This window comes from Rhodoferax sp. SPJ21 (assembly GCF_058216335.1).
This window is the reverse complement of sequence record NZ_JBYZMO010000002.1, coordinates 1,184,067-1,239,995: the sequence shown is the minus strand read 5'-3', so window position 1 is coordinate 1,239,995 and position 55,929 is coordinate 1,184,067. Positions and strand designations below refer to the sequence as shown.

General features: G+C 60.7%; 58 protein-coding genes (2 of these 58 running past the window's edge). 41 read left to right on the top strand and 17 right to left on the bottom strand.

Annotation, left to right across the window (positions count from 1 at the left end; genetic code table 11):
- A protein-coding gene (locus AC4BBN_RS13720; RefSeq protein WP_490592523.1) for an ABC transporter substrate-binding protein crosses the window boundary here: on the bottom strand, nt 1–201 show its 5' portion. It extends 1,002 nt beyond the left edge of the window; the window shows 201 of its 1,203 coding nt (coding positions 1–201); it begins with the start codon at nt 199–201; its stop codon lies off the left edge, out of view.
- 138 nt (nt 202–339) lie between these two features.
- Between AC4BBN_RS13720 and AC4BBN_RS13715 the strand changes: the two genes are divergently transcribed.
- The gene (locus AC4BBN_RS13715) at nt 340–1,104 is read left to right on the top strand and encodes an ABC transporter ATP-binding protein (RefSeq protein WP_490592522.1); all 765 of its coding nucleotides are present in this window, start codon (nt 340–342) and stop codon (nt 1,102–1,104) included.
- A gap of 18 nt (nt 1,105–1,122) precedes the next feature.
- Here AC4BBN_RS13715 and AC4BBN_RS13710 read toward each other — a convergent pair whose 3' ends face one another.
- The 4 genes from AC4BBN_RS13710 to AC4BBN_RS13695 all read right to left on the bottom strand — a co-directional run bounded on the left by AC4BBN_RS13710 (nt 1,123) and on the right by AC4BBN_RS13695 (nt 5,314).
- On the bottom strand, nt 1,123–1,494 hold the full coding sequence (locus AC4BBN_RS13710) for a DUF779 domain-containing protein (RefSeq protein ID WP_490592521.1): 372 nt from the start codon (nt 1,492–1,494) through the stop codon (nt 1,123–1,125).
- A gap of 66 nt (nt 1,495–1,560) precedes the next feature.
- Nucleotides 1,561–3,081, bottom strand: a complete 1,521-nt coding sequence (adh, locus tag AC4BBN_RS13705) for an aldehyde dehydrogenase (RefSeq protein WP_490592520.1) — start codon at nt 3,079–3,081, stop codon at nt 1,561–1,563.
- Between the two features lie 237 nt (nt 3,082–3,318).
- Nucleotides 3,319–3,945, bottom strand: coding sequence for a response regulator (locus AC4BBN_RS13700; RefSeq protein WP_490592519.1), 627 nt, complete (start codon nt 3,943–3,945; stop codon nt 3,319–3,321).
- A gap of 10 nt (nt 3,946–3,955) precedes the next feature.
- Nucleotides 3,956–5,314, bottom strand: coding sequence for a histidine kinase (locus AC4BBN_RS13695; protein WP_490592518.1), 1,359 nt, complete (start codon nt 5,312–5,314; stop codon nt 3,956–3,958).
- A gap of 221 nt (nt 5,315–5,535) precedes the next feature.
- Between AC4BBN_RS13695 and pqqA the strand changes: the two genes are divergently transcribed.
- The 8 genes from pqqA to AC4BBN_RS13655 all read left to right on the top strand — a co-directional run bounded on the left by pqqA (nt 5,536) and on the right by AC4BBN_RS13655 (nt 11,603).
- Complete coding sequence (gene pqqA / locus AC4BBN_RS13690; protein ID WP_315186447.1) at nt 5,536–5,610, top strand: pyrroloquinoline quinone precursor peptide PqqA; 75 nt, start codon at nt 5,536–5,538, stop codon at nt 5,608–5,610.
- 71 nt (nt 5,611–5,681) lie between these two features.
- Nucleotides 5,682–6,599, top strand: a complete 918-nt coding sequence (gene pqqB / locus AC4BBN_RS13685) for a pyrroloquinoline quinone biosynthesis protein PqqB (RefSeq protein WP_490592517.1) — start codon at nt 5,682–5,684, stop codon at nt 6,597–6,599.
- Complete coding sequence (gene pqqC / locus AC4BBN_RS13680) at nt 6,596–7,333, top strand: pyrroloquinoline-quinone synthase PqqC (protein ID WP_490592516.1); 738 nt, start codon at nt 6,596–6,598, stop codon at nt 7,331–7,333. Before pqqB ends, pqqC begins: the two co-directional genes overlap by 4 nt.
- Nucleotides 7,330–7,614, top strand: coding sequence for a pyrroloquinoline quinone biosynthesis peptide chaperone PqqD (gene pqqD / locus AC4BBN_RS13675; protein WP_490592515.1), 285 nt, complete (start codon nt 7,330–7,332; stop codon nt 7,612–7,614). The genes pqqC and pqqD overlap by 4 nt, the downstream gene beginning before the upstream one ends.
- On the top strand, nt 7,611–8,768 hold the full coding sequence (gene pqqE / locus AC4BBN_RS13670; protein WP_490592514.1) for a pyrroloquinoline quinone biosynthesis protein PqqE: 1,158 nt from the start codon (nt 7,611–7,613) through the stop codon (nt 8,766–8,768). The genes pqqD and pqqE overlap by 4 nt, the downstream gene beginning before the upstream one ends.
- Nucleotides 8,769–8,929: 161 nt before the next feature.
- A complete protein-coding gene (locus AC4BBN_RS13665) occupies nt 8,930–10,588 on the top strand; it encodes a Na/Pi cotransporter family protein (protein ID WP_490592513.1) in 1,659 nt (552 codons plus the stop codon).
- Nucleotides 10,589–10,757: 169 nt separating this feature from the next.
- Nucleotides 10,758–11,099, top strand: coding sequence for a zinc ribbon domain-containing protein YjdM (locus AC4BBN_RS13660; RefSeq protein WP_490592512.1), 342 nt, complete (start codon nt 10,758–10,760; stop codon nt 11,097–11,099).
- 84 nt (nt 11,100–11,183) lie between these two features.
- Nucleotides 11,184–11,603, top strand: coding sequence for a hypothetical protein (locus AC4BBN_RS13655; protein ID WP_490592511.1), 420 nt, complete (start codon nt 11,184–11,186; stop codon nt 11,601–11,603).
- Between the two features lie 102 nt (nt 11,604–11,705).
- Here AC4BBN_RS13655 and moaD read toward each other — a convergent pair whose 3' ends face one another.
- From moaD to AC4BBN_RS13625, 6 genes are all read right to left on the bottom strand, one after another.
- Entirely contained in the window at nt 11,706–11,957 is a 252-nt protein-coding gene (gene moaD, locus AC4BBN_RS13650; protein ID WP_490592510.1) for a molybdopterin converting factor subunit 1, read from the bottom strand.
- The gene (locus tag AC4BBN_RS13645) at nt 11,954–13,189 is read right to left on the bottom strand and encodes a molybdopterin molybdotransferase MoeA (protein ID WP_490592509.1); all 1,236 of its coding nucleotides are present in this window, start codon (nt 13,187–13,189) and stop codon (nt 11,954–11,956) included. The genes moaD and AC4BBN_RS13645 overlap by 4 nt, the downstream gene beginning before the upstream one ends.
- Nucleotides 13,186–13,716: a molybdopterin-guanine dinucleotide biosynthesis protein B gene (mobB, locus tag AC4BBN_RS13640; RefSeq protein WP_490592877.1), complete on the bottom strand. Its 531-nt coding sequence runs from the start codon at nt 13,714–13,716 to the stop codon at nt 13,186–13,188. The genes AC4BBN_RS13645 and mobB overlap by 4 nt, the downstream gene beginning before the upstream one ends.
- A 120-nt stretch (nt 13,717–13,836) precedes the next feature.
- On the bottom strand, nt 13,837–15,288 hold the full coding sequence (gene thrC / locus AC4BBN_RS13635) for a threonine synthase (protein ID WP_490592508.1): 1,452 nt from the start codon (nt 15,286–15,288) through the stop codon (nt 13,837–13,839).
- A gap of 28 nt (nt 15,289–15,316) precedes the next feature.
- Complete coding sequence (locus AC4BBN_RS13630) at nt 15,317–16,639, bottom strand: homoserine dehydrogenase (RefSeq protein ID WP_490592507.1); 1,323 nt, start codon at nt 16,637–16,639, stop codon at nt 15,317–15,319.
- 47 nt (nt 16,640–16,686) lie between these two features.
- Entirely contained in the window at nt 16,687–17,910 is a 1,224-nt protein-coding gene (locus AC4BBN_RS13625; RefSeq protein ID WP_490592506.1) for a pyridoxal phosphate-dependent aminotransferase, read from the bottom strand.
- 140 nt (nt 17,911–18,050) lie between these two features.
- Here AC4BBN_RS13625 and AC4BBN_RS13620 point away from each other — a divergent pair, with 140 nt between their 5' ends.
- From AC4BBN_RS13620 to AC4BBN_RS13605, 4 genes are all read left to right on the top strand, one after another.
- Nucleotides 18,051–18,428 (top strand): Mth938-like domain-containing protein, encoded by a 378-nt coding sequence (locus tag AC4BBN_RS13620; protein ID WP_490592505.1) that lies wholly within the window; start codon nt 18,051–18,053, stop codon nt 18,426–18,428.
- Between the two features lie 160 nt (nt 18,429–18,588).
- Nucleotides 18,589–19,065, top strand: a complete 477-nt coding sequence (locus AC4BBN_RS13615; protein WP_490592504.1) for a peroxiredoxin — start codon at nt 18,589–18,591, stop codon at nt 19,063–19,065.
- 157 nt (nt 19,066–19,222) lie between these two features.
- Nucleotides 19,223–20,938: a PhoH family protein gene (locus AC4BBN_RS13610; RefSeq protein WP_490592503.1), complete on the top strand. Its 1,716-nt coding sequence runs from the start codon at nt 19,223–19,225 to the stop codon at nt 20,936–20,938.
- An 18-nt stretch (nt 20,939–20,956) separates the two neighbouring features.
- On the top strand, nt 20,957–21,259 hold the full coding sequence (locus AC4BBN_RS13605; RefSeq protein ID WP_490592502.1) for an antibiotic biosynthesis monooxygenase family protein: 303 nt from the start codon (nt 20,957–20,959) through the stop codon (nt 21,257–21,259).
- Between the two features lie 63 nt (nt 21,260–21,322).
- On the opposite strand, the gene AC4BBN_RS13600 is transcribed toward AC4BBN_RS13605, so the two are convergent.
- From AC4BBN_RS13600 to AC4BBN_RS13580, 5 genes are all read right to left on the bottom strand, one after another.
- Nucleotides 21,323–21,970, bottom strand: coding sequence for a YiaD family glycine zipper/OmpA-like lipoprotein (locus AC4BBN_RS13600; RefSeq protein ID WP_490592501.1), 648 nt, complete (start codon nt 21,968–21,970; stop codon nt 21,323–21,325).
- A gap of 297 nt (nt 21,971–22,267) precedes the next feature.
- The gene (gene acnB / locus AC4BBN_RS13595; protein WP_490592500.1) at nt 22,268–24,871 is read right to left on the bottom strand and encodes a bifunctional aconitate hydratase 2/2-methylisocitrate dehydratase; all 2,604 of its coding nucleotides are present in this window, start codon (nt 24,869–24,871) and stop codon (nt 22,268–22,270) included.
- Between the two features lie 48 nt (nt 24,872–24,919).
- Complete coding sequence (locus AC4BBN_RS13590; RefSeq protein WP_490592499.1) at nt 24,920–25,468, bottom strand: hypothetical protein; 549 nt, start codon at nt 25,466–25,468, stop codon at nt 24,920–24,922.
- Complete coding sequence (locus tag AC4BBN_RS13585) at nt 25,465–26,484, bottom strand: HpcH/HpaI aldolase/citrate lyase family protein (RefSeq protein WP_490592498.1); 1,020 nt, start codon at nt 26,482–26,484, stop codon at nt 25,465–25,467. Before AC4BBN_RS13585 ends, AC4BBN_RS13590 begins: the two co-directional genes overlap by 4 nt.
- A gap of 6 nt (nt 26,485–26,490) precedes the next feature.
- Nucleotides 26,491–27,477: a malate dehydrogenase gene (locus AC4BBN_RS13580; protein WP_490592497.1), complete on the bottom strand. Its 987-nt coding sequence runs from the start codon at nt 27,475–27,477 to the stop codon at nt 26,491–26,493.
- 191 nt (nt 27,478–27,668) lie between these two features.
- Between AC4BBN_RS13580 and AC4BBN_RS13575 the strand changes: the two genes are divergently transcribed.
- From AC4BBN_RS13575 to accD, 19 genes are all read left to right on the top strand, one after another.
- Entirely contained in the window at nt 27,669–28,484 is an 816-nt protein-coding gene (locus tag AC4BBN_RS13575; protein ID WP_490592496.1) for a GntR family transcriptional regulator, read from the top strand.
- 114 nt (nt 28,485–28,598) lie between these two features.
- Nucleotides 28,599–29,045, top strand: coding sequence for a succinate dehydrogenase, cytochrome b556 subunit (gene sdhC / locus AC4BBN_RS13570; RefSeq protein ID WP_490592495.1), 447 nt, complete (start codon nt 28,599–28,601; stop codon nt 29,043–29,045).
- Between the two features lie 21 nt (nt 29,046–29,066).
- Nucleotides 29,067–29,435: a succinate dehydrogenase, hydrophobic membrane anchor protein gene (sdhD, locus tag AC4BBN_RS13565; protein WP_490592494.1), complete on the top strand. Its 369-nt coding sequence runs from the start codon at nt 29,067–29,069 to the stop codon at nt 29,433–29,435.
- A gap of 27 nt (nt 29,436–29,462) precedes the next feature.
- On the top strand, nt 29,463–31,271 hold the full coding sequence (gene sdhA, locus AC4BBN_RS13560) for a succinate dehydrogenase flavoprotein subunit (protein ID WP_490592493.1): 1,809 nt from the start codon (nt 29,463–29,465) through the stop codon (nt 31,269–31,271).
- A 10-nt stretch (nt 31,272–31,281) separates the two neighbouring features.
- Complete coding sequence (locus tag AC4BBN_RS13555) at nt 31,282–31,986, top strand: succinate dehydrogenase iron-sulfur subunit (protein WP_490592492.1); 705 nt, start codon at nt 31,282–31,284, stop codon at nt 31,984–31,986.
- Between the two features lie 9 nt (nt 31,987–31,995).
- Complete coding sequence (locus AC4BBN_RS13550; protein ID WP_490592491.1) at nt 31,996–32,313, top strand: FAD assembly factor SdhE; 318 nt, start codon at nt 31,996–31,998, stop codon at nt 32,311–32,313.
- 10 nt (nt 32,314–32,323) lie between these two features.
- Nucleotides 32,324–33,634, top strand: coding sequence for a citrate synthase (locus AC4BBN_RS13545; protein ID WP_490592490.1), 1,311 nt, complete (start codon nt 32,324–32,326; stop codon nt 33,632–33,634).
- Nucleotides 33,635–33,870: 236 nt separating this feature from the next.
- Nucleotides 33,871–34,794: a LysR family transcriptional regulator gene (locus AC4BBN_RS13540; RefSeq protein WP_490592489.1), complete on the top strand. Its 924-nt coding sequence runs from the start codon at nt 33,871–33,873 to the stop codon at nt 34,792–34,794.
- A gap of 26 nt (nt 34,795–34,820) precedes the next feature.
- On the top strand, nt 34,821–36,242 hold the full coding sequence (gene leuC, locus AC4BBN_RS13535; RefSeq protein WP_490592488.1) for a 3-isopropylmalate dehydratase large subunit: 1,422 nt from the start codon (nt 34,821–34,823) through the stop codon (nt 36,240–36,242).
- Between the two features lie 18 nt (nt 36,243–36,260).
- The gene (locus AC4BBN_RS13530) at nt 36,261–36,380 is read left to right on the top strand and encodes an entericidin A/B family lipoprotein (protein WP_490592487.1); all 120 of its coding nucleotides are present in this window, start codon (nt 36,261–36,263) and stop codon (nt 36,378–36,380) included.
- A gap of 1 nt (nt 36,381) precedes the next feature.
- Nucleotides 36,382–37,038 (top strand): 3-isopropylmalate dehydratase small subunit, encoded by a 657-nt coding sequence (gene leuD, locus AC4BBN_RS13525; RefSeq protein ID WP_490592486.1) that lies wholly within the window; start codon nt 36,382–36,384, stop codon nt 37,036–37,038.
- An 84-nt stretch (nt 37,039–37,122) separates the two neighbouring features.
- Nucleotides 37,123–38,211, top strand: a complete 1,089-nt coding sequence (leuB, locus tag AC4BBN_RS13520; protein ID WP_490592485.1) for a 3-isopropylmalate dehydrogenase — start codon at nt 37,123–37,125, stop codon at nt 38,209–38,211.
- An 80-nt stretch (nt 38,212–38,291) separates the two neighbouring features.
- Entirely contained in the window at nt 38,292–39,428 is a 1,137-nt protein-coding gene (asd, locus tag AC4BBN_RS13515) for an aspartate-semialdehyde dehydrogenase (RefSeq protein WP_490592484.1), read from the top strand.
- Nucleotides 39,429–39,617: 189 nt separating this feature from the next.
- Nucleotides 39,618–42,146: a motility hub landmark protein FimV gene (locus tag AC4BBN_RS13510; RefSeq protein WP_490592483.1), complete on the top strand. Its 2,529-nt coding sequence runs from the start codon at nt 39,618–39,620 to the stop codon at nt 42,144–42,146.
- A gap of 33 nt (nt 42,147–42,179) precedes the next feature.
- Nucleotides 42,180–42,962: a tRNA pseudouridine(38-40) synthase TruA gene (truA, locus tag AC4BBN_RS13505; protein ID WP_490592482.1), complete on the top strand. Its 783-nt coding sequence runs from the start codon at nt 42,180–42,182 to the stop codon at nt 42,960–42,962.
- Nucleotides 42,959–43,669, top strand: coding sequence for a phosphoribosylanthranilate isomerase (locus AC4BBN_RS13500; RefSeq protein WP_490592481.1), 711 nt, complete (start codon nt 42,959–42,961; stop codon nt 43,667–43,669). The genes truA and AC4BBN_RS13500 overlap by 4 nt, the downstream gene beginning before the upstream one ends.
- On the top strand, nt 43,647–44,930 hold the full coding sequence (gene trpB / locus AC4BBN_RS13495) for a tryptophan synthase subunit beta (protein WP_490592480.1): 1,284 nt from the start codon (nt 43,647–43,649) through the stop codon (nt 44,928–44,930). The genes AC4BBN_RS13500 and trpB overlap by 23 nt, the downstream gene beginning before the upstream one ends.
- Entirely contained in the window at nt 44,927–45,736 is an 810-nt protein-coding gene (gene trpA, locus AC4BBN_RS13490) for a tryptophan synthase subunit alpha (protein WP_490592479.1), read from the top strand. The genes trpB and trpA overlap by 4 nt, the downstream gene beginning before the upstream one ends.
- Nucleotides 45,737–45,792: 56 nt before the next feature.
- Complete coding sequence (gene accD, locus AC4BBN_RS13485) at nt 45,793–46,665, top strand: acetyl-CoA carboxylase, carboxyltransferase subunit beta (protein ID WP_490592478.1); 873 nt, start codon at nt 45,793–45,795, stop codon at nt 46,663–46,665.
- Nucleotides 46,666–46,678: 13 nt separating this feature from the next.
- Here accD and AC4BBN_RS13480 read toward each other — a convergent pair whose 3' ends face one another.
- Nucleotides 46,679–47,233, bottom strand: a complete 555-nt coding sequence (locus AC4BBN_RS13480) for a YggT family protein (protein ID WP_490592477.1) — start codon at nt 47,231–47,233, stop codon at nt 46,679–46,681.
- Nucleotides 47,234–47,297: 64 nt separating this feature from the next.
- On the opposite strand from AC4BBN_RS13480, the gene AC4BBN_RS13475 reads away from it, so the two are divergent.
- From AC4BBN_RS13475 to lysS, 9 genes are all read left to right on the top strand, one after another.
- Complete coding sequence (locus tag AC4BBN_RS13475) at nt 47,298–47,927, top strand: LON peptidase substrate-binding domain-containing protein (protein ID WP_490592476.1); 630 nt, start codon at nt 47,298–47,300, stop codon at nt 47,925–47,927.
- Nucleotides 47,927–49,939, top strand: a complete 2,013-nt coding sequence (locus AC4BBN_RS13470; RefSeq protein ID WP_490592475.1) for a polysaccharide biosynthesis protein — start codon at nt 47,927–47,929, stop codon at nt 49,937–49,939. The genes AC4BBN_RS13475 and AC4BBN_RS13470 overlap by 1 nt, the downstream gene beginning before the upstream one ends.
- Nucleotides 49,917–51,425, top strand: coding sequence for a flippase (locus AC4BBN_RS13465; RefSeq protein WP_490592474.1), 1,509 nt, complete (start codon nt 49,917–49,919; stop codon nt 51,423–51,425). Before AC4BBN_RS13470 ends, AC4BBN_RS13465 begins: the two co-directional genes overlap by 23 nt.
- 371 nt (nt 51,426–51,796) lie before the next feature.
- Nucleotides 51,797–52,525, top strand: coding sequence for a class I SAM-dependent methyltransferase (locus tag AC4BBN_RS13460; RefSeq protein WP_490592473.1), 729 nt, complete (start codon nt 51,797–51,799; stop codon nt 52,523–52,525).
- Nucleotides 52,522–53,418: a glycosyltransferase family 2 protein gene (locus AC4BBN_RS13455; protein WP_490592472.1), complete on the top strand. Its 897-nt coding sequence runs from the start codon at nt 52,522–52,524 to the stop codon at nt 53,416–53,418. Before AC4BBN_RS13460 ends, AC4BBN_RS13455 begins: the two co-directional genes overlap by 4 nt.
- The gene (locus AC4BBN_RS13450) at nt 53,415–54,182 is read left to right on the top strand and encodes a glycosyltransferase (RefSeq protein WP_490592471.1); all 768 of its coding nucleotides are present in this window, start codon (nt 53,415–53,417) and stop codon (nt 54,180–54,182) included. Before AC4BBN_RS13455 ends, AC4BBN_RS13450 begins: the two co-directional genes overlap by 4 nt.
- A complete protein-coding gene (locus tag AC4BBN_RS13445; RefSeq protein WP_490592470.1) occupies nt 54,182–55,126 on the top strand; it encodes an NAD-dependent epimerase/dehydratase family protein in 945 nt (314 codons plus the stop codon). The genes AC4BBN_RS13450 and AC4BBN_RS13445 overlap by 1 nt, the downstream gene beginning before the upstream one ends.
- On the top strand, nt 55,123–55,683 hold the full coding sequence (locus tag AC4BBN_RS13440) for a sugar transferase (protein WP_490592469.1): 561 nt from the start codon (nt 55,123–55,125) through the stop codon (nt 55,681–55,683). Before AC4BBN_RS13445 ends, AC4BBN_RS13440 begins: the two co-directional genes overlap by 4 nt.
- A 64-nt stretch (nt 55,684–55,747) precedes the next feature.
- A protein-coding gene (gene lysS / locus AC4BBN_RS13435) for a lysine--tRNA ligase (protein ID WP_490592468.1) crosses the window boundary here: on the top strand, nt 55,748–55,929 show its 5' portion. The gene runs 1,369 nt beyond the window's last position; the window shows 182 of its 1,551 coding nt (coding positions 1–182); its start codon is at nt 55,748–55,750; its stop codon lies beyond the right edge, outside the window.

Sequence of the window (55,929 nt, the reverse complement as noted above, 5' to 3'; positions counted from 1 at the left end):
CACCCGCGCGGCATCGGCCGGGCGGCCAATGGGGTGGTCGGGATAGCCGTGTTCAAGTTGGCGGACCTGGTAGCGCGCATCGTCCTCCAGTCCCACCACCGCGACAGTCCAGGGCGCGGCGCTTGCCCATTGACAAGCGCACAGCCACAGCCCCACGGCAGCCCGCGCCAGGCTGCGTATCGCACACGATTTTGTCTCCATCGGCTTCTCTTTTTTATGCGCCACAGAATGTGACGAGCAAGTGTTAACCGCAAGAAAAATGCCACTCCGGGTAAGCCCTCCGTGGAACAACATTTGCTTGAAAGGGTGTGGCACACCGCCCACCACCGCAGGCTCTCCATGACCATCCAAGTCCCACTCGTCGATGCGCCTAGCGTGCTGCGCGCGCGCAATATCTCCAAGTCCTATGGCGCGAGGCCGGCCTTGAAATCGGTGGATCTGTGCCTGCGGCCAGGGCAGTTCGTCGCGCTGCTGGGGCCGAACGGCGCGGGCAAGTCCACGCTGCTGCAGATACTCAGCGGGCTCTTCGTGGCCGACAGCGGCCAGCTGTACATACTCGACAATGACATGCGGACCCAGGCCACCCGGGCACTGGCCCGTCTGGGCATGGTGTTCCAGCAGTCGTCGCTGGACCTGGACCTGAGCGTGCAGGCCAACCTGCTGTTCCACACCGACCTGCATGGCATCCCGCGCAAGACCGCCCTGCCGCGCATCGCCGATGGGCTGCAACGCCACGGCCTGCAGGCCCAGGCCAAAACCACCGTGCGCGCACTCTCGGGCGGCAACCGGCGCAAGGTCGAGCTGATCCGTGCGCTGCTGCACCGGCCCCGGCTACTGCTGATGGACGAAGCCACTGTGGGCCTGGACCCGGCGTCGCGGCACGAGCTGATCGCTGCGGTGGAACAGCTGGCGCGCAGCGAAGGCGTGGCCATCCTCTGGGCGACGCACCTGGTGGAAGAGGTCCGCAACGCCGACCAGTTGGTGGTTCTGAACCAGGGTGCGGTGGTGTTCGACGGACGGCCCAAAGACCTGGTCACGCAGACCCAGGCCGCCAATCTGGAGCAGGCCTTTCTGCAGCTCTGCCCCTCCCTGCACGCGGCCTGAACCGGCGGCAGAGCGGCCTCAGACCGGGCCTACTTCGCCGAACAGCTCCAGCATCTCGGCCTCGGTAAACACGCGCGAACGGGTGTGGAAGGCCTTGCCTTCCGGGCCTTCGAGCGAGAAGGTGCCACCGTGGCCTTCGATCACATCGATGATGAGTTGGGTGTGCTTCCAGTAAGCGTACTGCGCCAACCCGATGTAGAACGGGCAGCCGCCGATATCACCCAGGTATACATCGCCCGCGCCCATGGTGATCTCACCGGGCAGGTAACAGTTGGCGGCGCTGTTGTCACAGCAGCCACCCGACTGGTGGAACATCATGGCGCCGTGCTTTGTTTTCAGATACTCCACCAGCTCCAGCGCGGCCGGAGTGGCAATCACTTTGTCAACCATTTCGATCTCCAAGGAATAAAGGGGCCGTCGCCGGCCCCTTGTGTTTTTACCTACCTACGTTGGAGATCAGAAGAAGCCGAGCTTTTGCTCGCTATAGCTGACCAGCAGGTTCTTGGTCTGTTGGTAGTGGTCGAGCATCACCTTGTGGGTTTCGCGGCCAATGCCAGATTCCTTGTAACCGCCGAATGCAGCGTGTGCAGGGTACGCGTGGTAGCAGTTAGTCCATACGCGACCTGCCTTGATGGCGCGACCCATGCGGTAAGCCACATTGCCGTTACGACTCCACACACCGGCCCCCAGACCATATAACGTGTCGTTTGCAATTTCCAATGCTTCCGCTTCATCCTTGAACGTAGTGACTGCCAGCACCGGTCCGAAGATTTCCTCCTGGAAGATGCGCATCTTGTTGTGGCCCTTGAACAGCGTGGGCTGCACGTAGTAGCCGCCGGCCAGATCGCCGCCCAGCTGCGCCTGCGCGCCACCGATCAGCACTTGCGCGCCTTCCTGCTTGCCCAGGTCCAGGTAGGACAGGATCTTGGTCAGCTGCTCTTTGGAAGCCTGCGCGCCCATCATGGTGTCGGTGTCCAGCGGGCTGCCTTGCACGATGGCCGCCACGCGCTTGAGCACACGCTCCATGAACTTGTCGTAGATGGATTCCTGGATCAACGCGCGCGATGGGCAGGTGCAGACCTCGCCCTGGTTGAACGCAAACAGCACCATGCCTTCAATGGCCTTGTCCAGGAAGCCGTCGTCCTTGTCCATGATGTCCGCAAAGAACACATTGGGCGACTTGCCACCCAGCTCCAGTGTGGCGGGGATCAGGTTGTTGGCTGCGGCCTGCGCGATCACCCGGCCGGTGGTGGTGGAGCCGGTGAAGGCGATCTTGGCGATGCGCTTGCTGGTGGCCAGCGGCATGCCGGCTTCACGGCCATAACCATTGACGATGTTCAGCACACCAGGTGGCAGCAGGTCGTTGATCAGCTCGGCCACCAGCAGAATGCTGATGGGGGTGGACTCGGCGGGCTTGAGCACCACGCAGTTGCCCGCACCAATCGCCGGGGCCAGCTTCCAGGCTGCCATCAGGATCGGGAAGTTCCAGGGAATGATCTGTCCCACGACACCCAGAGGCTCCTGGAAGTGGTAGGCCACGGTGTTGTCGTCGATGTTGCTCAGCGCGCCTTCTTGCGAACGCAGACAGCCGGCAAAGTAACGGAAGTGGTCAATGGCCAGCGGAATATCGGCGTTCAGGGTCTCGCGGATGGGTTTACCGTTGTCCACGGTTTCAGCGTAAGCCAGCATCTCCAGATTGGCTTCCATGCGGTCGGCGATCTTGAGCAGGATGTTGGCGCGGTCTGCGGCGGGGGTGCGGCCCCAGGCATCGGCTGCCGCATGTGCGGCATCCAGAGCAAGTTCCACATCTTCGGCTGTGGAACGTGCCACCATGGTGTAGGACTTGCCCGTGACCGGGGTGATCACGGCGAAGTATTCACCCTTCGTTGGTGCAACCCACTTGCCGCCAATGAAGTTGTCGTATTGCGCTTTGTAAGCGACTTTGGCGCCAGCGGTGCCAGGTTGAGCGTAGAGCAAGTTTGTCTCCTTGAAATCTAATCGGATCGGAACGTTTCCCTTGCGGGCACTTACTCCATCTCACATCCTGTGCCAGCTGTCCAGCCGTACAGACAAACCCTTGATTTCATTGAAGAATGGCTGCGATTAGAGGTTTTCAGAGCAGCCCGACCGGGCCCTAGACAGTACCCCTGCTGCACAACTGCTCCATAAAGCAACAGTCTGTACCAGTGCCCGTTTCCAAACGGGACAGTCGTGTTACGCCGAAATATCAATCAGGCCGTGGCGTACCGCCAGCAAGGTCATTTCGGCCTGGTTGACCAGCCCCAGCTTTTGCTTGGTGTTGTAGAGGTGCGTCCCCACGGTAGAGCTGGAGAGCTTGAGGGTCTCGGATATCTGTGCCACGGATTGCCCGCGCGCCAGCTGCACGAACACCTCGAACTCGCGGGCCGAGAGCTTGTCCATCGGCCCCTTGTCGCCACTGATGGCCTGCACCGCGATGCGCTGGGCAATCTGCGGATCCACATAGCGCTGGCCTTTGGCCACGGCACGGATAGCGTCAATCAGCACCTCGGGCGCGCTGCGCTTGGACAGATAGCCCATGGCCCCCGCCTGCAAGGCCCGCATCGGATGGCTGATGTCCTCGTGTGCAGACAGGGCCAGTATGCGCACCCGCCCATCCTTGGCCACCAGGCGCTTGATGGCCTCGATGCCGCCCATGCCGGCCATGGCAATGTCCATCACCACCACGTCGGGCGCGGCCGCTGCAAAGGCCTGGCAGGCGGCCTCGCCACTGTCCGCCTCGGCAACCACCACAACGTCGTCCGATGCCTGCAGCAGCAGTTTGAAACCCATGCGCACTACCGCATGGTCATCTACCAACATGACTTTCACTTTATGCACCCATTGGTTTGAATTTCAAGGGCAAACGCACCCGCACCCGTACCCCGGCAGGCTCCATCTGGTCCAGGTCGAAGCTGCCGCCCAAAGCCTGGGTACGCTCGCGCATGCCCGACACCCCGTAGCGCCCCACCGCATTCCATTGGCCGATGCGGCCCACCCCGTCGTCCACCAGCTCCATACGCAAAGCTGCCCCTGCCGCATACACCCGCACGTCGATGCGCCGGGCTTGCGCGTGGCGCAAAGCGTTGCTCATCGCCTCTTGCACGATGCGGTACACCGCCGTCGCCAATGCATCGTCCAGCCGGTCCAGCGGCTCTGGCATCTCAAAGTTCAGCAGCACACCGGGGTGGTGCAACTGGCAGTCGGCCAGCATGTCGCGCAGCGCGTCGTGCAGGCCAAAACGGTCCAATGCGAGCGGGCGCAACTGGGCAATCAGGCGGTGCACGCTGTCGTAGATCTGGTCTGCGCACCCCATGACCAGTCGCGCAGATTGTTCGATCGTCGCGTCGCTGCCTGCCGCACGCCGGGCAATCGCCAGGCCCACGCTTTTGATGGCGGTCACCTGCTGGCCCAGTTCATCGTGCAGCTCCCGCGCAATCGCCGCCCGCTCCAGCTCTATCCGTCCGTGGATAGTCTGGGTCAGCTCGCGGTTATCGGCCAATGCCTGGGTTGCCGCCTTCGCCTCACGCTTGGCTTCTATGCTGTCCTGCACAGACTGTGCCATGTGGTTGAAGGCCAGGCTCACCAGGCGTCCTTCGCGGCCGGACAGGTCCGCCATGCGGGTGTCGTAGTCGCCCTGGGCCATCCGGCGCAGGCCCTGCATCACACGGTGCAAGGGCTTCAACACCTGGCCCACCAGGGCATAGACCAGGGCATTGCCCAGCACAAAGCCCGCCAGCACCATCCACAGCATCGGGCTCAGGTCATCCCAGCCATCCAGAATGGCACGCGAGGGATCGGCACGCAGAATGATCCGGCCGTTGGGCAGACCGATTTCCTGGGGCTGCAGCGGCGATGCCACCAGCTGGTTGTACCACTGCGGCGAGCTGCGCCCAGCCTTGTAGACCGGCGGTGGTGAGCGGTAGATCAGCGTGTCCTGGCCGTCGCGCAGCTCGACTTCGTTGGCCCGGATGCGGCCGACCTGGGCCAGAAACCCCGCCATGCCCTCCAGGCCACTGGCACCGTACACCCATTGCATACGTGAAAGCAGCTGGGTGGCCACCACATTCGCTCCCAGCACTTCTTCGTGCACGCTGCGCCGGACGTTGTCAATCTGCAGGCCAATCAGCACCGAGGCAAAAATGCCCAGCATGGCGGTGACGATCAGATTGAGTTGGAGTCGAAGGCTCATGGGTTCCCCGTTAGCGCTAACGCGACAAATGGGTCGCAAAACACCCTGTCTCTGCAAGTCCCATGCCGCCCGGTCTTTCATCTAATGAAAATCATGAGGCTGGAATCGATGAAATCTGGATGCACTCCAGCCGCCCGGTGGGCACACTGCAAGTCGTACCGTCAGATCGACTGGCCGTACGGTCCACCGCGCCTTGCGGGATACACCTGAGGAGACCTGCCATGAAATGGGAAACACCTACCGCCAGCGACATGCGTTTTGGCTTTGAGATCACGATGTACATCGCCAACCGCTGAACCCTGTGGCCCGCCGGATGAAGCCGGTGGGCCACTGGCCTGCCAACGCCATAGCCTGAAGAGATACCCCCGTGAAAGTCCATGTCCTAGGCTCGGCCGCCGGCGGCGGTTTCCCACAGTGGAACTGCAACTGCCCCAATTGCGCCGCCTACCGCCAGGGCAGCCCCCACCATACGGCCCGCACCCAATCGTCGATCACCGTCAGCGCCGACGACAGCAACTGGGTGCTGTTCAATGCCTCCCCCGAAATTCTCCAGCAGATCCGCAGCTTCCCGGCCCTGCAGCCGGCACGGCAACTGCGCGACACCGCCATCCGCGCCATCTTCCTGATGGACGCACAGATCGACCACACCACCGGCCTGTACATGTTGCGCGAACACCGCCAGCCGCTGGAGCTGTGGTGCCATGCCCTGGTACGCGACGACTTGATGCGTGGCAACCCTGTGCTCCAGGTGCTGGAACACTACTGCGGCATCCACTGGCACGCTGTGCCGCTTGACCCGCAGCCGTTCCCGATCGACGGCGTGCCCGGACTGCTGTTCACCGCCCTGCCCCTGTTGAGCAACGCTCCACCCTATTCACCGCACCGCGACCAGCCCCAGCCGGGCGACAACGTGGGCGTGACCATCACCAACGTGGCCTCCGGCAAACAGCTGTTCTACGCGCCTGGCCTGGGCGCCATAGAGCCGCATGTCTGGGCCGCCATGCAAGCGGCGGACTGCGTGCTGGTAGACGGCACGCTCTGGACCGACGATGAGATGATCCGCCTGGGCGCGTCCAAAAAAACCTCGCGCTCCATGGGGCACCTGCCCCAAAGCGGCCCCGGCGGCATGCTCGAATGGCTGGACCAACTGCCCGCCAGCACACGCAAGGTGCTGATCCACATCAACAACACCAACCCCATCCTCGATGCAAGTAGCCCCCAACGCCAGGAGCTGACGCGCCGCGGCATAGAAGTTGCGTTTGATGGCATGGAGATCACACTATGACCGATACATCGGCGCCCTGGACCGCAGAAGAATTTGAAGCCCAGCTGCGTGGCAAAAGCAGCAGTTACCACATCCACCACCCGTTCCATCGGATGATGGCGGCTGGCACGCTGACGCCGGCACAGCTGCGCGGCTGGGTCGCCAACCGCTTCTATTACCAAATCTCTATTCCCGTGAAGGATGCCGCCATCCTGTCGAACTGCGACGATCGGGAGATACGGCGCGAATGGATACAGCGCATCCTGGACCATGACGGCTACGACATAGGCGGCATCCAGGACCCCGGCGGCATCGAAGCCTGGATACGCCTGGGCGAAGCCGTGGGCCTGTCGCGCGACGATGTCACTTCACTGCGCTATGTGGCCCCGGCCACGCGCTTCGCGGTGGACGCCTACATCAACTTCGCCCGCCGCCAACCCTGGCAGGAAGCCGTGGCCTCCAGCTTGACCGAGCTGTTCGCGCCGCACATCCACCAGCAGCGCATCGACACCTGGCCGACCCAGTACCCCTGGGTGGACACCGCCGGCCTGCAGTACTTCAAGCAACGCCTGACCCAGGCCCGCCGCGACGTAGAGCACGGCCTGCGCTTCACGCTTGCCTACTTCAGCCAGACCCGGGCGCTGCAGGAGCGCGCGCTGCAGATACTGCAGTTCAAGCTGGACGTTCTGTGGGCGCTGGCCGACGCCATCATGCTCAGCCAATGCGACATCCAGATCATCGGAGCCAAGCCATGAACCAAATCTATTCCGGCATCGAAATGGACACCCGCCCCCGCATCGCCAGCCTGTTCCGCCTGCAATGGGAGGCCGTGCAAAGCGCCTGGGTGCTGCTATACCCGGAAGGCATGGTCAAGCTCAACGGCAGCGCGGGCGAAATCATGAAACGCCTGGACGGCACAACCAGCGTCCAGGCCCTGGTGGATGCACTGGAAAGCGACTTTGGCAAGACTGGCCTGGCCAACGATGTGCTGGACTTTCTGGCCATCGCCCGGCGCCAGGGCTGGATCAAGCTGTGAATGCACCACTGGTAGCACCCCAGCCCGGCCCGCCGCTGTGGCTGCTGGCCGAGCTGACCTACCGCTGCCCGCTGCACTGCGTGTTTTGCTACAACCCGCTGGACTACGCCGCCACCACCAATGAGCTGTCCACCGACGACTGGCTGCGCGTGCTGCGCGAAGCCCGCGCCGCCGGCAGCGTGCAATGCGGCTTTTCCGGCGGCGAGCCCCTGCTGCGCGACGACCTGGAAGTACTTGTCGCCGAGGCGCACCGCCTGGGCTTCTACACCAACCTGCTGACCTCCGGCGTGGGCCTGACCGAGGCCCGCGCAGCGGCGCTCAAACAGGCCGGGCTGGACCACATCCAGCTGTCGTTCCAGGACTCGACCCGCGAGCTCAACGACTTCCTGTCACACACCAAGACCTTCGACCTCAAGCAGCGCACCGCCGCCCTCATCAAATCCCATGGCTGGCCCATGGTGCTTAACTGCGTGGTGCACCGGCTCAACATCGATTACATCGACAAGATCATCGAGCTGGCGGTCGAGCTGGGTGCCGAGTACCTGGAGCTGGCCAACAGCCAGTACTACTCCTGGGCCCAGCTCAACCGCGACGGGCTGATGCCCTCGCGCGAGCAGCTGCAGCGTGCGGAGCAGGTCACCAACGCCTACCGCGACAAGCTGGGCGACACCCTGCGCATCATCTTCGTGGTGCCCGACTACTACGAAACCCGGCCCAAGAAGTGCATGAACGGCTGGGGCAACATCTTCCTGACCATCACCCCGGACGGCACGGCCCTGCCCTGCCACACCGCCAAGATGCTCAAGGGCCTGGTGTTTCCCAACGTGCGCGAGCACAGCGTTACCGAGATCTGGTACCACTCCGACGGCTTCAACCACTTCCGGGGCAACAGCTGGATGAAAGACCCCTGCCGCACCTGCCCCGAACAGGAAAAAGACCTGGGCGGCTGCCGTTGCCAGGCCTATATGCTGACCGGCGACGCCGCCAACCCCGACCCGGTGTGCGACAAATCCAGCGCCCACCACCTGGTGCAGGAAGCCGTAGCCTATGCCCAGATACCCGACAGCCAGCGCGTCAACGTCAAACCGCTGGTATTTCGTGACCCCAAGGCCTCACGACAGCTCGGCCTGGCAGCACCCGCAAGCCAGGCGTAATCGCTATATAAAAAATAGCTGCCTGCGCTTATAAAACAAGCGCAAAACGCCAAAACGACACCTAGTGCAAAACCCGCCCGCGCCGGGGGCGCAAACGGGCCAATGCGCGGCGCCTGCATATAAATTGCGGCACTGGGTCGGCGTATAGTCAGCGCCTCCCTATGAAGCATCTCCTTAATTTATTGGCGGCCATCGCGCTGCTTGTGTGGGGCACCCACCTGGTCCGTACCGGCGTGCTACGCGTATTTGGCGCCAACCTGCGGCAAATCCTGGCCAACAGCATGGGTAACCGCTTCACCGCCGCCCTCTCGGGCATAGGCGTTACAGCCCTGGTGCAGTCCAGCACCGCCACTTCGTTGATGACCTCCTCCTTCGTGGGCCAGGGCCTGATCACCCTGCCCGCCGCGCTGGCCGTGATGCGCGGGGCCGACATCGGCACCAGCCTGATGTCGGTGCTGTTCTCCTTCGACCTGTCGTGGCTGTCGCCGCTGTTTATCTTTGTCGGCGTGGTGCTGTTCCTGTCCAGCAAGGATGGCACGCCCGGCCGCATCGGTAGGGTGCTGATAGGCCTGGGCCTGATGCTGCTGGCCCTGCGCCTGGTGGTAGACGCCACCGAGCCGCTGCTGGCCTCACCCGCCATACGCGGGCTGCTGAGCGCCGTCAGCAGCGACGTGGTGCTGGAAATCTTCCTCGGCATGCTGCTGGCCATACTGGCCTATTCCAGCCTGGCGGTGGTGCTGCTGATCGCAGCGCTGGCGGCCTCGCATGTGATCCAGCTGGACGTGGCGCTGGGCCTGGTGCTAGGCGCCAACCTGGGCAGCGGCGCGCTGGCGGTGCTGACCACGGCCAAGTCGGCCATCGAGGTGCGCCAGGTCACCGTGGGCAACCTGGTGTTCAAGATCATGGGCGTGGTGGCGGTGGCGCCGTTCATCGGCCTGTGGCTGCGCCATGTGCAGCCATCCATGCCCGACACCACGCAGGGCGTAGTGCTGTTCCACCTAGCCTTCAACGTGGCCATGAGCGCGGCCTTCATCTTTCTGACCCAGCTGGTGGCCAAGGCCATGGAAAAGCTGCTGCCCAAGCCCCTGCCCTCCGCATCCCAGATGCGGCCGCGCCACCTCGACCCGTCCGCCCTGTCCACGCCCTCGCTAGCCATCTCCTGCGCCGCACGCGAGGCGCTGCACCAGGCCGACGTGGTGGAAACCATGCTGCGCGGCGTGATGGAGGTCATCAGCCGCGACGACGAAGCCCTGGCCAAAGAGCTGTGCAAGCTGGACGACACGGTGGACGAGCTGTACTCCGCCATCAAGTACTACCTGACCAAGATCTCGCGTGAAGCCCTGGCCGAGGACGAGAGCCGGCGCTGGACCGACATCATCAGCTTCACCATCAACATGGAGCAGATCGGCGACATCATCGAACGCGTGCTGATCGACGTGCAGGACAAGAAGATTCGCCCCCGGCGCAACTTCTCCGAGGCCGGCCTGCAAGAAATCGGTGAACTGCACGCCCGCCTGCTGGACAACCTGCGCCTGTCCATGAGCGTGCTCCTGAACGGCAATGTGCACGACGCCAAAAAGCTGCTGGAAGAAAAAGCCCGCTTCCGCGACCTGGAGCACGCCTACTCGCGGTCCCACCTGGTGCGGCTGACGGACAACACCCTGTCCAGCATAGAAACCAGCTCGCTGCACATCGACCTGATCAGCGAATTGAAACGCATCAACTCGCACATCTGCTCCATCGCCTACCCCATCCTGGATTCGGCCGGCGCCCTGGCACCCAACCGCCTGCGCAACTCCAAGCTGGCCGAGCTGGAATAGCCGGCGGGCGTTAGCCTGGCATCCCGGACAGGGATGCCGGCTTGCTCTCAAATACATAGCTGGTGGCGCAGATGCTTTCTGCGGTAGAGGACAATTGGGCTTGTAACAGCCGCGCGCCTGACGCCGGCCCACGCCATTACTTCACCTAAACACTAAGCACCCACGCCCCATGAGTAATCTGCCCCCCTGCCCCCAATGCGGTTCCGCCTTCACCTACGAAGACGGCATTCTGTTCATGTGCCCTGAATGCGCGTACGAGTGGCCACAGAATTCGGTAGAAGACAGCACCGAGAAACAACGCATCGTCCGCGACGCGCATGGCAACGTGCTGGCCGATGGCGATGCCGTCACCCTGGTCAAAGACCTGAAGGTCAAAGGCTCGTCCCTCGTCATCAAAGTGGGCACCAAGGTCAAAAGCATCCGCATCATCGAAGGCGACCACGACATCGACTGCAAGATCGACGGCGTGGGTGCGATGCAATTGAAGTCGGAGTTTGTGAAGAAGGCATGAGGTAAAACATGCTCTGCGCCTGAGACAAACTAAAGCACCAAGCTTCGCTCAGCCCTTTTGTCGCCATACAACAATGAGTAACCCATGAGCAAAGACGCAAAAGAAAACGAAGAATTCGACGAGGGATTCCAAGGCATCAGCCGCTCAGAGCTAGAAAAAATGAGCGATCCTCAGCTTGCAGAATGGCATGCCGGATGGAAGCAAGGAACAGCTAAGCACATTCTTGCGGAAAAAGAGTGGCAGCGACGACTGTCTCTTAGGCAGCTGCATGAGCAATTCAAGTTGGATTCCAGACTGGCCGATGCAACCAACAAAGCGATGCGGTTTGCTGCAATCATCGGCGTAGTTGGCACCTTGGCCGGTGCAGGTCTAGGGGCCTTCGCTACATTTAAAACGAGTAGTGTCCAGACGCCCGAACCATCAAAACAAGGAAAATCAGAGCCTCAAATCTCCAGAGCGCAACCCGCACCCGTCAAGGTAACAGGTGCGTCCGCCAGCAAATGAACTTTGCATACAGCCAATGACCATAGTTCCCGAAGCGAGGTCCAACCCGGTGACGAGTGACTCTGACAAAGCCACTGTTTGGGGGAGCGGCCTGCCGCCAACCTACCCACCAGTAACCGGCGGAAAAAACGCCACCTCCGCCCCCTCCACCAACACCGCCTGCCCATCCACCATCACCTGGTTCAGCGCGGCCCGCACGGCGCGCCCCGATGCCAGGCTGCTGGCGTAAGCACCGCCGCGTGCCACCAACTCGTCACGTAACGCCTGCACGGTAGGAGAGTCGGTAATGACCTCTTCCCGGCCCTGGCCCAGGGCTTCGCGGATGGAGGCGAAGTACAGCACGGTGAGCTTCATGCCTGCAGCTCCGCCAGAGAGATAAAGCGCACCATGTCGCCATGGGCAATGGTCTGGCCCGGTGGGTTGTCCACCACGCCGTCGCCCCAGGCAGCGGAGGTCAGCACGCCCGAGCTTTGGTTGGCGAACAGGTCTAGGCCGCCGGCCGCGTTGCGCCGCACGCGTAAAAATTCGCGGCGCTGGTCGGCGCGGGGCCAGTTGAAATGCGCGGGCAGCGCCATGGCCTGCGGCACCAATTGGGTGGCACCCTGCAAGCTAAGCAAGAACGGGCGCACCAGCACCAGGAAGGTGATGTAGCTGGACACCGGGTTGCCCGGCAGGCCGATGAAGTGGGCAGCACCCACCCGGCCATAGGCAAAGGGTTTGCCGGGTTTGATGGCGATCTGCCACAGATTCAGCTGGCCCAGGGCCTGCACGGCGGGCTTCACATGGTCTTCCTCGCCCACCGACACGCCGCCGCTGGTCAGGATCAGGTCGTGCGCCTGGCTGGCATCGCGCAGCGCATGCTCGGTGGCGGCGCGCTGGTCGGGCACGATGCCGTAGTCGGTCACCACGCAGCCCAGGCGCTGCAGCAGGGCCCGCAAAAAGAAACGGTTCGAGTTGTAAATGGCGCCGGGCCGCATGTTCTGGGGCGCCACCTCACCGGGCATGACCAGCTCGTCGCCGGTAGAAAACAAGGCCACCCGTGGGCGCCGCGCCACCGGCAGCTGGTCCATGCCGATACTGGCCGCTAGCGCAATAGATGCGGGCGTAAGGCGCTCACCTTTCGATAGCACCACGGCACCCTTGGCCACGTCCTCACCGGCACGGCGCAGCCACTGGCCGGGCTGGGGTGGGCGCAGCACGCGGATGCTTTGGTCGGGCTGGACTTCGCAGTCTTCCTGCATCACCACCGCGTCGGCACCACAGGGAATGGGCGCACCGGTAAAGATGCGCGCCGCCGTACCTGCCTGCAAGGCCAGCGCCGGACTGCCGGCGGCTATGCGCTGGGAAACTGGCAAGCTGGCCCCCTTTGCCGGACGCGCCAGGTCCGCACAGCGCAGGGCGTAGCCGTCCATGGCGCTGTTGTCGTGCGCGGGCACCTGCAGCGCCGACACCAGGTCTTGCGCCAACACGCGGCTGTCGGCATCGAAGGTGGACACCTGCTCCACCTCGACCAGGGGCTGCGCCTGGGCCAGCAACTGGGCCAGGGCATCGTCCAGCGGCATCAAGGGGGCGCGGGGTCGGTTCATGTCGGAGCCTTGTAGACAAACAGGTGGGCGTGCTGCAGCAGCCAGGCGACTACAGCGTCGGGGTTGTTCAGGTCCAGCACGGGGTGCGGGCTGGGCACGGGCAATGCGTCGGCGGCCACGTCGGTGGCAATCGCCACGATGTGCGGGTCCGCCGGGTACTGCACCGGCTGCTGTGCGGCGGCGCGCCAGACTTCGATCTTGGGCAAATTGCTGGACTTGAAGCCTTCGACCAGCACCCAGTCCACGCTGGGGCTGAGCTCGGCGATCAGCGCGTGGACCGAAAGTTCTTCAGGTTGCTCGAATTCGCGCACCAGGGCCAGCCGCCGGTCAGACGCTACCACCACCTCAAAGGCACCGGCCTGGCGGTGTCGCCAGCTGTCCTTGCCCGGGTGGTCTATGTCAAATTTGTGGTGCGCATGCTTGGCCACGGACACCCGCAGGCCCTGCTGCTTGAGACGCGGAATCAGCTGCTCCACCAGGGTGGTTTTACCCGACCCGGAAAAGCCCGCGAAGACGACGGCCTTCACGTTGTGGCGCGACGCGGAGGCCAGAAACACCGTGGAACCGGCTTTGCCGGGCCACTGGTGTTGCCCCCTGCAAGGGGGTTGGAGGCCAAGCGCAGCGGGCAAGCCTGGGGGTGTCCCATGTTAGCTACAAGTCTTCTCAATGAGGGCTTTGACCAGCGCCACGTCGGCTGGCATGGTCAACACGCGCTTGGGCAGGGCTTCGATGCCTTCGAACTGCGCGGGGCGCTCGGGTTCGCGGCCCAGGGCTTCGACGATGGTGGCGGCAAACTTGATAGGCAGCGCCGTCTCCAGCACCACCATGGGAATACCGGACTGCAGATGCTCCAGCGCCACCTTCAGGCCATCGGCGGTATGCGTGTCGATCACCATGCCGTGGCGAGCGTCGGTATCGCGGATGGTGGCCAGGCGGTCGGCATGCGTGCTCTTGCCGCTGACGAAGCCGTAGCGCGCAGCCGCATCCTTGAAGGCCGGGTCGGCGCTCAGGTCGAAATAGCCCTTGGCGGACAGCTGGGTGCTGAACAGGTCCTTGGTGCGCGCGCCATCGCGGCCCACCAGGTCGTACACAAAGCGCTCGAAGTTGGAGGCCTTGGAGATGTCCATCGACGGGCTGGAGGTCTCGTGCGTATCGGCACTGCCGCGCACACGGTACACGCCGGTGCGGAAGAACTCGTCCAGAACATCGTTCTCGTTGGTGGCCACCACCAGCTTAGCCACCGGCAGGCCCATCATGCGTGCCACATGGCCGGCGCAGACGTTGCCAAAGTTGCCCGAGGGCACGGTGAAACTGACCTTCTGGTCGTTGGTCTCGGTGGCCTGGATGTAGCCAGCAAAGTAGTACACCACCTGGGCCAGCAAGCGTGCCCAGTTGATGCTGTTGACGGTGCCGATCTTGTACTTGCGCTTGAAGTCCAGGTCGTTGGACACGGCTTTCACGATGTCCTGGCAGTCGTCGAACACGCCTTCAATGGCGATGTTGATGATGTTTTCGTCCATCAGGCTGAACATCTGCGCTTGCTGGAACGGGCTCATGCGGCCGGCCGGCGAGGTCATGAAGACGCGCACGCCCTTCTTGCCGCGCATGGCGTATTCGGCCGCGCTGCCGGTGTCACCGCTGGTGGCGCCGAAGATGTTCAGATCTTCACCGCGCCGGGCCAGCTCGTACTCGAACAAATTGCCCAGCAGCTGCATGGCCATGTCCTTGAAGGCCAGCGTCGGGCCGTTGGACAGGGCCTGGATAAACACGGGAGCCTGTCCCGAGCCTGTCGAAGGGTTCTCCACATGGCGCAGGGGCACGATCTCGCCGGTGCCGAACACCTGGGCGGTATAGGTCTTGCGGCACAGAGCACGCAGGTCGTCGGCCGGAATGTCGTCGATGTACAGCGACAAAATCTCGAACGCCAGCTCGGCGTAGCCTTGCTCGTGGTAAACCTTGCGCCAGCGCGTCAACGTGGCGTCATCCACCTGCGGGTACTGCACCGGCAGGTACAGGCCACCATCGGGCGCCAGGCCTTCGAGCAGGATTTCACAGAACTTGCGCGGGGTGGCGTCGCCACGGGTGGAGAGGTAGTGCATGGTGTCCTTCAACGTCAAGGCAATGGTTTTAGGCTAGCTCTTCTTTGCGGATGCGGGTGATGGGCGCGAGCACCGTCGGCAACGCCTGCATCTGCGCCAGGGCGGCGTTCATGCGCGACTCGGTGCAGTCGTGGGTCAGGATGATCACGTCGGTTTGGTTGGCGCCTTCGCCGCCGATTTCATCGGCCTCACGTTGCAGCACCGCGTCGATGCTGATGTCGGCCGATGCGAGCAAACCGGTGACGGTGGCCAGCACGCCGGCCTGGTCGGCCACGCGCAGGCGCAGGTAGTAGCTGGTGACCACGTCGCCCATGGGCAGCACCTTCAGATCGCTCATGGCATCGGGTTGGAAGGCCAGGTGCGGCACGCGGTTCGTAGGGTCGGCGGTGTGCAGGCGGGTGATGTCCACCAGGTCAGCGATCACCGCGCTGGCGGTGGGCTCGCTGCCCGCGCCCTTGCCGTAGTACAGCGTGGTGCCGACGGCATCGCCCTGCACCACCACGGCGTTCATCGCGCCTTCCACATTCGCAATCAGGCGCTTGGAAGGCACCAGGCTGGGGTGAACGCGCAGCTCCACACCCGCAGCGGTGCGCTTGGTGATGCCCAGCAGCTTGATGCGGTAACCCAGTTGTTCGGCGTACTTGATGTCTTGTGCGCCCAGTTGGGTGATGCCTTCGATGTAGGCCTTGTCGAACTGCACCGGAATGCCGAAGGCAATGGCCGACATCAGGGTGAGCTTGTGCGCGGCGTCCACGCCTTCGATGTCGAAGGTGGGGTCGGCCTCGGCATAGCCCAGGCGCTGGGCTTCTTTGAGCACCACGGCAAAGTCCAGGCCCTTGTCGCGCATTTCGCTGAGGATGAAGTTGGTGGTGCCGTTGATGATGCCGGCTACCCACTGGATGCTGTTGGCCGTCAGGCCTTCGCGCAACGCCTTGATGATGGGGATGCCACCGGCAACGGCGGCTTCAAATGCCACCATCACGCCCTTGGCGTGGGCAGCGGCAAAAATCTCGGTGCCGTGCACAGCCAGCAAGGCCTTGTTGGCGGTGACCACGTGCTTGCCGGCGGCAATCGCTTCCAGCACCAGCTCCTTGGCCAGGGTGTATCCGCCGATCAGTTCGACCACGATGTCGATCTCGGGGTTGGCGATGATGGCGCGCGCATCGGCCACCACCTGGGCCTTGTCGCCCACCAGGGCTTGGGCCTCGGCCACATTGCGGCGCGACACCATGGTGACTTCAATGCCACGGCCGGCGCGGCGGGTAATTTCTTCCTGGTTGCGCTGCAAAACGTTGAACACGCCGCTGCCAACGGTGCCGATGCCGAGGATGCCTACTTGGATGGGTTTCATATCAAATATTTAAGTAAAAAGTGCCGATAGCGCAGGTAGTACGTGCGCTAGGCGCTACGTTTACGATAGCTTTCAAGAAATTTAGCAACGCGGCCAATCGCTTCGCGCAAGTCGTCTTCGTGGGGCAGGAAAACGATGCGGAAGTGGTCCGGTTGCTGCCAGTTGAAGCCGGTGCCCTGCACCAGCATGACGCGGGTTTCGCGCAGCAGTTCCAGGAAAAATTGGCGGTCGTCGGCGATCGGGTAGACCGCCGGGTCCAACCGGGGAAACATGTACAGCGCCGCTTGTGGCTTGACGCAGCTAACGCCCGGAATAGCCGTAATCAGCTCGTACGCCAAGTCGCGCTGACGGCGCAGGCGGCCGCCTTCGCAAACCAGATCGTTGATGCTCTGGTAGCCGCCCAAAGCAGTCTGGATGGCCCACTGGCCAGGCACGTTGGAGCACAGCTTCATGTTCGAGAGCATGTTCAGGCCCTCGATGTAATCGGTAGCCGCCTTCTTGTTACCCGACACCACCATCCAGCCCGCGCGGTAGCCGCAGGACCGGTAGCTTTTGGACAGCGAATTGAAGGTCAGCGTGAACACGTCGGTCGACAAGCTGCCCATCGCCGTGTGCTTGACGCCGTCGTACAGCACCTTGTCGTAGACCTCGTCTGCCAGGATCACCAGGCCGTGCTCGCGGGCGATGGCGACGATCTCCAGCAACAGCGCATCGGTGTACACCACGCCCGTGGGGTTGTTGGGGTTGATCACCACGATGCCCTTGGTGCGCGGCGTGATCTTCGCGCGGATGTCGTCCAGGTTGGGCATCCAGTTGTTGGACTCGTCGCACAGGTAGTGCACCGGTGTTCCGCCAGACAGGCTGGTGGCCGCCGTCCACAGCGGGTAGTCGGGCATGGGCAGCAGCAGCTCATCGCCGTTGTCCAGCAAAGTGTTGGTCGCCATAGTGATGAGTTCACTGGCACCATTGCCCAGGTAGATGTCGTCCAGCGTCACACCCGCAATGCCTTGCTGCTGGGTGTAGTGCATGACCGCCTTGCGCGCACCAAAGATGCCCTTGCTGTCCGAGTAGCCCGCCGAATTGGGCAGGTTGCGGATCATGTCCTGCTGGATTTCTTCCGGCGCGTCGAAGCCAAAAACCGCCAGATTGCCAATGTTGAGCTTGATGATCTTTTGGCCTTCGTCCTCCATCTGGCGGGCTGCGTCCATGATCGGCCCACGAATGTCGTACAGCACATTGGCCAGCTTGGTCGATTTTTGGATGGTCTTCATGGTGGCCTAATGGGCGCAAAATGGGCAAATACGCAGGCCGCCTGCTCCCGGGCGGCCGGCAAGGATGGAAACCTATAATTGGACCACATTTGCCGCCCCATTCCAGGGCCGGGCCACATCCAACCCAGGCGCACTGCCCCATGAAGATCCAACCCGATAAATTCGACGTTCAATCCATCACCGGCTACGGACCTGGCTGGGTGGGCATCAACACCGACAAAGTGGAGCACAGCGTAGTGCTGGGCTCGCACGGCGAGCGCCTGGTATGGAATTGCGCACGCTTTGAGGACCTGACGGAAGAGCACTTCGCGCAACTCGCCGCACTGCAGCCCGAACTGGTGATCTTCGGCAGCGGCAGCCGCATTCGCTTTCCCAAACCGGTCTGGATGAAGGAGCTGATGGCCCGCCGCATCGGCCTGGAAACCATGGATACACAGGCCGCATGCCGCACCTACAACATCCTGGCCCAGGAAGGCCGCCATGTTGTAGCAGCTTTGTTACTTGAGCCTCCAGCCTGAGCCCCCGGGTTTTCAGGGTAAAATCGAAGGTTGCAGCTGAGGAGTAGCCTTCACAGCAGATTGGTCAGCCGCAGTATCTTGGTCAAGCATGTGATCGCATCTTTCCAAGCCACTTTCAGCTTTCAACGACCACATCCAGTCACAAGAGACCCCAAGCACTATGGCGATCGTTGTCAATAAACCCATCCCCGAATTTGAAGCCAACGCCACGGGTGGCGTTAAGGTCTCCAACACCACCCATCTCGGTAAAGTTGTTGTACTGTACTTCTACCCCAAAGATAACACCCCTGGGTGCACTACGGAGGCCATGCAGTTCCGCGACAAGCATAAAGAATTTGTAAAGGCTGGCGCCACGGTGTTTGGCGTTTCGCGCGACAACATGAAGTCGCACGACGAGTTCAAAACCAAACTTGAACTGCCGTTTGAACTGATCGCCGACACCGAAGAAAAAATGTGCCATATGTTTGGCGTGGTCAAGAACAAGATCATGTACGGCAAAAAGGTCAAGGGCATCGAGCGCAGCACCTTCCTGATCGGCGCCGATGGCGTGCTGAAGAACGAATGGCGCGGCCTGAAAGTACCGGGCCATGTGGACGACGTGCTGCAAGCCGTCAAGGACCTGAAAAAAGCCGTTTGACCGTGGTATTGCTGCACGGCACCAAAATGCCACGCAGCTCATGCATAATGAATTCATGTTTTTGGTGAATTCGAACGAGCTCCCCCTCAAAAGCCGCCCGGGCCTCCTGGCGGCTTTTTCGCTTTTTGATCCTTCTTTTTAGCGAGCCCCACGCCCTATGCCATTGCCTCCCGCCCCCACCAAGCGCGCTGCCACCTTGGCCCGCGAAGCCTATGACGTGGTTGCAAAGCCCGTCAAAAAATCGGGGACCAGCCGGGCACCTAAAGCCAGCGCAAATGCCAGTCCCGTAGAAGAGAAGCCCCAGGCCCGCAACGTGGCGGCAGAACCGGTGGAACAACGCCTGCCAACCCAGCGCGACAAAACAAGTCCCGTGGCCGAACCCGGCAAACCCGCACCGGCGGCAGACCGCGCAGCGCCCGCACGCAACCGCGGCGTAGCCCTGTTGCAAGAACCAGCAGCCAAGCGCAAAGCCCCAAAGAACACCGGCCCGGCCAAACTGTTCGTGCTGGACACGAATGTGCTGATGCACGACCCCATGTGCCTGTTCCGCTTCGAAGAACACGACATCTTCCTTCCCATGATCGTGCTGGAAGAACTGGACAGCAACAAGAAAGGCATGACTGAAGTCGCCCGCAACGCACGCCAGACCAGCCGCTCGCTGGATGCCCTGGCCGGCAGCAATGGCGGCGACATCGGTATCGGGCTGAAGCTAGATGCCACCGGTCACCCAGAAGCCGGCGGCAAGCTGTTCTTCCAGACCCAGACGCTGGACTACACCCTGCCCTCCAGCCTACCCCAGGGCAAGGCTGACAACCAGATCCTGGGCGTCGTCGAAGCATTACGCCCACTACACCCAGGCCGCGAAGTCGTACTGGTGTCCAAGGACATCAACATGCGCGTCAAGGCCCGCGCCTTGGGCCTGGCCGCCGAGGACTACCAGAACGACAAGGCGCTGGAAGACGGCGAATTCCTCTACTCCGGCGCGCTGGCCCTGCCGGCGGACTTCTGGAGCAAGACGGGCAAAACCGTGGAAAGCTGGCAGCAAGGCTTGCACACTTTCTACCGTATTTCCGGCCCCATCGTGCCCGAGATGATGGTCAACCAGTTCGTCTACTTTGAAGCCCCCGGCGAACCCAGCCTGTATGCGCGCGTGACCGAAATCCGCGCCAAGACCGCCGTACTGAAAACACTCAAGGACTACAACCACCTGAAGCATGCGGTCTGGGGTGTGACCACGCGCAACCGCGAACAGAACTTCGCGATGAACCTGCTGCTCGACCCCGAGGTGGACTTCGTCACCCTGACCGGCAATGCCGGCACCGGCAAGACCTTGATGGCCTTGGCTGCCGGCCTGACCCAGGTGCTGGACGAGCGCCGCTACACAGAGATCATCATGACGCGGGCCACGGTCAGCGTCGGTGAAGACATTGGCTTCCTGCCCGGCACCGAAGAAGAAAAAATGGGCCCCTGGATGGGCGCGCTGGACGACAACCTGGAAGTGCTGGCCAAGACCGAAACCAGCGCTGGCGAGTGGGGCCGCTCGGCGACCAACGAGCTGATCCGTTCGCGCATCAAGATCAAGAGCATGAACTTCATGCGCGGCCGCACCTTCTTGAACAAGTACGTGATCATCGACGAGGCGCAGAACCTGACGCCTAAGCAAATGAAGACCCTGATCACCCGCGCAGGCCCCGGCACCAAGATCGTCTGCATGGGTAACCTGCAGCAGATCGACACGCCCTACCTGACCGAAGGCTCATCAGGCCTGACGTTTGCGGTAGACAAGTTCAAGGGCTGGCCGCACAGCGGCCACATCATGCTGGCGCGCGGCGAGCGTTCCCGCCTAGCCGACTTCGCAAGCGAAGTCTTGTAAATTTATAGAGTAACAAACATGATTTTAGAAATAGCCGACATCCGGATCCGCCCCGGCGAGCAAGCCGCTTTCGACGAAGCCATCACACGCGGCCTGCAGACCGTCATCAGTAAGAACCCAGGCTGCAAGGGCTACAAGGTCAACAAGGGCATTGAAAGCCCCGAGCGCTACGTGCTTCAAATCTTCTGGACATCGGTAGAAGCGCACAACGTAGGCTTCCGCGAAACCCCCGCATTCGCCGAGTGGCGCGCCATCGTCGGGCCATTTTTCGCCAGCCCCCCGGTTGTGGAACACTTCGACCTGGTCACCAAGTCGGACTGACACAGCAGACGTAAAAAGGCCCGTGGAACGGAAAGTTCCACGGGCCTTTTTTATGGGCAGAAATTACTGCGCGCGTTCAGCCAGGAAGATTTCGACACGGCGGTTGCGGGCGCGACCAGCATCGCTGGTGTTGTCGGCGACCGGCTCACGCTCACCACGGCCTTCCACCGTCACACGGCGGCTATCCACGCCGCGCTCGGCCAGATAGTTACGGGCGCTTTCAGCGCGGTGCAGGGACAAGGGGTTGTTGATCGCGTCCGAGCCGGTGCTGTCGGTGTGGCCGATTATGCGCACCTCGGTGTTAGGTTGGTTCTGCAAGCCACTAGCGAACTGGTCCAAGATAGGGCGCAGATTCGGCTTGATATCGGCACGGCCGGTGTCAAAGGAGATGTCGCTGGGGATGTTCAGCTTGAGCTGGTTGTCTGCGGTTTGCGTCACCGCCACGCCGGTACCGGCAGTGGCCTGCTCCATAGCGGCCTTTTTGTCCTGCATGTGCTTGGACCAGACATAGCCGCCCAAGGCGCCCACTGCGCCGCCCACTGCGGCACCAGTCTTGTTGCCGCCGATCAGCGCACCGGCGACGGCGCCAATGCCCGCGCCTATGCCTGTGCCTTTTTGGGTCTCGCTCATGTTCGCGCAGCCGCCCAAAGCCAGGGCGGCAACGGTGCAAGCGATCACAGATGCGCGCAGGGAAAAGAAGGTGTGTGCCATGGTGTCCATCCGTTTTTCAGTAGTGATTCAACAACGTAATAATTGACTGCCCGTTGACAGTGCGATTTGGTTATACGCCAGAAAAATGTCCACCAGACGAGGACGGGATATTGGCCTACACGGCACTGGGATGGAGGCTGACGCAGGTATCCAGCGCCGAAGACTAAAGCGGATGGATGGACGTTTTACTGCACTTTTAGCGCAGATAGAAAAAGGGCCCGAAGCTACATAAATAGTAGCTGCAGGCCCTGTCGATCTGTATCCGAGAGCCGTCACCAGCCCTCGCCTTCCAGGCGCTTACGCGGCGGCGGTGTCTTTCACGGTGTCTGCCAGATCGGTGTAGTCCTTCACTTGGTCGAAGTTCAGGTACTGGTAGATCTTGCTGCTGTCTTTGTTCAGCACGCCCATGTCTGCCATGTACTCGGCCTTGGTGGGAATGCGACCCAGCTTGGAGCAGATGGCTGCCAATTCGGCAGAACCCAGGTACACATTGCTGTTCTTGCCCAGGCGGTTCGGGAAGTTGCGGGTGGAGGTGGAGAACACGGTTGCGCCCTCTTTCACCTGCGCTTGGTTACCCATGCACAAGCTGCAACCCGGCATTTCCATACGCGCGCCAGCGGAACCGAGCACGCCGTAGTGGCCTTCTTCGGACAACTGCTTCGCATCCATCTTGGTGGGCGGTGCCATCCACAGCTTGACGGGAATATCGCGCTTGTTTTCCAGCAGCTTGGAGGCTGCGCGGAAGTGACCGATGTTGGTCATGCAGGAGCCGATGAACACTTCGTCAATCGGGTTGCCTTCGACTTCGGCCAGGGTCTTCACGTCGTCCGGGTCGTTCGGGCAGGCCACGATAGGTTCGTGGATGTCGGCCAGGTCGATCTCGATCACTGCAGCGTATTCGGCATCGGCGTCGCCGTGCATCAGCTCGGGGTTGGCCAGCCAGGCTTCCATCGCCTTGATGCGGCGGTTGATGGTGCGCACGTCGGAATAACCGGTGGCAATCATCCACTTCAGCATGGTGATGTTGCTGTTGATGTACTCGATGATCGGCTCTTTATTCAGGTGCACGGTGCAGCCGCCGGCGGAACGCTCGGCAGATGCATCGCTCAACTCAAACGCTTGCTCGACCTTCAGATTGGGCAGGCCTTCGATTTCCAGAATGCGACCGGAGAAGATGTTCTTCTTGCCTTGCTTGGCCACGGTCAGCAGACCGGCCTTGATGGCGTACAGAGGAATTGCATTCACCAGATCACGCAGGGTGATGCCAGGCTGCATTTCGCCTTTGAAACGCACCAGCACGCTCTCAGGCATGTCCAGAGGCATCACGCCCGTAGCGGCGCCAAACGCCACCAGACCGGAGCCAGCAGGGAAGCTGATGCCGATAGGGAAACGGGTGTGGCTGTCACCGCCGGTGCCGACGGTATCGGGCAGCAGCATGCGGTTCAACCAGCTGTGGATGATGCCGTCACCGGGACGCAGTGGCACGCCGCCACGGGTGCTCATGAAGTCAGGCAACTCGTGGTGCATCTTCACGTCAACCGGCTTGGGGTAAGCGGCGGTGTGGCAGAACGATTGCATCACCAGGTCAGCACTGAAGCCCAGGCAGGCCAGGTCTTTCAGCTCGTCGCGGGTCATGGGGCCGGTGGTGTCTTGCGAGCCGACCGAGGTCATCTTGGGTTCGCAGTAGGTGCCAGGACGCACGCCTTGGCCAGCCGGCAGACCGCAGGCGCGGCCCACCATCTTCTGGGCCAGGGTGAAACCCTTCTTGGTGTCGGCCGGGTTTTGCGGCAGACGGAACAGGGTGCTGACGGGCAGACCCAGGGCTTCACGCGCCTTGGCGGTCAGGCCGCGGCCGATGATCAGCGGAATACGGCCGCCGGCGCGCACTTCGTCAAACAGCACATCGCTCTTGAGCTTGAACTCGGCAATCACCTTGCCGTCTTTCAGCGCCTTGCCGTCGTAGGGCAGCAGTTCGACCACATCGCCCATGGCCATCTGGCTCACGTCGAGTTCGATCGGCAGCGCGCCCGAGTCTTCCATGGTGTTGTAGAAAATCGGAGCGATCTTGGCGCCCAGGCACACGCCACCGAAACGCTTGTTCGGCACGAAGGGAATGTCTTCGCCGGTGAACCACAGCACCGAGTTGGTCGCCGACTTGCGGCTGGAGCCGGTGCCGACCACGTCGCCCACATAGGCCACCAGGTTGCCCTTGGCGCGCAGGTCTTCCAGGAACTTCACGGGGCCGCGCTTGCCGTCTTCTTCCGGGGTGATGCCGGGGCGGGCATTCTTGTGCATCGCCAGGGCGTGCAGCGGAATGTCGGGGCGGCTCCAGGCGTCGGGTGCGGGCGACAGGTCGTCGGTGTTGATTTCGCCGGCCACCTTGAAGATGCTGACGGTGATGCTCTTGGGCACTTCGGGGCGACTGGTGAACCATTCGGCATCGGCCCAGCTTTGCAGCACGGCCTTGGCGTAGGTATTGCCCTTTTCGGCCTTTTCCTGCACGTCATGGAACTGGTCGAACATCAGCAGGGTTTTCTTCAAACCATCGGCAGCAGCAGAGGCCACGCTGGCAGCGGAGTCGTCCAGCAGGTCGATCATCGGGCTGATGTTGTAGCCGCCCAGCATGGTGCCCAGCAGTTCGGTGGCTTTTTCACGCGAGATCAGGGGGCATTTTTCGGTGCCGTGGGCCACAGCGGCCAGGTAGCTGGCCTTGACCTTGGCGGCATCGTCCACACCAGCCGGAATGCGGTGGGTGATCAGATTCAGCAGGTTGGCTTCTTCGCCTGCAGGCGGATTCTTCAGCAGCTCGATCAGCTCGCCGGTCTGCTTGGCAGACAGGGGGAGCGGGGGAATGCCGAGGGCGGCGCGCTCAGCGACATGGGCGGCATAGGCTTGCAACATGGTTTTCTCCTGGTTCAAAAATCGTGGGACGAAACTAAAAATATTGAATTATTTGGTGGCAGTCTCTACGGGTGCCACTGGTGCCACTGGCGTAAACATGCTTTGGGCAGGCAGCTTCTTCAAGGCTTCGGCCACAGCCACCTGCTCGGGGCTCATGCACTCATCGGCCAGGCGCTGGCCTAATTTCTGGTTCATCAGCATGGACTTATTGGCCAGCTGCAGCCACACGGCACCCGCTTTTTTATCTTCCAGGCGGATCGCACCGGTGCTGGTTTCCACCGGGAACATGCGGTACTTCAGCGACTTGACCTGTACGTTGAAATAGCCTGGGTATTTGGTATCGGCCACCAGATGCACCACCGTACCCAACTCGCAGGGCACAGACCCCACTTGCACACGCTCGGCGATTGCCATTTCCGCAGGGGTCAGGGCAGCTTCAGCAGCCTCAATACCGGCCGCAACGTTCTTGGCTGCGGACTTGAGTTGCTGGCGGCTGCTAGTGGGCTTGGGTACTGCCTTGGTGGATTTGGGTACATCCTGCGCCCAAGCCAGACTTACGGATAGCAGGCACGCGGCTGCAGACACAACTAATTTCATACATTTTCCAGTTGAACAGGATGGACAGGAGAGTGGAATGGCTGGAAATATCCGGCCATTTCAGAAGGCAGGTGACGACCGGTTTGATGGGCGCGTTCTAGCACCTGCCAAAAATATCGGTAGCTTGCTCGGTCATGCAGTTGCCCGGCAAATGAAATAGGTGCCCATTCGGCGCGCACGGCCGCATCGATGATGCGTGCGGCCTTGTCCACTTCAGACTCCAGTGGCGAAAACGCCTCCAGGATAGGGCGAATCTGGCCCGGATGGATGCTCCACATCCGGGCGAAACCCAGGGTCTGCGCCGCGCGCCGGGCTGCTGCCTGCAAAGCAAGGGTGTCATTGAATTCGGTCACCACGCAGTGGGACGGCACTTTGCCATACGCATGGCAGGCAGACGCAATTTCCAGCTTGGCCCGCACCACCAGTGGGTGGGTGAATTGCCCCTCTACGCCCATCGCGTCAGCAGGGATGGCACCACCATGGCTGGACACGAAATCCATCAGACCAAAGCTCAGGGACTGCACCCGCGGGTGCGCTGCAATCACGAAGGCACGCTGCACCGCCGCAGGAGATTCAATCAAAACTTGTAGCGGCACATGCACAGCGGATGTGCGCTGGAGTGCCTTTTCAACCGCATCGATATCGTGCACAGATTCGATCTTGGGCACCATCACATGGCACAAGCGGTGGCCGGCCTGGCCGGCAATCAGGGCTATGTCCTGGGCAAACGACGCATGGTCCACCGCATGCACCCGCACCGCCACACGGGCAGAGGCCGGTGCAGCCAAAGCAATCTCGGCCACCATGGCAGCATGATCGGCCTCGCCACCAGCGGGCGCACCATCTTCGCAGTCCAGCGTCACGTCGAAAACGCAGGCACCGAACTCCTCCGTCATTTCGGCCTGCAGTTGCAGGCTTTTGCGCATCCGCGCTTCAACGCCGCTGTAGTGATCACAGACCGGGAGGCAAGCCCCCGCAGCCTGGGCACCCAGCAGAACTTGACGCGGATGCAGCATGCTGGCTTAGAGCAGGTGGGCGACGCCGGCTTGCTCGTCTTGCAGCTCTTTCAGCGTGATGTTGATGCGCTCTTGCGAGAACGCGTCAACTTCCAGGCCTTCGACCAGCTTGTATTCACCGCCTTCGCAGGTCACGGCGAAGCCGAACATGGTGTCCTTGGGGATGCCGTACTGGCCGTCCGATGGGATGCCCATGGTGACCCACTTGCCGTTGGTGCCCAAAGCCCAGTCGCGCATGTGGTCGATAGCGGCGTTCGCTGCCGAAGCAGCGGAAGACACGCCACGGGCGGCGATGATGGCTGCACCACGCTTGCCCACGGTCGGCAAGAAGGCGTCCTTGTTCCAGACTTCGTCGTTGATCATGGTCTTGACGCTTTCGCCGTTGATGGTGGCGAAACGGTAGTCGGCGTACATCGTGGGCGAATGGTTGCCCCAAACGGTGAGCTTTTCAATGTCGGCCACGGCCTTGCCGGTCTTGGCGGCGATCTGGCTGAGTGCACGGTTGTGATCCAGGCGCAGCATGGCGGTGAAGTTCTTACGTGGCAGGTCTGGCGCGCTCTTCATGGCGATATAGGCATTGGTGTTGGCAGGGTTGCCGACCACCAGCACCTTCACATTACGGCTGGCCACTGCATTCAGGGCCTTGCCTTGAGCGGTAAAGATTTCGGCGTTCACGGCCAGCAACTCGGCACGTTCCATGCCTGGGCCACGGGGGCGCGAACCGATCAGCAATGCGTAGTCCACATCCTTGAACGCAGCCAGCGGGTCGCTATGCGCTTCGATACCCACGAGCAAGGGGAATGCGCAGTCCTGCAATTCCATGATCACGCCTTGCAGCGCTTGCTGGGCCTTCTCTACAGGCACTTCCAGCAGACTCAACACCACAGGCTGGTCTTTACCCAGCATTTCGCCGGAGGCGATGCGGAACAGAATGGCGTAACCGATTTGACCGGCGGCACCGGTGACGGCAACGCGAACAGGCTTTTTGCTCATGGGGAAGACTCCAGGAAGTGTTGAAAAACGAGGTTGGACCGCACACCCATGCCAGTCGCCGGGTGCGACACAAACAGCCACGGAGTTTACTCTCGAAAACCCGCAAACGTCAATTTGTCTTATGTCTTATATAAGATATGATTCGGATTGTTTCATCCCCACGCATTTGCTCACACGACCCCAGTTTGCCAATGACCCACACACCCGCCACCGCCGTCGATCAAGCTCCGGCGGTCAGTGACGCCAACGCCAGCATTGCGCCCACGCTGACACCGGCATTCAGCCCGCTCTACCAGCAGATCAAAGGGCTCATTCTGCAAAGTCTGCAGGCCGGCGAGTGGAAACCGGGTGAAGCCATTCCCAGCGAAATGGAATTGGCGGCACGCTATCGGGTCAGCCAAGGCACGGTGCGCAAGGCCATCGACGAACTGGCTGCCGACAACCTGCTGGTGCGCCGCCAGGGCAAGGGCACTTTTGTCGCCACCCATGCCGAGCAGCACGTTCAGTACCGCTTCTTGAAGCTAATGCCCGACCAGGGCGACATCCAGAGCGAAGGCCCGGCACAGCGCGACATCATCGACTGCAAACGCCAGCGCGCCTCCGCCGACGTGGCCAAAGCACTGGGCCTGCGCAGCGGCGACGCGGTACTGCACGTGCGTCGCATGTTGTCCTTCAAGCGCAATGGGGAATTTATACCGACTATCCTGGACGACTTGTGGTTGCCGGGTGTACCGTTCAAAGGCTTGACCATGGAGCGCCTGGCCGGCTACCGTGGCCCGATGTACGCATTGTTTGAAACCGAATTCGGCGTGCGCATGGTGCGGGCCGAGGAAAAGATACGCGCAGTCAACCCGGAGGTCGACCAGGCGCGCCTGCTCAAAGTGGGACCAACCGCCCCCTTGCTTTGCGTGGAGCGGGTTGCTTACACCTATAACGATGTTCCCATGGAGTTACGGCGCGGCCTCTACAACACGGAATCACACCACTACCGCAATGAATTAAGTTGAAGCAAGTTGAAGCCTATTCCGATGCAGCACAGGTTCTTATGCTGCATTGCAATAGAATTTTAGGTTGCACTTGTTCGAATAATTACAGCCTGTTACACCCACGAAAGCGCATTTATGTCCGAGCTTGCCTCCCCCCTGAAAACCAAACGACCTGAATTTCGCAACATCAATGCCCTCACGGACCTGCCGACCTATCGCATGGCGCCGGCAGCCTGGGTATCCATATTGCACCGCGTGAGCGGCGTCATCATGTTCCTGTTGATGCCATTCATCATCTGGATGTTTGACACCTCGGTTTCCAGCGAAATCTCGTTTGCCAAATTCAAAGCCGTGTTCAACATCGGAGCAGGATTCGTGCCGGGTTTCATCTTCAAACTGGTGGCACTGGCGCTGATCTGGGCCTACCTGCACCATTTCACGGCAGGTCTGCGCCACCTCTGGATGGATACCCACCATGACGCCGTAACCAAGGAGTTCGGCGCCAAGTCCGCGAAGTTCACCCTCGCCATCAGCCTGGGCCTGACCGTCGTGCTGGCAGCCAAGCTGTTCGGCCTGTATTAATTCACCCCGGAGCACTCCACCATGTCGGTTAAATACGGATCAAAACGCGTTGTCAGTGGCGCCCACTACGGCTTGCGCGATTGGCTGGCGCAACGCGTCACCGCAGGCATCATGGCCCTCTTCACAGTCGCTGTGCTGGCCCAATTACTGATCGCCAAAGGCCCCATCGGCTACGACCTGTGGGCGGGCATCTTCGCTGCGCAATGGATGAAATTTGTCACCTTTTCGGTCATCATCGCCCTGCTCTACCACGTGTGGGTCGGCATGCGTGACGTCTGGATGGACTATGTGACATCCCAGGTCTGGCTGCGACTGCTACTGCAAGTATTCACGATCGTTTGGCTGGTCGGCTGCGCTGGCTGGGCCATCCAAATCCTATGGCGTCTTTGATACCCGTTTGCCCCACGCAGAAATAAAATGACCTACACCAAAGCCCACATTTCCAAGCGCAAATTTGATGTCGTGATCGTCGGTGCCGGCGGTTCCGGTATGCGCGCAGCCCTTGAATTGTCCAAGGCCGGCCTGAACGTGGCCTCGCTGTCCAAAGTCTTCCCGACCCGCAGCCACACTGTGGCAGCCCAAGGCGGCGTCAGCGCCTCGCTGGGCAATATGTCGGAAGACAACTGGCACTACCACTTCTACGACACCATCAAGGGTTCCGACTGGCTCGGCGACCAAGATGCGATCGAGTTCATGTGCCGCGAAGCACCCAAGGTGGTGTATGAGCTGGAACACTTCGGCATGCCGTTTGACCGCAACCCAGACGGCACCATCTACCAACGCCCGTTCGGCGGCCATACCGCCAACTACGGTGAAAAGCCGGTGCAACGCGCCTGCGCGGCAGCCGACCGTACCGGCCACGCCATGCTGCACACGCTGTACCAGCAAAACGTCAAGGCCAAGACCAACTTCTTCGTCGAATGGATGGCCCTGGACATCATCCGCGATGCCGCTGGCGACGTGGTCGGCGTGACCGCCCTGGAAATGGAAACCGGCGACCTGCACATCCTGCAAGCCAAGACCGTGCTGCTGGCCACCGGCGGTGCAGGCCGCATCTTCGGCGCCTCTACCAACGCCTTCATCAACACCGGTGACGGCCTGGGCATGGCGGCACGTGCCGGCATCGCCCTGCAAGACATGGAGTTCTGGCAGTTTCACCCCACCGGCGTGGCCGGTGCAGGCGTGCTGCTGACCGAAGGCTGCCGTGGCGAAGGCGCGATTCTGCTCAACAGCAACGGCGAGCGTTTCATGGAGCGCTACGCGCCCACACTGAAGGACTTGGCTCCACGCGACTTCGTGTCGCGCTGCATGGACCAGGAAATCAAGGAAGGCCGTGGCTGTGGTCCGAACAAGGACTACATCCTGCTCAAGCTGGACCACCTGGGTGCAGACACCATCCACAAGCGCCTGCCTTCGGTGTACGAAATCGGCGTCAACTTCGCCAACGTGGACATCACCAAGGAGCCAATCCCCGTGGTGCCCACCATCCACTACCAAATGGGTGGCGTCCCAACCAACATCCACGGCCAGGTCGTGGAACAAAAAGACGGCATCAACAACTCGGTGGTCAATGGCCTATACGCCGTGGGTGAATGCGCCTGCGTCAGCGTGCACGGCGCTAACCGCCTGGGCACTAACTCGCTGCTGGATCTGCTGGTCTTCGGCAAGGCCGCCGGCCGCCACATTGTGGAATTCGCCAAGAACAGCAAGGAGCACAAGCCCCTGCCAGAAAACGCGGCCGACCGCACCCTGGAACGCCTGAACCAGCTGGAAGCCTCGACCGACGGCACCTACTCGCAAGACGTGGCGGGCAATATCCGCGCCGCCATGCAGCTGCACGCCGGTGTATTCCGCACCCAGGCCAGCATGGACGAAGGTGTGGCCAAGATTGCCGAAATCCGCAAGCAAGTCGCCAGCATCACACTGAAAGACAAGTCCAAAATCTTCAACACGGCACGTATCGAAGCACTGGAAGTGGACAACCTGATCGAAGTCGCGCAAGCGACCATCGTGTCCGCTGCGGCCCGCCGCGAGTGCCGTGGCGCCCATACGGTGTACGACTACGAGCACCCGGCCGACCACGCCGAATTCCCACTCGGACGCAACGACAAGGAATGGATGAAGCACACCCTGTGGTACAGCGAAGGCAGCCGCCTGGACTACAAGCCGGTGAACCTCAAGCCTCTGACCGTGGACAGCGTGCCACCCAAGGTCCGTACCTTCTAAGGATAGAAAAATGACAAAACGTACATTCCAAATCTACCGCTACGACCCGGACACCGATGCCAAGCCCTACATGCAGACCATCGAGATCGAACTCGACGGCCACGAGCGCATGCTGCTGGATGCACTGATCAAGCTGAAGCAACAAGACCCCACGCTGTCGTTCCGCCGCTCCTGCCGTGAAGGCGTGTGTGGCTCCGACGCGATGAACATCAACGGCAAGAACGGTCTGGCATGCCTGACCAATATGCTGACGCTGCCGGGCACCATCGTGCTGAAGCCGCTGCCTGGCCTGCCCGTCATCCGCGACCTGATCGTGGACATGACCGACTTCTTCAAGCAGTACAACTCGATCAAGCCCTACCTGGTGAATGAAAGCCTGGCGCCCGAACGCGAGCGCCTGCAAAGCCCAGAAGAACGCGAAGAGCTGAACGGCCTGTACGAGTGCATCTTGTGCGCCAGCTGCTCGACCAGCTGCCCCAGCTTCTGGTGGAACCCGGACAAGTTCGTCGGCCCCGCCGGCCTGCTGCAGGCCTACCGCTTCATCGCCGATAGCCGCGATGACAGCACCGCCGCCCGCCTGGACAACCTGGAAGACCCGTACCGCCTGTTCCGCTGCCACACCATCATGAACTGCGTGGACGTATGCCCCAAGGGCTTGAACCCTACCAAGGCGATTGGCAAGATCAAGGAACTGATGGTCCGCCGCGCCGTCTAAGGCTTATCGGTGCAACCACTTTCCTACTCGACCCCGCCTGCGGCTCCGGCCGCTGGCGCGGAGTTGCTCGACGAGCGCGCCTTGAGCAAACTGCGCTGGCGCTGCCGCCGTGGTCTGCTGGAGAACGATCTCTATATCGACCAGTTTTTCCAGAAATACGCCAGCAGCCTGACCGTCAGCCAAGGGAAAGCCTTGAGCGATCTAATGGAGCTGAGTGACAACGATTTGCTGGACCTGCATTTGGCGCGCAGGCCACTTGACCAGGTAGAGCCCGCGCTGGACCGCAGCGACGTGCACGAAGTTTTGAGTATGTTGAGAAACCGCTGAAAGGGCAAAAATGAAACTAGCTGACAATAAAGCCACCCTGTCGTTCAGTAACGGCAGCCCGAGTGTGGATCTACCGGTGTACCAGGGCAACGTGGGGCCGGATGTCGTGGATATCCGCAAGCTGTATGCCCAAACCGGCATGTTCACTTACGACCCAGGCTTCCTGTCCACCGCCTCCTGTCAATCCGCCATCACCTACATTGACGGCGACAAGGGCGAGCTGCTGTACCGTGGCTACCCCATCGAGCAGTTGGCCACCAACTGCGACTTCCTGGAAACTTGCCACCTGTTACTGTACGGTGAGCTGCCCAACCCCACCCAAAAAGCCGACTTCACCAAACTCGTGACCAACCACACCATGGTCAACGAGCAGATGCAGTTCTTCCTGCGCGGCTTCCGCCGTGATGCCCACCCCATGGCCATCATGACCGGCCTGGTCGGTGCGCTGTCGGCCTTCTACCACGACAGCACCGACATCACCAACCCGCAGCACCGCGAAATCGCCGCAATCCGCCTGATTGCCAAGATGCCAACGCTGGTGGCCATGGCCTACAAGTACACCATTGGCCAGCCCTACATGTACCCCAAGAACGAGCTGAGCTACGCCGGCAACTTCCTGCACATGATGTTCGCCACGCCCTGTGAAGAGTACAAGGTCAGCCCGGTGCTGGAACGCGCCCTGGACCGCATCTTCACGCTGCACGCCGACCACGAGCAAAACGCCTCCACCTCCACCGTGCGCCTGTGTGGCTCGTCCGGCACCAACCCGTTCGCGGCGATTGCTGCGGGCGTGGCCTGCCTCTGGGGCCCTGCCCACGGCGGCGCCAACGAAGCCTGCTTGAACATGCTGGAAGACATCCAGCGCATGGGCGGTGTGGCCAAAGTCGGCGAGTTCATGGAAAAGGTCAAGGACAAGAACTCCGGCGTCAAGCTGATGGGCTTTGGCCACCGCGTGTACAAGAACTACGACCCGCGCGCTAAGCTGATGCAAGAGACCTGCAAGGAAGTGCTTGCCGAGCTGGGCCTGGAAAACGACCCGCTGTTCAAGCTGGCCATGGCCTTGGAAAAGATCGCCCTGGAAGACGACTACTTCGTATCGCGCAAGCTGTACCCGAACGTGGACTTCTACTCCGGCATCGTGCAACGCGCCATCGGCATCCCCACGCCGCTGTTCACCGCCGTGTTCGCCCTGGCCCGCACCTCGGGCTGGATCGCCCAGCTGAATGAAATGATCGGCGACCCCGAGTACAAGATCGGCCGCCCACGCCAGCTGTTCACCGGCTCGGTGGCACGCGACGTCAAGCCCATCGCTTCGCGTTAATCCACGCAGCCCCTCAAAAACCCGCCTCGCAGCAATGCAGGCGGGTTTTTTCATGCCTGCCCAGGTTGCTACACTTTAAATAGCTGTCAGCGCAAGTAACACCTGCGCTAGAGCCATAAAACATATAAATTCCTCGCCACAAACGCGCGATGGCAGCCATCGCCAATACAGAAGGCAAAGCCCATTCAAAAGCAGGAAAATAGCCAGCCATCGCCCACAGCGATGCCCCAACCCCGATGCAACCCACCGAACGCAACTTTGCCCGCCGCATGGACCTCACCTCGCTACAGCTGTTTGTAGCGGTGTGCGAGCTCGGCAGCATAGGCCGCGCGGCGGAACGCGAATTCATCGCCGCCTCCGCCGTCAGCAAGCGGCTGAGCGACCTGGAGGCCACGCTGGACACCCCCCTGCTGGTGCGCCACGCGCGCGGCGTGGACCTCACGCCCGCCGGTGAAAGCCTGCTGCACCACGCACGCTCCATGCTCTATAGCCTGGAGAAGATGCAGGGCGAGCTCAGCGAATACGCTTACGGCGTGCGCGGCCATGTACGCATCCACGCCAGCATCTCGGCCGTGGTGCAGTTCTTGCCCGAAGACCTGGGCGCTTTTGTACGCGAGCATGCCCAGGTCAAGATCGACCTGGAGGAGCACCTCAGCTCCGAAGTCATCCGCGCAGTGCAGGAAGGCGCGGCCGACCTGGGCATCTGCAACACCGCCGACGGCGTGGGCACACTGCAAACCCGTGCCTACCGGCAAGACAATTTGGCATTGATAGTGCCTGCAGCGCACGCTCTATCTGCGCAGGCAGCTATCCATTTTGAAGATACCCTGGATTTCGACCATGTCGGCCTGCAGGCCACCAGCTCGATCTACCTGGCCATGCACCGCGCTGCCGCCACCCAGGGCCGCAGCATCAAGCTGCGCATCCACGTGGCCGGGCTGGACGCCATGTGCCGCATGATCGCCAATGGCCTGGGTATCGGCGTGATGCCGCAGCGCGCATTTGAGCTAATGCACGGCACAGGCCAACTGGTTGCCGTGCCCTTGAGCGACAGCTGGGCGACGCGCCAGATCGAGCTGGTGGCGCGCGACTTCTCCACCCTACCCGTCACCGCCCGCCTGCTGCTGGACCACCTCACGGCCCAGGCACCAGACGCATAATATTGATCCCCACGAAAGAAGCACCCATGGCACGCACTCTGTACGACAAGATCTGGGACGAACACGTCGTCCACACCGAGGAAGATGGCACGACCATCCTCTACATCGACCGCCACCTGGTCCATGAAGTCACCAGCCCACAGGCCTTCGAAGGCCTGCGCCAGGCCGGCCGCAAGGTGTGGCGCATCAGCTCCATCGTCGCCACCGCCGACCACAACACGCCCACCACCGGCTGGGAGCTGGGCTACGACGGCATCACCGACCCGATCAGCAAAGAGCAGATCACCACGCTGGACGCCAACATCGCCGAATCCGGCGCGGCGGCCTTCTTCCCGTTCATGTCCAAGCGCCAGGGCATCGTGCACGTCATCGGCCCTGAAAACGGCGCCACCCTGCCCGGCATGACGGTCGTTTGCGGCGACTCGCACACCTCGACCCACGGCGCATTCGGCGCGCTGGCGCACGGCATCGGCACCAGCGAGGTCGAGCACGTCATGGCCACGCAAACCCTGCTGGCCAAGAAGGCCAAGAACATGCTGGTGAAGGTGGAAGGCACGCTGCCCAAGGGCTGCGGCGGCAAAGACATCGTGCTGGCCATCATCGGCAAGATCGGCACGGCAGGCGGCACCGGCTACACCATCGAATTCGCCGGCTCGGCCATCCGCGCACTCAGCATGGAAGGCCGCATGACGGTCTGCAACATGGCCATCGAAGCCGGTGCCCGCGCCGGCCTGGTGGCGGTGGACGAGAAGACCGTCAACTATGTGAAGGGCCGTTTGCTCGCCCCCACCGGCGTCGAATTCGATGCCGCCGCCGCCTACTGGCGCACCCTGCACAGCGACCCCGGCGCGCACTTTGACGCCGTGGTCGAGCTGGACGCCAGCCAGATCATTCCGCAAGTCACCTGGGGCACCTCGCCCGAGATGGTGCTGGGCATCGACGGCTTTGTTCCCGACCCCGATAAGGAAAAAGACAGCAACAAGCGCGGAGCCATCGAACGTGCTCTGACCTACATGAACCTGCAGCCCGGCAAGGCGCTGAACGACATCTTCGTTGACAAGGTGTTCATCGGCTCCTGCACCAACAGCCGCATCGAAGACATGCGCGAAGCCGCCGCCGTGGTGAAGAAGCTGGGCCAAAAGGTTGCCAAGAACATCAAGCTGGCCATGGTCGTGCCTGGCTCCGGCCTGGTGAAAGAGCAGGCCGAGCGCGAAGGCCTGGATGTGATCTTCAAGGCCGCCGGCTTTGAATGGCGCGAACCCGGCTGCTCCATGTGCCTGGCCATGAATGCCGACAAGCTGGAGCCCGGCGAACGTTGTGCCTCCACCAGCAACCGCAACTTCGAAGGCCGCCAGGGCGCCGGTGGCCGCACCCACCTGGTCAGCCCCGCCATGGCCGCTGCCGCTGCCGTGCACGGCCACTTTGTGGACGTACGCCAATTCGCCTAATTGTGTAGAAAGACCCATATGAAGAAATTCGCTTTCCTGATCGCAGCCACTTTCGTTCTGGCTGGCTGCAACACCGTGCACGGCATCGGCCAAGACGTCGAACGTGCGGGCCAGGCCATCGGCAACGCGGCGAAATAAGATGCAAAAATTCACCGTACTCCAGGGCCTGGTGGCCCCCATGGACCGCGAAAACGTTGACACCGACGCGATCATTCCCAAGCAGTTTTTGAAGTCCATCCGCAAGACCGGCTTTGGCCAAAACCTGTTTGACGAATGGCGCTATCTGGACGCGGGCTTCCCCGGCCAGGACCCGGCCAGCCGCAAGCCCAACCCCGACTTCGTGCTGAACCAGCCGCGCTATGCGGGTGCGTCCATCCTGCTGGCACGCAAGAACTTTGGCTGCGGCTCCTCGCGCGAACACGCACCCTGGGCCATCGACCAATACGGCTTTCGCGCCATCATCGCGCCCAGCTACGCCGACATCTTCTTCAACAACTGCTTCAAGAACGGTTTGCTGCCCATCGTGCTGCCCGAAGTGCAAGTAGCCGAATTGTTCGACGCCTGCCAAGCCTTCCCCGGCTACCAGCTGACGGTGGACCTGGAGCGCCAGGTCATCGTCAAGCCGCAGGGCGAAGAGATCCCCTTCGACGTGCAGGCCTTCCGCAAGTACTGCCTGTTGAACGGTTTTGACGACATCGGCCTGACCCTGCGCCAATCCGACAAGATCAAGGCCTTCGAGGCAGAACGCCTGGCCACCAAGCCCTGGTTGGCCCACACCACGGTGACCGGCGCCTAAGCCCAGCCACTATTAAATTCATAGCTGCCTGCGCAGGATATATCTGCGCTGGCGCCCTATTTCTTATAAATTCCAATGAGCTCTATGAAAATCGCAGTACTCCCCGGTGATGGCATCGGCACCGAAATCGTCGCCGAAGCTGTCAAGGTACTGAACGTACTCGACCTGCCCTTCGAGATGGAATCCGCCCTGGTCGGCGGCACCGCCTATGACGCGCACGGCCACCCGCTGCCCGAAGCCACGCTGAAGCTGGCCAAAGAGGCCGACGCCGTGCTGTTCGGCGCCGTCGGCGACTGGAAGTACGACAAGCTGGAGCGCCAGTTCCGCCCAGAGCAAGCCATTCTGGGCCTGCGCAAGAACCTGGGCCTGTTTGCCAACTTCCGCCCCGCCATCTGCTACGAGCAGCTGGTCAGCGCCTCCAGCCTGAAGCCCGAGCTGGTGTCCGGCCTAGACATTCTGATCATCCGCGAGCTGACCGGCGACATCTACTTCGGCCAGCCGCGCGGCCGCCGTGTCGCGGTGGACGGGCACTTCCCCGGTGCCGAAGAAGCCTTCGACACCATGCGCTACAGCCGCCCGGAGATCGAACGCATCGCCCACGTCGCCTTCCAGGCCGCCCGCAAGCGCAACAAGCGCGTCACCAGCGTGGACAAAAACAACGTGCTGGAAACCTCGCAGCTGTGGAAAGACGTGATGGTCGAAATCGGCACGCAGTACCCCGACGTGGCGCTGGACCACATGCTGGTCGACAACGCCGCCATGCAGCTGGTCAAGGCACCGAAGAGCTTCGACGTGATCGTCACCGGCAATATGTTTGGTGACATCCTGTCCGATGAAGCGTCCATGCTCACCGGCTCCATCGGCATGCTGCCTTCGGCCAGCCTGAATGCGCAGAACCAGGGCCTGTACGAACCCAGCCACGGCAGCGCGCCAGACATCGCCGGCAAGGGCGTGGCGAATCCATTGGCTACAATACTGTCCGCCGCCATGATGTTACGTTTCTCCCTCCAACAAGCCGACGCTGCCGACCGTATCGAGTCCGCAGTGCAATCCGTGCTGGCTGCAGGTTTCAGAACGCCCGACATCTACTCGGCAGGCACGACCAAGGTCGGCACCCAGCAAATGGGCGATGCCGTCGTGGCTGCCATTACCAAGACGACCATTAAAGGCTAAGACTTAGCCCGGTTCGTCACGCCCCTCCCGGCCCGACGAGCCGGGAGAAGAGAAATCAATTTTTCTGAAAGGGCAATGTGATGAAGGTAGGTAATCTCGTAGGTTTGGTGGGCTGGCGCGGCATGGTCGGCTCGGTGCTGATGGACCGCATGCAGGCCGAGGGCGATTTCGGCCTGATCGAGCCGATGTTCTTCTCCACCTCCAACGCCGGTGGCAAGGCCCCCGCGCAGGCCAAGAACGAAACCACGCTGCAAGACGCGTACAACATCGACGCGCTGAAGCGCTGCGACATCATCCTGACCGCCCAGGGCGGCGACTACACCTCCGAGGTCTACCCCAAGCTGCGCGCTGCCGGCTGGAACGGCCACTGGATCGACGCCGCCTCCACGCTGCGCATGAACGACGACGCCATCATCGTGCTGGACCCGGTGAATCTGCCGGTGATCAAGAACGCGCTGAGCAAAGGTGGCAAGAACTGGATCGGCGGCAACTGCACCGTCAGCTGCATGCTGATGGGCGTAGGGGCGCTGTACAAGGCAGGCCTGGTCGAATGGATGACCAGCATGACCTACCAGGCCGCGTCCGGCGGCGGTGCCCAGCACATGCGCGAACTGTTGACGCAGTTCGGCACGCTGAACGCCGAAGTCCGCACTCTGCTGGACGACCCCAAGTCGGCCATCCTGGAAATCGACCGCAAGGTGCTGGCCAAGCAGCAAAACCTGTCGGCTGCCGAAATCGCCAACTTCGGCGCTCCGCTGGGCGGCTCGCTGATCCCCTGGATCGACAAGGACCTGGGCGACGGCTCCAGCAAGGAAGAATGGAAGGGCGGCGCCGAAACCAACAAGATCCTGGGCCAAGGCCCGGGCTTCGGCACCGCCATCACGCCGGTCGACGGCTTCTGCGTGCGTGTCGGCGCCATGCGTTGCCACAGCCAGGCACTGACCTTCAAGCTAAAGAAGGACGTGCCGCTGGCCGACATCGAAGCCATGATCGCCCAAGACAACGAGTGGGTGCGCGTGGTGCCGAACACCCGCGAAGCCACGGTGAAGGACCTGACGCCGGTGTCCGTGACCGGCACCATGGGCATCCCGGTCGGCCGCCTGCGCAAGCTGGCCATGGGCCCTGAGTATCTGGGAGCATTCACGATTGGCGACCAGCTGTTGTGGGGTGCTGCCGAGCCGCTGCGCCGCATGCTGCGTATCCTGCTGGAAGCGTAAACACCACACATGGCCTGTCCGTCCCGGGTAGGCCATGTGTGTTTGATAACATGTAAGGTATTGCAACGTCGCCGCCGCGCGATGCTTCAACCGTAAAAGCCCACATCAACTTGTCTGCGTAAGACATTGATGCTATGGTACTTTTCCTCTTTTTGTATCGTAGTACATGCCCGAATGATGAACAAGAATATGTCGGTTGAACGCGCTTCCAGCCCCACATCTGGCCGCAATTTGCCATTGCGCGGCTGGAGAACCTCCGCTGTTGCAGCGGCAGTTGCAGCCACTTTGCTGGGTTTTGCGAATCATGCCGCCGCCTTGTCATTGGGACACATGACCGTGTTGTCGGGCCTGGGCGAACCCCTGCGCGCGGAAATCGAGCTACCGGACATCTCCGCCGACGAGGCCACCAGTCTGCGGCCCGAAGTCGCGCCCCCAGAAGCCTTTCGTGCGGCGGGCCTGGAATACAGCCCTGCCCTGGCCGACCTGAAAATACAACTGCAACGCCGCCCCGATGGACGTTCAGTGTTGCGTCTGAACAGCAACCGCGCTGTCAACGACCCGTTTGTAGACCTGATCCTGCAGGTGAACTGGGCCTCGGGTCGGATTGTGCGCGACTACACCATTTTGTTGGACCCGCCTTCGCAGCGCCCGACACCCGCTACTGCCGCGACCGCTCCACAGATCAGCACACCAGCGCCTGCTGCCGCACCCAGCGTCCCCACAATGGCGCCTTCGGCCAACACAGACGCCGTGCGCCCCGTCAAGCCACGTCCGCCAGTAGCCGCAGCTCCCAAGCCCGCCCCAGCTCCTAACGAAGCAAAGCAGGTCGTGGTCAAAGCGGGCGACACAGCCAGCAAGATTGCAGGTAACACCAAGCCCGCCAATGTGTCGCTTGACCAAATGTTGGTGGCCATGTTGCGCGCCAACCCTAACGCATTCATCAACGGCAACGTCAACCGCGTCAAGGCCGGTGCAGTCATCAAGCTACCGGACAGCATCCAGGCCACCGCGACTCCCGCGCCAGAAGCCACGCAAATCATCAACGCGCAAAGCAGGGACTTCAACGAGTTCCGCAGCAAATTGGCAGGCGGCGTGCCCGCCGTGCAGACCACAGAAGCCGACCGCAAAGCCAGCGGCCGCGTGCAGGCGGAAGTGAGTGATAAAAAGCCCTCCGTCGCCATACCCGACAAACTGACTCTGTCCAAAGGCGCACTGAAGAACAGCAAAGGCACGGACGACGCCATTGCCCAGGAAAAGGCCGCCAAAGAAGCCGCAGCCCGGGTCGCTGAACTGTCTAAAAACATCACCGATCTGAACAAGCTGGGCGCATCGTCCGCGAGTGCGCCAGCACCCGCCACGCCGGCCGCACCGATTGCCAGTGCCGCCAAAACGCCGGCAGAAATACCGGCCGTGACCGTGCCTGTGCCAGTAGCGGCTCCCCCAGCAGCTTCTGCCGTACCAACCGCCTCGGAACCCAGCCTGCCGGCATCTGCTCCAGCAGTCGCTCCTGCTGCACCGGCAGTCTCCGCGCCTGCCGTAGCCGCCAGTGCGCCAGCAGCCCCACCCGTCATAGAAGAAGATAGCTGGCTCAACACCCTGATGGACAACCCGCTGGCGCCCTTGGGCGCAGGCCTGGTGGTCTTGCTTGCTGGCGCTGGCCTGTACTTTTCGCGCAAACGTAAAAATACCTCAAGCGCGGACAGCTCCTTTCTGGAAAGCCGGCTGCAGCCCGACTCCTTCTTTGGTGCCAGCGGTGGCCAACGGATAGACACCAACGCGGCAGATGCCCCGGCGTCGTCCATGTCTTATTCTCCCAGCCAGTTGGATGCTGCTGGCGATGTAGACCCGGTGGCCGAAGCCGATGTCTACCTGGCGTATGGCCGAGACCTGCAAGCCGAAGAAATCCTTAAAGAAGCTTTGCGCAGCAACCCTGGCCGTGTCGCCATCCACGCCAAGCTGGAAGACATTTACGCCAAGCGCCGCGACTTGAGCAGCTTTACTGCTCTTGCCACCCAGGCGCACGGATTGACGAGTGGCGTTGGCCCGGAATGGGACCACATCGCCGAACTCGGACGCAATCTGGACCCAAACAACGCCCTGTACCACGGGACCGCGGCAGTAGCCACAGTCGCCGCCGCTGCTGGATTGGTAGAACCGCTGATGGAAACCCCACCAGCGGCATCCACGCCAGACGCGTTTTCCAACCTGGATCTGGACCTGGACTTTCTGCAAAATGGCAAAGCGACTACGGATGCGCCCAGCACGCTGCCGCCCGACACGCTGCAGCCACCGACTGAGTCCTTCCCCGAAATCAATAACAGCGCGGACCGTTTTGACCCCGCTGGATCGCTGACCGTGCCTGCAGCGCTCGACCTTCCCGATGCACCGGCCGACATGGACGCACTGGACTTCGACATCGACCTAGTCCCCAGCGCGGAACTGGAAGCAGCAGCCCCTACCATTCACGGTAACGAAGTACCGTTTGACATGGGATCACTGTCGCTGGATCTGGACGAAACACCGGCCTCTGCCAGCCAGATCGAGCCCGAAGAAGAACCAGATGCCGGCGACCCGCTGGCAACCAAGCTGTCGCTGGCTGAAGAGTTCAACTCTATTGGCGACGAAGACGGCGCACGGGCCCTGGCCGAAGAAGTGCTGGCAGAAGCCACTGGTGCACTGCGTGCCAAGGCACAACAGTTCCTGGCCAGTCTGTCTTGATGCCATGGTCGGTGATGCAGGGTTGATCCGGTCATGCGTCTGGCATTAGCCGTCAGTTACAACGGTCAAACTTACAACGGCTGGCAAAGCCAGCCTTCGGGTAATACGGTACAGGACAAGCTGGAGGCGGCATTGGCCAGCTTTACCCAGCAGCGCGTATCCACCCTGTGCGCCGGACGCACCGATGCCGGCGTGCACGGCATGATGCAGGTAGTGCACTTCGACACCCGCCTGCATAGGCCGATCGCCTCCTGGGTTCGCGGCGTGAACGCCTTACTGCCCCGGGACATCGCCGTGCAATGGGCCCAAGAGGTCCCCGACAGCTTCCACTGCCGCGCCAGTGCCATTGCCCGTAAATATGTCTACGCGTTGCTGGAGTCGCCCGTGCGCCCTAGTGTGGAAGGCGGTCGCGTAGGCTGGGTGTTCCGGCCTCTGGATTTGGCCGCCATGCAGCAAGCCGCCCAATATTTGCTGGGCGAACACGACTTTTCCTCTTTCCGTGCCGCTCGCTGCCAAGCCTTGTCGCCGGTGAAGACACTCATGCGCCTGGATATTTCTCGGCGCGGCACGTACTGGCGGTTCGAATTCGAAGCCAATGCCTTTCTACACCACATGATCCGCAACCTGATGGGCTGCCTGCTGGTCATCGGCAAGGGCGAGCAGCCACCGGAGTGGATACAGGAGGTACTGGCGGCACGCAACCGCAATGCCGCCGCGCCCACCTTCTCCCCAGATGGCCTGTACTTCATGGGACCGGTGTATCCTGCCCATTGGGGCCTGCCAGACCGTACCCCTGCCTTTGATTGGCTGCCATGACGAACCTCCAAGCGCGTACGCGCATCAAAATCTGCGGCCTGACCCGCGAACAAGACGTAGATGCCGTCGTGGCCGCCGGCGCCGACGCCGTCGGTTTTGTGCTCTATCCACCCAGCCCACGCTATGTGACACCGCAGCGCGCGGCGGAACTGGCGAAACGCCTGCCCCCCTTTGTCACTCCGGTTTTGTTGTTCGTCAACGAGTCCGCTACAAATGTGATAGCTGCTTGTGCATATATTCCCTGCGCTACAGTGCAATTTCATGGTGAAGAAACACCAGAGCAGTGTTGGGAAGCCAGCGTAGAGGGCCGACGCCCGTTCCTGCGCGCGGCGCGTATCCCTCTGGGTGACAGTGGCAGCTTCGACTTGGTAAAATTCGCGTCCGATTACGCAACAGCCCAAGCCATCCTGCTCGACGCCCATGTCGACGGATACGGCGGCGGCGGAAAAACATTCAATTGGTCACGTCTTCCTCCAAGCGTCAACTCTCACCTCGTCTTAAGTGGTGGACTCACGCCTGCAAACGTGACCGATGGTATTTTGCAGGTCCGGCCACGCGCGCTCTCGCTGTCCGTTGATGTGAGTTCCGGCGTCGAGATTTCCAAGGGAATCAAGGACGCCGAAAAAATCCACCAGTTTGTCGCCGCAGTGCGCGCGGCAGACGTCCAACTTGCAAAGTCACACCATGTCCACTTACCAACAACCTGATGCTTCAGGCCATTTCGGCATTTACGGCGGCAGCTTCGTCTCTGAAACGCTGACCCACGCCATCGAAGAACTGAAAGACGCTTACGCCAAGTACCAGCACGACCCGGCCTTTCTGGCCGAGTTCGCGTCGGAACTCGCGCACTTCGTCGGTCGCCCTTCGCCGGTTTACCACGCAGCCCGTACCAGCCGTGAAATGGGCGGAGCCCAGATCTTCTTGAAGCGTGAAGACCTGAACCACACCGGCGCCCACAAGGTCAACAACACCATAGGCCAGGCCATGCTCGCCAAGCGCATGGGCAAGCCGCGCATCATCGCCGAAACCGGCGCGGGCCAGCACGGCGTCGCCACGGCGACCATCTGCGCCCGCTACGGCCTGGAATGCGTGGTCTACATGGGCAGCGAAGACGTGAAGCGCCAAAGCCCCAACGTCTACCGCATGAAATTGCTGGGTGCCACCGTCGTACCGGTGGAGTCGGGCAGCAAAACCCTGAAAGATGCACTGAACGAAGCCATGCGCGATTGGGTCGCCAATGTGGACAACACCTTCTACATCATCGGTACCGTGGCCGGCCCACACCCCTACCCGATGATGGTGCGCGACTTCCAGAGCATCATCGGCAACGAATGCCTGGTGCAGATGCCCGAGATGCTGGCAGCGGCCGGTTGCACTGGCGAGCAGCCGGACGCCGTCATCGCCTGCGTGGGCGGCGGCAGCAACGCCATGGGCATCTTCTACCCTTACATTGACCATGCGGCCACCCGTTTGATCGGCGTGGAAGCGGCTGGCGAAGGTCTGGAGTCGGGCAAACATTCGGCATCGCTGCAAAAAGGCAGCCCCGGCGTGCTGCATGGCAACCGCACATACCTGCTGCAGGACGCTAATGGCCAGGTTACCGAAACCCACAGCATCAGCGCCGGCCTGGACTACCCAGGTGTCGGCCCGGAGCATGCATTCCTCAAAGACATAGGCCGGGCCGAATACGTCGGCGTCACCGACAAGGAGGCACTAGAGGCCTTCCACTACCTGTGCCGTACCGAGGGCATCATCCCCGCGCTGGAGTCCAGCCACGCATTCGCCTACGCCATGAAATTGGCTAAGACCATGCGACCAGACCAGTCGATTCTGGTGAATCTGTCCGGCCGGGGCGACAAGGATATTGGCACAGTAGCCGACCTGTCGGGTTCTGATTTTTACGACCGACCATCGATGCGCGGCCTCGCGGTCAAAGGTGCCAGCGCCACGCTGAAGGAGTCCGTATGAGCCGCATAACCACAACTTTCTCCCAACTCAAAAAGGACGGGCGTAAAGCGCTGATCCCTTACGTTACTGCGGGCTTCCCATTTGCCGACATCACGCCCGCGCTGATGCACGGCATGGTCGCAGCTGGGGCCGACGTGATCGAGTTGGGCGTGCCCTTTAGCGACCCGATGGCCGATGGCCCGGTGATCCAGAAGGCCGGCGACGTCGCTTTATCCTTCGGCATTGGTATGGCACAGGTCCTGGAAATGGTGCGGGAATTCCGCAAACAAAACGCCCACACGCCGGTAGTGCTGATGGGCTACGCCAACCCGGTTGAGCGCTATGACCAGGCACACGGCCAAGATGCATTCATTGCGCATGCATCCAAAGCAGGTGTGGACGGCGTACTGGTGGTGGACTACCCGCCCGAAGAATGCGTGGACTTTGCCGCCAAGCTCAAGGCCCACAATATGGACCTGATCTTCCTGCTGGCGCCCACCTCGACCGAGAAGCGCATGCAGCAAGTTGCCCATGTTGCCAGCGGCTATGTGTACTACGTCTCGCTCAAAGGCGTCACTGGTGCCGGCACACTGGACACGGCTGCCGTTGAAGCCATGCTGCCGCGCATCCGCCAGCATGTGCATATACCGGTCGGCGTGGGTTTTGGCATCCGTGATGCACAAACCGCACGCGCTATCGGCCAAGTGGCCGATGCTGTGGTGATTGGCAGCAAGATCATCCAGTTGATCGAAAACCAGCCGCACGATCAAGTCGTCCAAGTGGCCGAAAACTTCCTGCGGGACATCCGCGCTGCGTTGGACGCATAATTCACCCCCCGTGAACCAGGGGCGCTGCGAGGCGCCCCTCCCTGAGGATTGCACCTATGTCTTGGCTCGAAAAACTTCTTCCCACCAAAATCCAGCGCTCTGACCCGGCCGACCGCCGCAGCGTGCCCGAAGGGCTGTGGATCAAATGCCCGAGCTGCGAGACAGTGTTGTACAAGAATGATCTGGAACAAAACCAGAACGTTTGCCCCAGTTGCGGCCACCACCACCGGATCGGCGCCCGCGCCCGGCTCAACGTATTCCTGGATGCCGAAGGCCGCTATGAGCTAGGACAGGAAGTAGTTCCCGTAGATCCGCTCAAGTTTAAAGACAGTCGCAAATATACAGACCGCATCAAAGAGGCCATGGAAAACACCGGCGAAACCGATGCACTGGTGGTCATGGGTGGCTCCATCCACGGCATCAACGCCGTCGTCGCTTGTTTTGAATTCGAGTTCATGGGTGGCAGCATGGGAAGCGTCGTGGGTGAGCGCTTTGTGCGCGCCGTGCACGCGGCCATTGAACAAAAAGTACCGTTCATTTGCTTCACCGCAACCGGAGGTGCGCGCATGCAAGAAGGCCTCCTCAGCCTGATGCAAATGGCAAAAACCAATGCGGCACTGACACGTCTAGCCAAAAAAGGCCTGCCGTATATCAGCGTGCTGACCGACCCTACCATGGGCGGAGTCAGCGCCGGATTTGCCTTTGTAGGGGATGTAGTGATAGCGGAACCTAAGGCCTTGATCGGTTTTGCAGGCCCCCGCGTGATTGAATCCACGGTACGCGTGACCCTGCCAGAAGGATTTCAACGGGCTGAATTCCTGCAGCAAAAAGGTGCCATTGACCTGATCTGCAACCGCAAAGACCTGCGCAAGACCGTCGCCCACACCTTGGCGATGTTACTCAAGCAACCTGCAGACGCCGTGGTTTAACTTCTAGACTGGCCTAGAAATGGGCCAGCACCATGGGCAAGGCGTAGCCCACGACAATCGATGCCACCTGCAACAGCACCAACAGCACCAGGGCGGACAAATCCAGGCCTCCCATGGTCGGAAGAACACTCCGTATAGGCGCGAGAAGCGGTGCGCACAAGCGCTCAATCACGTCAGCCAGCGGTGTGTGCGTCTGCATCCATGACATAACGGTGTACACCAACAGCAGACCCGTGAGCCCCGAAATCGCCAGGGACACCAAGCCAAACAAAGCGAGCAAGGGCAAAACAGCCCAACCCGCAAAACTGCCTGACACCAGCCATAAAAGCAAAAATTGCAGCAACTTCAACAAAAACGCTGCAGCCAGACTAGCAAGATCCCACCGACCCAATGCCGGAATTACGCGGCGCAACGGCAGCACAATCCAATCAGACAAAGAGAAAACCATGCTGCCCACGGGATTGCGAAAAGGGATGCGCTGGTACTGCATGTACAACCGCAACAGGCAAGCTCCTCCAAAAAGACCGGTAACGACCTCCAGCAGAAACGAGATGATTTGGTACAGCATGCGATGGGCTCATATCAGGTCGTGGGATGATAGCGCCTGTCACCATACGCTGGCATAGCCTGTCTTGTTAAACATTCCGCTCTTCCCGCTTCAGACCGTGCTCTTTCCCGGTGGCGTACTACCGTTGCGCATTTTCGAGGTCCGCTATCTTCATATGGTTGAAGAGTGCTATCGCATGGGGACGCCTTTTGGTATTGTTTCGTTGGCGGAGGGATCAGAAGTACGTACACCCACCGCACCGACTGAACGTTTCCACCCAGTGGGCGTACTGGCGCACATTGCCCGCCTGCAAATGCTTGAGCCCGGATTGCTCATGTTGGACTGCAGGGGAAGCCAGCGCTTTCGCATAGACTCTAAACAGCAGCCGCATTTTGGCCTCTGGACGGCCGACGTAACCCTGATAGCCGAAGATGCTGCAAGCCCCATTCCACCGGATCTGCAGCACAGCGCCAAAAGTCTGGATCAGCTGATACAGACTTTGCACGCCAAAAATGCCAACAGTGGCTGGTTGCCGCAGCCCGAAACATACCAATTGAACGATTGCGCTTGGGTTGCCAACCGGTGGTGCGAGCTATTACCTTTGTCAGTCCTGGACAAGCACAATCTGATGGCCCTTGAAAGTCCTTTGCTCCGCCTGGAGCTGGTCGTCGACATATTGGCCCAAACGCATTTTTCAGATACCCCGCCCCATTGATGCCCGCACGCTTCCTGAACCATCCATCCATCCTGAACTGGCCACGCTCAACCAAGCGCCTAGTGGTCGTATCGCTAGACATTGCCTTGAGTCTGCTAGCGATGTGGATCGCTTTCACCCTCAGACTGGATAGCCTGCACAGGCCAATGGGCGCTCAATGGGCTGTCTACCTGGTAGCGCCTGTTCTTGCGGTACCCATTTTTGTGCGATTCGGTCTATACCGCGCGATCTTTCGTTACACAGGTATGGCGGCATTAACTGCGACAGCAACAGCAGTGGTGATATATGCGCTGTTCTTGTTCACGACATTGCAATGGATGCAATGGATGCGCTGGGAAGTGATCCCACGCAGCATCGGAATTTTGCAGCCGCTGATATTTCTGCTACTGGTAGGTACCAGCCGTGCCATGGCACGATTTTGGTTATCTGGATTAGGGTCCATGGATAAGCGTCATCAAGCGCGCCTGCTGATTTATGGCGCGGGCGAAGCCGGCGCCCAAACCGCAGCAGCGCTTGCAAGTACGCGCACGTACACCATAGTGGGCTTCATCGATGACGACCCACGAAAAGCTGGGCGCAGTATCAATGGCGTGCATGTCCATATGCCCGGGGAAATACCTGAACTGGTTAAGAAGAATGATGTCACGGACATATTGCTAGCCCTGCCCAGCAGCACACGCGAGCGCCGCAATGACATTCTCAAGGATCTGCAAAACCTACCCGTACATGTCCGCACGCTGCCAGCCATGTCTGACTTGGCCAGCGGTCGGGTTACCGTGCAGGACATCCGAGAATTGGATATTGAAGATCTGCTCGGCCGCGAACCAATTCCACCGCACCCCGAACTTCTTGCACGCAACCTCTTCCAAAAAACAGTTTTAGTAACAGGTGCAGGTGGCAGCATCGGCAGCGAGTTATGCCGTCAGATAATTGTGGAGCACCCCACGCGTCTGGTGCTGGTAGACCACAATGAATTTGGGCTCTATACCATTCATGCCGAGCTGCTTGCTCTGTGCACCGAACACGCACTCACCGTGGAACTGGTGCCTTTACTCGGCAGTGTTCGTAACTACGGCTTGATATCGGGCATATTCAAAACGCACCGCCCGAGTACGGTCTACCACGCAGCCGCATACAAACATGTCCCCTTGGTAGAAAGCAACCCTGCCGAAGGTATTGCAAACAACGTCTTTGGTACCCTGAATGTAGCCCGCGCCGCACTGGAGAATGGCGTAGCCCAATGCGTTCTGGTGTCAACGGACAAGGCCGTGCGCCCAACCAGCATCATGGGAGCCACCAAACGTGTAGCAGAACTGATTCTGCAAGCGCTGGCCAACGAACCCAAGCCTGTTTTTGATGCCGCCTCCGCCAATGGCGCACCACAACCACCACAACCGCATGCAACCTGCTTCGCTATGGTGCGGTTTGGCAATGTTCTGGGCTCCAGTGGCAGCGTAGTGCCGCTGTTTCGCCAGCAAATTGCCAGTGGGGGGCCAATTACCGTGACCCATGCCGGGGTCACCCGCTACTTCATGACCATCCCTGAAGCTGCCCAATTGGTGCTGCAAGCCGGAGCCATGGCCCAAGGTGGCGATGTGTTTGTGCTGGACATGGGTGCACCCGTGAAAGTCCTGGATTTGGCCAAACGCATGGTGGCCCTGTCAGGCTTCACTTTGCGCGACCCAATCACATTTGCGGGTGACATCGAAATCCAGATTGTCGGTTTGCGCCCTGGTGAAAAACTCTATGAAGAATTATTGATCGGCAACAACCCCGCTGCCACACCGCACCCGCGAATCATGAAAGCACATGAGGAGTTCATCCCCTGGTCCGTACTGTCCGGCCAGTTGCAAGTCTTATGGACGGCAGCGCAGAGCAACGACCTACCGGCTCTTCACGCATACCTTGCACAGTTGGTACCAGGCTGCGCACTCAATACCACTGCACACGCACCCGGGAGTCCTCCTGCAGGACGGCTAGTAGCATGCAATGAGCGCCCTGAAGGCGCCTGATCGCAGCATGCTTACACGAAACCATTTCATGCATATTGCCCTCAACGTCAGCGGGATGGTGCTGCCCATGCTCGTGGGCGTTGCAGTCGTACCCGGGCTGATTCACCGTCTGGGACAGGATCGCTTTGGTGCTTTGACCTTGGCCTGGGCTTTGGTTGGCTACTTTGGTCTGCTAGACCTGGGCTTAGGACGCGCACTGACCCAGTATCTGTCGCACCACAATGCATCCGGTATGCCACTGGCAGCCCAGGCTGCTATGGCGCGCATGGCACGCCTACTGATGTGGGGACTTGGAGCCATATGGGCCTTACTGCTACTGGTCTTTACGCCGTGGATAGATACAGCCATCCAAATGCCTGCAGAGGTGCGCGCAGAGGCACCAATGGCTTGGGCCATGCTGGCAATTGCCATCCCATTCCTGATGTGGTCCACCGGCAGCACCGGTGTTTTAGAGGCGCGCAGCCGGTTCACCGCCGTGAACAGCGTGCGTATCCCTTCTGGCATAGCCAGCTTTTGCGTACCTTGGCTGATTGCACTGTATTCAGTAGATTTGCGTGCTGTAATGGCAGGCTTGCTACTGGTACGTATCGGCACCGCATTGGCGTTTGCTTGGCTGGCGAAGCAAGAATTTGCCCATGGGCATCATGCGCCACCGTCTAATGGACTTCGCCAACTATTGCACTTTGGGGGCTGGCTCACGGTGAGCAATTTGGTAGGCCCACTGCTGTCGTACTTTGACCGCTTTGCCATCGCAGCCCTGCTGTCTACCGCTGCCGTGACCCATTACACCGTGCCCTTTGATGTGCTGTCGCGCCTGCCTGCGATTCCGGTCGCGATGCTGGGCGTGTTGTTTCCACTGCTGGCCCATGCCCAAGGCAATTCGGGCACATCGGCAGCGGTACTGCCCGACTTGGTCCACTCGGCAACACGCATACTAGTGGCATGCTGGCTGCCAGGTCTGATCAGTCTCACGGTACTGGGCCCTTGGCTTTTGCACTGGTGGGTAGGGGCTGAGATAGCGCAACAGAGCAGCATGGTGTGGCAATGGTTGGCTGCCGGTGTGTTAATCAACGGATTCGCCCATATTCCGTACAACTTGCTACAGAGCGCAGGCCGTACCGACCTGATTGCAAAAATCCACTTGGTTGAACTAGTACCCTATGGCATCGCGTTGTGGTGGACACTGATTCACTGGGGCATTGTTGGGGCTGCGATGGTCTGGACCATGCGGGTAGTGTTCGACACATTGCTGCTGTTTACAAATGCCATGCAGCAATTTCCTGCATCGCAAAGTGCCCTGCGCAGGGCACTCCTGTGGGCAGCATCGGGTGGAGCCATGGTCACTCTGATAGGAGTCGTCGCATCGCCTATGGTTATTTATACAACCGCCTCCGTTGAACCGCCTTGGCAACTACTGGCTCTGGTATTGGCCTGTGCCTTAGCATGGTGCAGTTACCAAATGCTTCCGTTAATTCGAAAAAAATGACGTCTTCACCCGACACTGGCATGCCCATGGGCGTTTGGCCACCTGAAGAGATCGAGTATTTGGGACATTGCCCCCTATGTAATAGCAACCAGCGGCGTGTGTTGCACTCGCATCTCACCGACCAGCTCTTTCGATGTGCGCCGGGAGAATGGACTTTGAATAGCTGCCAATCTTGCGGAACTGCCTACCTCGATCCACGACCGAACCCCCAAAGCATTGGAAAAGCCTATAGCCAATACTTCACCCATGGTGATGCGATCTCCTCGCATGTCCAGGTTAAGCAGAACATGGCGCCATCCGCCTCACTCTCTGGGCGGATACGGCAATGGGTACGTGCAGGACTCAACAGCTACCGCAATACACATTGGCACATGGCACTGACACCCACCAACGCTTGGGGACGTTGGTGGGTGCCATGTCTATGGCCTTTGCGTTCTTTGGTTCATCAACAAATGCGCCACCTCCCGCGCCGTCTTCCACGTGAAGGCGCACGGTTATTAGATGTTGGATGTGGGAACGGCAATTTCCTCGCACTGGCACAGGCTGCTGGCTGGGTTGTGGAAGGGGTAGATTTCGACCCACTAGCGGTAGCCGCCGCCCGTAAACAGGGCCTCAACGTACACATTGGCGGACTAGAGCAGGTCGCACAGCAAGCAGGTGGCTATGACTGGATTAGCTGTAGCCATGTGATTGAACACGTGCACGATCCGGTGCAATGGTTACGGGATATGTATGCACTATTACGTCCTGGCGGCACTCTGTGGCTGCAAACACCGAATATTGAAAGCTGGGGACACTCCCATTTCGGCCCCTACTGGCGGGGTCTAGAACCACCACGTCATTTGGTTCTTTTTTCGCTCAACGGCTTGTGCGACAAGCTAAAAGCACTCGGTTTTACGATCAAAACCCACAGCCTTCCGCCCCTCTCGACCCTGTCCATCCATGCCGCCAGCTCAGCTTTGCGTAGCGGCACGGATGCCACCGCCACCGTATCACCAGCAAAGCTATTGCGGATGAAATACAAACTACCCGCCCTGCTGCAAGGCCACCAACTGCGGCGCGGCGAATTCATCACCGTTCTGGCTACGCGCGCACAATGATTGCGTCCATTACCGTCAGCTACCAGCCAGACCTTGGCATGTTACGCAAGCAATTAGGGAGTCTATGCGGACAGGTACAGCACATGCTGGTCATTGATAACGGATCGTCGGAGCACCTCCTCAATGGCTTGCGCAGTCTCTGCCACGACATGGGTGCAAGCGTATACCCGCTAGGCAGCAATACTGGCATCGCCCATGCCCAAAATATTGGCATACGTGCTGCACTGGCTTTTGGAGTGGACAGGATTCTGCTGCTTGACCAAGACAGCGAAGCGACGCCTGACATGGTGCGCTTACTCAGTCAAGCACTCACTGATAACCCTAAAGCAGCAGCAGCAGGCCCCAGCACCGTAGACCAACGTACGGGACGTAGATCTTTTTTTGTACGCGATATCGGCTTTTGGCCAACCCGCTGGGAGCCTCTAGACAGTTCTAAATCCCCTCCAATAGAGGTAGGTTTTTTGATTGCCTCTGGCACTTTGCTGCGATCTACAGCCGTGGATAATGCGATGCCAATGCGGGATACCTGGTTCATCGACCATATAGACACCGAATGGTGTCTGCGTATACGCGCTCAAGGTTGGACCCTGCTGGGCGTGGCACAAGCCCAACTCCAGCACCGGCTCGGCGACAAAGTGAGCCAAATCTGGTGGCTACGTACCCGCCAGGTCGCCCACCACAGCCCGCTGCGCGATTACTACATGTTCAGGAACTCCATCTTGCTTTGCGCATTGCCCACCACCCCGTGGCGTTGGAAACTGTATTTTTTAACCCGGCTCGTACAGTTTGCAGGCTACTTCCTGTCATTCGCCCCCCAGCGCACCCTGCGCCTGCGCAGAATGGTACAGGGTGTTTTCAACGGGCTAAAAGGCCGCACCGGGCCCTACCAGTGAACCCAACACTGTCCCTCACCATTTCCATCGTCAGCCACGGCCAAATGGCGCTGGTGCTGCCGTTGTTGCGTGACCTAGAGCGTGTGCACGGACAAACGCCACTAGAGGTGATCCTGACGCTGAACATTCCCGAAACCATGGGGTGCACCGCCGATGATTTTGGCTTTCCCTTGCGTGTCCTGCGCAACCCGCAGCCGATGGGCTTTAGTGCCAACCACAACCAAGCCATTGCTCTGGCTCGCTGCGCTACAGTGTGCATTTTGAACCCCGATATTCGGATTATGAAAAATCCATTTCCAGACTTGCTCACGCTGCTGGAAACGCCTTTGATGGGCCTAGTGGCTCCCGCCATATACAGCTCTGGAGGGCAACTGGAAGACAGCGCACGCCGTTTCCCCACGCCCTGGGGAATTGCAGCCAAGGCCATCATGCAAAAGTGGTACCCCAAGCATATCTATGCCCGCCAAGACGACGTTTTCTACCCAGACTGGGTAGCCGGCATGTTCATGGTGTTATCCACTGCGCTGTACCGCAGCATGGGCGGTTTTGATGAAAAGTTTTTCCTCTACTACGAAGATGTTGACCTGTGTGCGCGGATTCGCTTGCAGGGCCTGCAGATTGCACTGCTACCACACCACGGGGTGACTCACGACGCGCAGCGCAGCAGCCACGTTCAAAGCCAATACCTACAATGGCACTTATCCAGCATGCGACGATTTTTCTGCTCACGGGTGTTCATCCGCGCGCTATGGCTGCGTCGGTAATGACAGTACTGGTAACCGGTGCCAACGGCTTTGTCGGGGCGGCCTTGTCGGCAGCCCTATTGCGTGCGCAGGTCCACGCACGGGTTGCCGTGCGGCATCCCTTGGCCGTCTTACCAGGCCTGGAAATAGCACAGATCGACTCCATCGGGCCACACACCCAATGGACCAACGCACTGCAAAGCTGCGATACCGTCATCCACCTTGCCGCCCGCGCCCACGTCATGCGCGAAGAGGCCCTTGACCCCTTGGCGGCTTATCGCAGTGTCAACACCGACGGCACCCTGCAGTTGGCCCGGCAGGCGGCAGCAGCGGGCGTGCGGCGTTTCATTTTTTTAAGTTCCATCAAAGTCAACGGCGAAGCGACAACACCAGGCAACGCATTCCGGGCCAGCGACACCGCCCATCCCGAAGATTTCTACGGCACCAGTAAATGGGAAGCAGAACAAGGCTTGCACCTGATTGCAAAGAACACCAGTATGGAGGTGGTAATCATCCGCCCGCCATTGGTCTACGGCCCGGGCGTAAAGGCCAACTTTGCTGCCCTGCTTCGAGCTATCTCCAACAAGCTACCACTGCCGTTAGGTGCTATACACAACCTGCGCAGCCTGGTGGGACTGGACAATCTGGTCGATCTGCTCTTGACCTGCACCACCCACCCCGAAGCAGCCCAACAAACGTTCCTCGTGAGCGATGGCGAAGACATTTCCACCACCGAGCTGGTCCGCCGTATAGCCCGTGCTACTGGCAAACCCAGCCGCTTGCTGCCCTTACCGGCGCAGCTGCTGCTGGCTGGAGCGCGTTTGGTCGGGCAGGGAGCAGCAGCACAGCGCCTGTGCGGCAATCTGCAAGTTGACATCCAGCACACGCGCGATGTTTTGGGTTGGGCGCCGCCCATCTCCCTCGATGAAGGGCTTCGCCGTACGGTGACAGCCATGCAGCCATGAAACGGTGTTTCGATTTGATTTTAGGCCTGGTGGCGCTGTGCGCCCTGGCAATACCCATGCTTCTGGTCGCCCTGGCTGTGCGCCTGACTTCGCCAGGCCCAGTGCTGTACTGGTCGGACCGCGTAGGTAGGCGCAACCATATCTTCAAGATGCCCAAGTTCCGCAGCATGCAAATCAACACCCCGGCCGTTGCTACGCACCTGCTGGGCAATCCCGATGCCTATCTGACGCCGATTGGCAGTTTTCTGCGCAAAAGCAGCCTGGACGAGCTGCCCCAGTTGTGGAGCATTTTGTGCGGTGACATGAGCTTTGTCGGGCCACGGCCTGCGCTGTTCAACCAGCAGGATCTGATCGCGCTGCGCACCGCCCAGGGCGTGCATGAGCTGCTGCCGGGCCTCACCGGCTGGGCCCAGATCAATGGGCGTGATGAACTGCCCATCCCCACCAAGGTGGCGCTGGACACGCACTACCTGCAGCACCGCTCGCTAGGGCTGGACTGCAAGATATTGGCCCTGACGTTCCTCAAAGTCTTGCGCCGCGACGGCATCACCCACTGAACCTGCCCAGCCGGACTTAAAATCAAAGGTTTGGCGAGCTTCGCCCTCCTCTTTCTATAACAGCATGTCCGAAAACACCTCCGCCCTGCCCCCCGTTCCGGCCCAAGACGAAAACCAGCTGATCCTGGAGCGGCGCGAAAAGCTCAAAGCCATCCGCCAACAGCAAGCCGAAGGCAAGGGCGTGGCCTTCCCCAACGACTACAAGCCCAGCCACCGCGCGGCTGACCTGTTTGCCAGCTATGGCGA

Excerpts from the sequence above, each read along its gene's own strand:
- AC4BBN_RS13715 (WP_490592522.1), top strand. The coding sequence starts at position 340 with ATGACCATCCAAGTCCCACTCGTCGATGCGCCTAGCGTGCTGCGCGCG.
- AC4BBN_RS13710 (WP_490592521.1), bottom strand. The coding sequence starts at position 1,494 with ATGGTTGACAAAGTGATTGCCACTCCGGCCGCGCTGGAGCTGGTGGAG.
- AC4BBN_RS13700 (WP_490592519.1), bottom strand. The coding sequence starts at position 3,945 with ATGTTGGTAGATGACCATGCGGTAGTGCGCATGGGTTTCAAACTGCTG.
- AC4BBN_RS13695 (WP_490592518.1), bottom strand. The coding sequence starts at position 5,314 with ATGAGCCTTCGACTCCAACTCAATCTGATCGTCACCGCCATGCTGGGC.
- pqqC (WP_490592516.1), top strand. The coding sequence starts at position 6,596 with ATGACCGATACATCGGCGCCCTGGACCGCAGAAGAATTTGAAGCCCAG.
- pqqD (WP_490592515.1), top strand. The coding sequence starts at position 7,330 with ATGAACCAAATCTATTCCGGCATCGAAATGGACACCCGCCCCCGCATC.
- AC4BBN_RS13665 (WP_490592513.1), top strand. The coding sequence starts at position 8,930 with ATGAAGCATCTCCTTAATTTATTGGCGGCCATCGCGCTGCTTGTGTGG.
- AC4BBN_RS13660 (WP_490592512.1), top strand. The coding sequence starts at position 10,758 with ATGAGTAATCTGCCCCCCTGCCCCCAATGCGGTTCCGCCTTCACCTAC.
- AC4BBN_RS13655 (WP_490592511.1), top strand. The coding sequence starts at position 11,184 with ATGAGCAAAGACGCAAAAGAAAACGAAGAATTCGACGAGGGATTCCAA.
- moaD (WP_490592510.1), bottom strand. The coding sequence starts at position 11,957 with ATGAAGCTCACCGTGCTGTACTTCGCCTCCATCCGCGAAGCCCTGGGC.
- AC4BBN_RS13645 (WP_490592509.1), bottom strand. The coding sequence starts at position 13,189 with ATGAACCGACCCCGCGCCCCCTTGATGCCGCTGGACGATGCCCTGGCC.
- thrC (WP_490592508.1), bottom strand. The coding sequence starts at position 15,288 with ATGCACTACCTCTCCACCCGTGGCGACGCCACCCCGCGCAAGTTCTGT.
- AC4BBN_RS13630 (WP_490592507.1), bottom strand. The coding sequence starts at position 16,639 with ATGAAACCCATCCAAGTAGGCATCCTCGGCATCGGCACCGTTGGCAGC.
- AC4BBN_RS13625 (WP_490592506.1), bottom strand. The coding sequence starts at position 17,910 with ATGAAGACCATCCAAAAATCGACCAAGCTGGCCAATGTGCTGTACGAC.
- AC4BBN_RS13620 (WP_490592505.1), top strand. The coding sequence starts at position 18,051 with ATGAAGATCCAACCCGATAAATTCGACGTTCAATCCATCACCGGCTAC.
- AC4BBN_RS13615 (WP_490592504.1), top strand. The coding sequence starts at position 18,589 with ATGGCGATCGTTGTCAATAAACCCATCCCCGAATTTGAAGCCAACGCC.
- AC4BBN_RS13610 (WP_490592503.1), top strand. The coding sequence starts at position 19,223 with ATGCCATTGCCTCCCGCCCCCACCAAGCGCGCTGCCACCTTGGCCCGC.
- AC4BBN_RS13605 (WP_490592502.1), top strand. The coding sequence starts at position 20,957 with ATGATTTTAGAAATAGCCGACATCCGGATCCGCCCCGGCGAGCAAGCC.
- AC4BBN_RS13600 (WP_490592501.1), bottom strand. The coding sequence starts at position 21,970 with ATGGCACACACCTTCTTTTCCCTGCGCGCATCTGTGATCGCTTGCACC.
- acnB (WP_490592500.1), bottom strand. The coding sequence starts at position 24,871 with ATGTTGCAAGCCTATGCCGCCCATGTCGCTGAGCGCGCCGCCCTCGGC.
- AC4BBN_RS13590 (WP_490592499.1), bottom strand. The coding sequence starts at position 25,468 with ATGAAATTAGTTGTGTCTGCAGCCGCGTGCCTGCTATCCGTAAGTCTG.
- AC4BBN_RS13585 (WP_490592498.1), bottom strand. The coding sequence starts at position 26,484 with ATGCTGCATCCGCGTCAAGTTCTGCTGGGTGCCCAGGCTGCGGGGGCT.
- AC4BBN_RS13580 (WP_490592497.1), bottom strand. The coding sequence starts at position 27,477 with ATGAGCAAAAAGCCTGTTCGCGTTGCCGTCACCGGTGCCGCCGGTCAA.
- AC4BBN_RS13575 (WP_490592496.1), top strand. The coding sequence starts at position 27,669 with ATGACCCACACACCCGCCACCGCCGTCGATCAAGCTCCGGCGGTCAGT.
- sdhC (WP_490592495.1), top strand. The coding sequence starts at position 28,599 with ATGTCCGAGCTTGCCTCCCCCCTGAAAACCAAACGACCTGAATTTCGC.
- sdhD (WP_490592494.1), top strand. The coding sequence starts at position 29,067 with ATGTCGGTTAAATACGGATCAAAACGCGTTGTCAGTGGCGCCCACTAC.
- sdhA (WP_490592493.1), top strand. The coding sequence starts at position 29,463 with ATGACCTACACCAAAGCCCACATTTCCAAGCGCAAATTTGATGTCGTG.
- AC4BBN_RS13555 (WP_490592492.1), top strand. The coding sequence starts at position 31,282 with ATGACAAAACGTACATTCCAAATCTACCGCTACGACCCGGACACCGAT.
- AC4BBN_RS13545 (WP_490592490.1), top strand. The coding sequence starts at position 32,324 with ATGAAACTAGCTGACAATAAAGCCACCCTGTCGTTCAGTAACGGCAGC.
- AC4BBN_RS13540 (WP_490592489.1), top strand. The coding sequence starts at position 33,871 with ATGCAACCCACCGAACGCAACTTTGCCCGCCGCATGGACCTCACCTCG.
- leuC (WP_490592488.1), top strand. The coding sequence starts at position 34,821 with ATGGCACGCACTCTGTACGACAAGATCTGGGACGAACACGTCGTCCAC.
- AC4BBN_RS13530 (WP_490592487.1), top strand. The coding sequence starts at position 36,261 with ATGAAGAAATTCGCTTTCCTGATCGCAGCCACTTTCGTTCTGGCTGGC.
- leuD (WP_490592486.1), top strand. The coding sequence starts at position 36,382 with ATGCAAAAATTCACCGTACTCCAGGGCCTGGTGGCCCCCATGGACCGC.
- leuB (WP_490592485.1), top strand. The coding sequence starts at position 37,123 with ATGAAAATCGCAGTACTCCCCGGTGATGGCATCGGCACCGAAATCGTC.
- asd (WP_490592484.1), top strand. The coding sequence starts at position 38,292 with ATGAAGGTAGGTAATCTCGTAGGTTTGGTGGGCTGGCGCGGCATGGTC.
- AC4BBN_RS13510 (WP_490592483.1), top strand. The coding sequence starts at position 39,618 with ATGTCGGTTGAACGCGCTTCCAGCCCCACATCTGGCCGCAATTTGCCA.
- truA (WP_490592482.1), top strand. The coding sequence starts at position 42,180 with ATGCGTCTGGCATTAGCCGTCAGTTACAACGGTCAAACTTACAACGGC.
- AC4BBN_RS13500 (WP_490592481.1), top strand. The coding sequence starts at position 42,959 with ATGACGAACCTCCAAGCGCGTACGCGCATCAAAATCTGCGGCCTGACC.
- trpB (WP_490592480.1), top strand. The coding sequence starts at position 43,647 with ATGTCCACTTACCAACAACCTGATGCTTCAGGCCATTTCGGCATTTAC.
- trpA (WP_490592479.1), top strand. The coding sequence starts at position 44,927 with ATGAGCCGCATAACCACAACTTTCTCCCAACTCAAAAAGGACGGGCGT.
- accD (WP_490592478.1), top strand. The coding sequence starts at position 45,793 with ATGTCTTGGCTCGAAAAACTTCTTCCCACCAAAATCCAGCGCTCTGAC.
- AC4BBN_RS13480 (WP_490592477.1), bottom strand. The coding sequence starts at position 47,233 with ATGCTGTACCAAATCATCTCGTTTCTGCTGGAGGTCGTTACCGGTCTT.
- AC4BBN_RS13470 (WP_490592475.1), top strand. The coding sequence starts at position 47,927 with ATGCCCGCACGCTTCCTGAACCATCCATCCATCCTGAACTGGCCACGC.
- AC4BBN_RS13465 (WP_490592474.1), top strand. The coding sequence starts at position 49,917 with ATGAGCGCCCTGAAGGCGCCTGATCGCAGCATGCTTACACGAAACCAT.
- AC4BBN_RS13460 (WP_490592473.1), top strand. The coding sequence starts at position 51,797 with ATGGCACTGACACCCACCAACGCTTGGGGACGTTGGTGGGTGCCATGT.
- AC4BBN_RS13455 (WP_490592472.1), top strand. The coding sequence starts at position 52,522 with ATGATTGCGTCCATTACCGTCAGCTACCAGCCAGACCTTGGCATGTTA.
- AC4BBN_RS13445 (WP_490592470.1), top strand. The coding sequence starts at position 54,182 with ATGACAGTACTGGTAACCGGTGCCAACGGCTTTGTCGGGGCGGCCTTG.
- AC4BBN_RS13440 (WP_490592469.1), top strand. The coding sequence starts at position 55,123 with ATGAAACGGTGTTTCGATTTGATTTTAGGCCTGGTGGCGCTGTGCGCC.